The sequence below is a fragment of the Dickeya lacustris genome, from assembly GCF_029635795.1.
Taxonomy (GTDB): domain Bacteria; phylum Pseudomonadota; class Gammaproteobacteria; order Enterobacterales; family Enterobacteriaceae; genus Dickeya; species Dickeya lacustris.
This window is the reverse complement of sequence record NZ_CP114280.1, coordinates 3,342,210-3,398,539: the sequence shown is the minus strand read 5'-3', so window position 1 is coordinate 3,398,539 and position 56,330 is coordinate 3,342,210. Positions and strand designations below refer to the sequence as shown.

At 54.8% G+C, this 56,330-nt stretch carries 59 protein-coding genes and 1 pseudogene (1 of these 60 only partly in view); 24 read left to right on the top strand and 36 right to left on the bottom strand.

Translation table 11 applies throughout. From position 1 onward, the window contains the following. Positions 1-73: 73 nt before the first annotated feature. The 6 genes from O1Q98_RS15365 to yjfP form a co-directional block, all read right to left on the bottom strand. Entirely contained in the window at positions 74-472 is a 399-nt protein-coding gene (locus tag O1Q98_RS15365) for a DUF488 domain-containing protein (RefSeq protein WP_125260527.1), read from the bottom strand. Between the two features lie 148 nt (positions 473-620). Further along, positions 621-1,070 (bottom strand): 50S ribosomal protein L9, encoded by a 450-nt coding sequence (rplI, locus tag O1Q98_RS15360; protein ID WP_125260528.1) that lies wholly within the window; start codon positions 1,068-1,070, stop codon positions 621-623. Between the two features lie 41 nt (positions 1,071-1,111). Beyond that, positions 1,112-1,339, bottom strand: a complete 228-nt coding sequence (gene rpsR, locus O1Q98_RS15355; RefSeq protein WP_000135199.1) for a 30S ribosomal protein S18 — start codon at positions 1,337-1,339, stop codon at positions 1,112-1,114. A 4-nt stretch (positions 1,340-1,343) separates the two neighbouring features. Next, positions 1,344-1,664 carry a primosomal replication protein N gene (priB, locus tag O1Q98_RS15350; RefSeq protein ID WP_125260529.1) on the bottom strand — a complete coding sequence of 107 codons (321 nt, stop codon included), beginning with the start codon at positions 1,662-1,664 and terminating at the stop codon, positions 1,344-1,346. Positions 1,665-1,669: 5 nt separating this feature from the next. Then, positions 1,670-2,062: a 30S ribosomal protein S6 gene (rpsF, locus tag O1Q98_RS15345; RefSeq protein ID WP_012768533.1), complete on the bottom strand. Its 393-nt coding sequence runs from the start codon at positions 2,060-2,062 to the stop codon at positions 1,670-1,672. A 307-nt stretch (positions 2,063-2,369) separates the two neighbouring features. Continuing rightward, entirely contained in the window at positions 2,370-3,164 is a 795-nt protein-coding gene (yjfP, locus tag O1Q98_RS15340; RefSeq protein WP_125260530.1) for an esterase, read from the bottom strand. Between the two features lie 277 nt (positions 3,165-3,441). On the opposite strand from yjfP, the gene O1Q98_RS15335 reads away from it, so the two are divergent. The 3 genes from O1Q98_RS15335 to O1Q98_RS15325 all read left to right on the top strand — a co-directional run bounded on the left by O1Q98_RS15335 (position 3,442) and on the right by O1Q98_RS15325 (position 6,177). Next, positions 3,442-5,382 carry a methyl-accepting chemotaxis protein gene (locus tag O1Q98_RS15335; protein WP_125260531.1) on the top strand — a complete coding sequence of 647 codons (1,941 nt, stop codon included), beginning with the start codon at positions 3,442-3,444 and terminating at the stop codon, positions 5,380-5,382. A gap of 255 nt (positions 5,383-5,637) precedes the next feature. Continuing rightward, entirely contained in the window at positions 5,638-5,874 is a 237-nt protein-coding gene (locus O1Q98_RS15330) for a YdgH/BhsA/McbA-like domain containing protein (RefSeq protein ID WP_125260532.1), read from the top strand. Positions 5,875-5,901: 27 nt separating this feature from the next. Then, a complete protein-coding gene (locus tag O1Q98_RS15325) occupies positions 5,902-6,177 on the top strand; it encodes a hypothetical protein (protein ID WP_125260533.1) in 276 nt (91 codons plus the stop codon). A 64-nt stretch (positions 6,178-6,241) separates the two neighbouring features. Here the strand turns inward: O1Q98_RS15325 and O1Q98_RS15320 are convergent, their stop codons facing one another. Then, positions 6,242-6,379: a hypothetical protein gene (locus tag O1Q98_RS15320; RefSeq protein WP_164513030.1), complete on the bottom strand. Its 138-nt coding sequence runs from the start codon at positions 6,377-6,379 to the stop codon at positions 6,242-6,244. Positions 6,380-6,510: 131 nt separating this feature from the next. On the opposite strand from O1Q98_RS15320, the gene O1Q98_RS15315 reads away from it, so the two are divergent. Next, positions 6,511-8,073, top strand: coding sequence for a methyl-accepting chemotaxis protein (locus tag O1Q98_RS15315; protein ID WP_125260534.1), 1,563 nt, complete (start codon positions 6,511-6,513; stop codon positions 8,071-8,073). A gap of 162 nt (positions 8,074-8,235) precedes the next feature. Here the strand turns inward: O1Q98_RS15315 and rlmB are convergent, their stop codons facing one another. From rlmB to O1Q98_RS15295, 4 genes are all read right to left on the bottom strand, one after another. Further along, positions 8,236-8,970: a 23S rRNA (guanosine(2251)-2'-O)-methyltransferase RlmB gene (gene rlmB, locus O1Q98_RS15310; RefSeq protein WP_125260535.1), complete on the bottom strand. Its 735-nt coding sequence runs from the start codon at positions 8,968-8,970 to the stop codon at positions 8,236-8,238. 273 nt (positions 8,971-9,243) lie between these two features. After that, a complete protein-coding gene (rnr, locus tag O1Q98_RS15305; RefSeq protein ID WP_125260536.1) occupies positions 9,244-11,799 on the bottom strand; it encodes a ribonuclease R in 2,556 nt (851 codons plus the stop codon). Positions 11,800-11,839: 40 nt separating this feature from the next. After that, positions 11,840-12,265 (bottom strand): nitric oxide-sensing transcriptional repressor NsrR, encoded by a 426-nt coding sequence (gene nsrR, locus O1Q98_RS15300; protein ID WP_125260537.1) that lies wholly within the window; start codon positions 12,263-12,265, stop codon positions 11,840-11,842. Between the two features lie 14 nt (positions 12,266-12,279). Continuing rightward, positions 12,280-12,435 carry a hypothetical protein gene (locus O1Q98_RS15295; RefSeq protein ID WP_164513031.1) on the bottom strand — a complete coding sequence of 52 codons (156 nt, stop codon included), beginning with the start codon at positions 12,433-12,435 and terminating at the stop codon, positions 12,280-12,282. A 201-nt stretch (positions 12,436-12,636) separates the two neighbouring features. Between O1Q98_RS15295 and O1Q98_RS15290 the strand changes: the two genes are divergently transcribed. From O1Q98_RS15290 to O1Q98_RS15280, 3 genes are all read left to right on the top strand, one after another. Continuing rightward, a complete protein-coding gene (locus O1Q98_RS15290; RefSeq protein ID WP_125260538.1) occupies positions 12,637-14,217 on the top strand; it encodes a methyl-accepting chemotaxis protein in 1,581 nt (526 codons plus the stop codon). 66 nt (positions 14,218-14,283) lie between these two features. Beyond that, complete coding sequence (gene codA, locus O1Q98_RS15285) at positions 14,284-15,549, top strand: cytosine deaminase (RefSeq protein ID WP_125260539.1); 1,266 nt, start codon at positions 14,284-14,286, stop codon at positions 15,547-15,549. 777 nt (positions 15,550-16,326) lie between these two features. Further along, positions 16,327-18,396, top strand: coding sequence for a sensor domain-containing protein (locus O1Q98_RS15280; RefSeq protein WP_240632822.1), 2,070 nt, complete (start codon positions 16,327-16,329; stop codon positions 18,394-18,396). Positions 18,397-18,553: 157 nt separating this feature from the next. Here O1Q98_RS15280 and O1Q98_RS15275 read toward each other — a convergent pair whose 3' ends face one another. Then, positions 18,554-19,576, bottom strand: coding sequence for a type IV pilus twitching motility protein PilT (locus O1Q98_RS15275; RefSeq protein WP_125260540.1), 1,023 nt, complete (start codon positions 19,574-19,576; stop codon positions 18,554-18,556). Between the two features lie 20 nt (positions 19,577-19,596). Between O1Q98_RS15275 and O1Q98_RS15270 the strand changes: the two genes are divergently transcribed. From O1Q98_RS15270 to O1Q98_RS15240, 7 genes are all read left to right on the top strand, one after another. After that, complete coding sequence (locus O1Q98_RS15270) at positions 19,597-20,316, top strand: YggS family pyridoxal phosphate-dependent enzyme (protein WP_125260541.1); 720 nt, start codon at positions 19,597-19,599, stop codon at positions 20,314-20,316. A 38-nt stretch (positions 20,317-20,354) separates the two neighbouring features. Continuing rightward, a complete protein-coding gene (proC, locus tag O1Q98_RS15265) occupies positions 20,355-21,176 on the top strand; it encodes a pyrroline-5-carboxylate reductase (RefSeq protein WP_125260542.1) in 822 nt (273 codons plus the stop codon). A 43-nt stretch (positions 21,177-21,219) separates the two neighbouring features. Then, entirely contained in the window at positions 21,220-21,774 is a 555-nt protein-coding gene (locus tag O1Q98_RS15260) for a YggT family protein (protein ID WP_125260543.1), read from the top strand. Beyond that, positions 21,771-22,061, top strand: a complete 291-nt coding sequence (yggU, locus tag O1Q98_RS15255) for a DUF167 family protein YggU (protein WP_205744285.1) — start codon at positions 21,771-21,773, stop codon at positions 22,059-22,061. The genes O1Q98_RS15260 and yggU overlap by 4 nt, the downstream gene beginning before the upstream one ends. Before the next feature lie 31 nt (positions 22,062-22,092). Next, a complete protein-coding gene (rdgB, locus tag O1Q98_RS15250) occupies positions 22,093-22,686 on the top strand; it encodes an RdgB/HAM1 family non-canonical purine NTP pyrophosphatase (RefSeq protein ID WP_125260545.1) in 594 nt (197 codons plus the stop codon). Then, entirely contained in the window at positions 22,679-23,818 is a 1,140-nt protein-coding gene (gene hemW, locus O1Q98_RS15245; protein WP_125260546.1) for a radical SAM family heme chaperone HemW, read from the top strand. Before rdgB ends, hemW begins: the two co-directional genes overlap by 8 nt. 138 nt (positions 23,819-23,956) lie before the next feature. After that, complete coding sequence (locus tag O1Q98_RS15240) at positions 23,957-24,085, top strand: entericidin A/B family lipoprotein (protein ID WP_125260547.1); 129 nt, start codon at positions 23,957-23,959, stop codon at positions 24,083-24,085. Between the two features lie 66 nt (positions 24,086-24,151). On the opposite strand, the gene O1Q98_RS15235 is transcribed toward O1Q98_RS15240, so the two are convergent. The 6 genes from O1Q98_RS15235 to aas form a co-directional block, all read right to left on the bottom strand. Beyond that, entirely contained in the window at positions 24,152-24,607 is a 456-nt protein-coding gene (locus tag O1Q98_RS15235) for a GNAT family N-acetyltransferase (RefSeq protein ID WP_125260548.1), read from the bottom strand. Between the two features lie 10 nt (positions 24,608-24,617). Then, complete coding sequence (locus tag O1Q98_RS15230) at positions 24,618-25,676, bottom strand: DNA cytosine methyltransferase (RefSeq protein ID WP_278142172.1); 1,059 nt, start codon at positions 25,674-25,676, stop codon at positions 24,618-24,620. Continuing rightward, positions 25,651-25,719: a hypothetical protein gene (locus O1Q98_RS15225; protein WP_278143768.1), complete on the bottom strand. Its 69-nt coding sequence runs from the start codon at positions 25,717-25,719 to the stop codon at positions 25,651-25,653. The genes O1Q98_RS15230 and O1Q98_RS15225 overlap by 26 nt, the downstream gene beginning before the upstream one ends. A 56-nt stretch (positions 25,720-25,775) precedes the next feature. Next, entirely contained in the window at positions 25,776-26,414 is a 639-nt protein-coding gene (locus O1Q98_RS15220) for an Eco29kI family restriction endonuclease (protein ID WP_125260550.1), read from the bottom strand. 100 nt (positions 26,415-26,514) lie between these two features. Continuing rightward, the gene (gene lplT, locus O1Q98_RS15215) at positions 26,515-27,714 is read right to left on the bottom strand and encodes a lysophospholipid transporter LplT (RefSeq protein ID WP_125260551.1); all 1,200 of its coding nucleotides are present in this window, start codon (positions 27,712-27,714) and stop codon (positions 26,515-26,517) included. After that, the gene (aas, locus tag O1Q98_RS15210; RefSeq protein WP_125260552.1) at positions 27,711-29,921 is read right to left on the bottom strand and encodes a bifunctional acyl-ACP--phospholipid O-acyltransferase/long-chain-fatty-acid--ACP ligase; all 2,211 of its coding nucleotides are present in this window, start codon (positions 29,919-29,921) and stop codon (positions 27,711-27,713) included. The genes lplT and aas overlap by 4 nt, the downstream gene beginning before the upstream one ends. Positions 29,922-30,530: 609 nt before the next feature. Here aas and galR point away from each other — a divergent pair. Next, the gene (gene galR / locus O1Q98_RS15205) at positions 30,531-31,541 is read left to right on the top strand and encodes an HTH-type transcriptional regulator GalR (protein WP_125260553.1); all 1,011 of its coding nucleotides are present in this window, start codon (positions 30,531-30,533) and stop codon (positions 31,539-31,541) included. A gap of 441 nt (positions 31,542-31,982) precedes the next feature. Here galR and O1Q98_RS15200 read toward each other — a convergent pair whose 3' ends face one another. From O1Q98_RS15200 to O1Q98_RS15180, 5 genes are all read right to left on the bottom strand, one after another. Next, positions 31,983-32,474 (bottom strand): GNAT family N-acetyltransferase, encoded by a 492-nt coding sequence (locus O1Q98_RS15200; protein ID WP_125260554.1) that lies wholly within the window; start codon positions 32,472-32,474, stop codon positions 31,983-31,985. A gap of 3 nt (positions 32,475-32,477) precedes the next feature. After that, a complete protein-coding gene (locus tag O1Q98_RS15195) occupies positions 32,478-33,245 on the bottom strand; it encodes an FCD domain-containing protein (protein ID WP_019843485.1) in 768 nt (255 codons plus the stop codon). A gap of 177 nt (positions 33,246-33,422) precedes the next feature. Continuing rightward, complete coding sequence (locus tag O1Q98_RS15190) at positions 33,423-33,740, bottom strand: PTS sugar transporter subunit IIB (protein WP_012886041.1); 318 nt, start codon at positions 33,738-33,740, stop codon at positions 33,423-33,425. A gap of 8 nt (positions 33,741-33,748) precedes the next feature. Then, positions 33,749-35,185: a glycoside hydrolase family 1 protein gene (locus O1Q98_RS15185; RefSeq protein ID WP_038916773.1), complete on the bottom strand. Its 1,437-nt coding sequence runs from the start codon at positions 35,183-35,185 to the stop codon at positions 33,749-33,751. Between the two features lie 38 nt (positions 35,186-35,223). Next, positions 35,224-36,570, bottom strand: coding sequence for a PTS sugar transporter subunit IIC (locus O1Q98_RS15180; protein WP_125260555.1), 1,347 nt, complete (start codon positions 36,568-36,570; stop codon positions 35,224-35,226). Positions 36,571-36,802: 232 nt separating this feature from the next. Here O1Q98_RS15180 and O1Q98_RS15175 point away from each other — a divergent pair, with 232 nt between their 5' ends. Then, positions 36,803-37,129 carry a PTS lactose/cellobiose transporter subunit IIA gene (locus O1Q98_RS15175; RefSeq protein ID WP_125260556.1) on the top strand — a complete coding sequence of 109 codons (327 nt, stop codon included), beginning with the start codon at positions 36,803-36,805 and terminating at the stop codon, positions 37,127-37,129. Positions 37,130-37,255: 126 nt separating this feature from the next. Continuing rightward, positions 37,256-38,266, top strand: coding sequence for a LacI family DNA-binding transcriptional regulator (locus tag O1Q98_RS15170; protein WP_125260557.1), 1,011 nt, complete (start codon positions 37,256-37,258; stop codon positions 38,264-38,266). Between the two features lie 84 nt (positions 38,267-38,350). On the opposite strand, the gene lysA is transcribed toward O1Q98_RS15170, so the two are convergent. Continuing rightward, the gene (gene lysA / locus O1Q98_RS15165) at positions 38,351-39,613 is read right to left on the bottom strand and encodes a diaminopimelate decarboxylase (protein WP_125260558.1); all 1,263 of its coding nucleotides are present in this window, start codon (positions 39,611-39,613) and stop codon (positions 38,351-38,353) included. Between the two features lie 113 nt (positions 39,614-39,726). Here lysA and O1Q98_RS15160 point away from each other — a divergent pair, with 113 nt between their 5' ends. Continuing rightward, a complete protein-coding gene (locus O1Q98_RS15160; RefSeq protein ID WP_125260559.1) occupies positions 39,727-40,662 on the top strand; it encodes a LysR family transcriptional regulator in 936 nt (311 codons plus the stop codon). 12 nt (positions 40,663-40,674) lie between these two features. Here the strand turns inward: O1Q98_RS15160 and O1Q98_RS15155 are convergent, their stop codons facing one another. From O1Q98_RS15155 to O1Q98_RS15135, 5 genes are read right to left on the bottom strand one after another with little or no spacing between them, the layout of a single operon-like run. Further along, positions 40,675-41,667, bottom strand: a complete 993-nt coding sequence (locus O1Q98_RS15155; RefSeq protein WP_125260560.1) for an ABC transporter ATP-binding protein — start codon at positions 41,665-41,667, stop codon at positions 40,675-40,677. A gap of 16 nt (positions 41,668-41,683) precedes the next feature. Continuing rightward, positions 41,684-42,478 (bottom strand): ABC transporter permease, encoded by a 795-nt coding sequence (locus tag O1Q98_RS15150; protein ID WP_416232428.1) that lies wholly within the window; start codon positions 42,476-42,478, stop codon positions 41,684-41,686. Positions 42,479-42,498: 20 nt separating this feature from the next. Next, positions 42,499-43,341: an ABC transporter permease gene (locus O1Q98_RS15145; protein ID WP_125260561.1), complete on the bottom strand. Its 843-nt coding sequence runs from the start codon at positions 43,339-43,341 to the stop codon at positions 42,499-42,501. Then, positions 43,338-44,159, bottom strand: a complete 822-nt coding sequence (locus tag O1Q98_RS15140) for an alkaline phosphatase family protein (protein WP_125260562.1) — start codon at positions 44,157-44,159, stop codon at positions 43,338-43,340. The genes O1Q98_RS15145 and O1Q98_RS15140 overlap by 4 nt, the downstream gene beginning before the upstream one ends. A gap of 21 nt (positions 44,160-44,180) precedes the next feature. Then, a complete protein-coding gene (locus tag O1Q98_RS15135) occupies positions 44,181-45,233 on the bottom strand; it encodes an ABC transporter substrate-binding protein (protein ID WP_125260563.1) in 1,053 nt (350 codons plus the stop codon). Between the two features lie 272 nt (positions 45,234-45,505). Here O1Q98_RS15135 and O1Q98_RS15130 point away from each other — a divergent pair, with 272 nt between their 5' ends. Next, positions 45,506-46,210: a UTRA domain-containing protein gene (locus O1Q98_RS15130; protein WP_125260564.1), complete on the top strand. Its 705-nt coding sequence runs from the start codon at positions 45,506-45,508 to the stop codon at positions 46,208-46,210. A 16-nt stretch (positions 46,211-46,226) separates the two neighbouring features. Here the strand turns inward: O1Q98_RS15130 and O1Q98_RS15125 are convergent, their stop codons facing one another. Further along, on the bottom strand, positions 46,227-46,646 hold the full coding sequence (locus tag O1Q98_RS15125) for a hypothetical protein (protein ID WP_125260565.1): 420 nt from the start codon (positions 46,644-46,646) through the stop codon (positions 46,227-46,229). 500 nt (positions 46,647-47,146) lie between these two features. Here O1Q98_RS15125 and dusA point away from each other — a divergent pair, with 500 nt between their 5' ends. The 3 genes from dusA to O1Q98_RS15110 all read left to right on the top strand — a co-directional run bounded on the left by dusA (position 47,147) and on the right by O1Q98_RS15110 (position 48,807). Continuing rightward, positions 47,147-48,097 (top strand): tRNA dihydrouridine(20/20a) synthase DusA, encoded by a 951-nt coding sequence (dusA, locus tag O1Q98_RS15120; protein ID WP_240632828.1) that lies wholly within the window; start codon positions 47,147-47,149, stop codon positions 48,095-48,097. Between the two features lie 247 nt (positions 48,098-48,344). Beyond that, a complete protein-coding gene (gene pspG, locus O1Q98_RS15115) occupies positions 48,345-48,563 on the top strand; it encodes an envelope stress response protein PspG (RefSeq protein WP_125260567.1) in 219 nt (72 codons plus the stop codon). Between the two features lie 55 nt (positions 48,564-48,618). After that, positions 48,619-48,807: a hypothetical protein gene (locus tag O1Q98_RS15110; protein WP_125260568.1), complete on the top strand. Its 189-nt coding sequence runs from the start codon at positions 48,619-48,621 to the stop codon at positions 48,805-48,807. A 165-nt stretch (positions 48,808-48,972) separates the two neighbouring features. Here O1Q98_RS15110 and O1Q98_RS15105 read toward each other — a convergent pair whose 3' ends face one another. Then, positions 48,973-49,962 carry a quinone oxidoreductase gene (locus O1Q98_RS15105; RefSeq protein WP_125260569.1) on the bottom strand — a complete coding sequence of 330 codons (990 nt, stop codon included), beginning with the start codon at positions 49,960-49,962 and terminating at the stop codon, positions 48,973-48,975. Between the two features lie 122 nt (positions 49,963-50,084). On the opposite strand from O1Q98_RS15105, the pseudogene dnaB reads away from it, so the two are divergent. Together dnaB and alr are read left to right on the top strand one after the other, a co-directional pair. Then, positions 50,085-51,492 (top strand): annotated as a pseudogene (gene dnaB / locus O1Q98_RS15100) (replicative DNA helicase). Between the two features lie 34 nt (positions 51,493-51,526). After that, complete coding sequence (alr, locus tag O1Q98_RS15095; protein ID WP_125260571.1) at positions 51,527-52,603, top strand: alanine racemase; 1,077 nt, start codon at positions 51,527-51,529, stop codon at positions 52,601-52,603. A 159-nt stretch (positions 52,604-52,762) separates the two neighbouring features. On the opposite strand, the gene bhsA is transcribed toward alr, so the two are convergent. The 5 genes from bhsA to O1Q98_RS15070 form a co-directional block, all read right to left on the bottom strand. After that, positions 52,763-53,011 (bottom strand): multiple stress resistance protein BhsA, encoded by a 249-nt coding sequence (gene bhsA, locus O1Q98_RS15090; RefSeq protein ID WP_125260572.1) that lies wholly within the window; start codon positions 53,009-53,011, stop codon positions 52,763-52,765. Positions 53,012-53,253: 242 nt separating this feature from the next. Then, positions 53,254-54,033 (bottom strand): transporter substrate-binding domain-containing protein, encoded by a 780-nt coding sequence (locus tag O1Q98_RS15085; RefSeq protein ID WP_125260573.1) that lies wholly within the window; start codon positions 54,031-54,033, stop codon positions 53,254-53,256. A 145-nt stretch (positions 54,034-54,178) separates the two neighbouring features. After that, on the bottom strand, positions 54,179-54,865 hold the full coding sequence (locus O1Q98_RS15080) for a hypothetical protein (RefSeq protein ID WP_125260574.1): 687 nt from the start codon (positions 54,863-54,865) through the stop codon (positions 54,179-54,181). 138 nt (positions 54,866-55,003) lie between these two features. Continuing rightward, entirely contained in the window at positions 55,004-56,197 is a 1,194-nt protein-coding gene (locus O1Q98_RS15075; RefSeq protein ID WP_125260575.1) for an amino acid aminotransferase, read from the bottom strand. Between the two features lie 39 nt (positions 56,198-56,236). After that, a protein-coding gene (locus tag O1Q98_RS15070; RefSeq protein WP_125260576.1) for a YitT family protein crosses the window boundary here: on the bottom strand, positions 56,237-56,330 show its final stretch. The gene runs 536 nt beyond the window's last position; 94 of the gene's 630 nt are visible here — the last part of the coding sequence; its start codon lies beyond the right edge, outside the window; its stop codon occupies positions 56,237-56,239.

Sequence of the window (56,330 nt, the reverse complement as noted above, 5' to 3'; positions counted from 1 at the left end):
AAATACGCCATCTTTGGATATTGAGTGACGTTTTTATGCACAACGCCCGTCTCAGGTACGGTACGCCTTTATGCTAAGGGATAAATGCGCGCTTGCTCGGTGAGAAATCGCCCAACACCACCGCATGATTGTGCTGCGCATCACGGCTGCCATAAAGCAAAGTGAGTGGCTGATGCTGCTGTAACAGTGAGACGAGCGGCCGCCATGTCGTCTGTTGATGTAATTCTTGTTGATCTAACGCTTGTTGATGTAATTCTGCACGGTACAACGCAGCAAACGTTTCCCACTGTTCAGGGTTGCTATGAAACCAGCGCCGTAGCTCGTTACTCGGAGCCACCGACTTGAGCCACACTACGCCCTCAAGGCGTTGCTTGCTGATACCACGCGGCCAGAGTCTGTCGATAAGGAAAGTCGCATGCAGAAAAGGGGCTGCGACGTCATACACCCGCAATCGTTGCACATAGGCATTCATCGGTTTATCTCCAGAGCACCATACCGGCTGTACCGCTGATAAGAGAGAACGTCAGAAAAAAGCGTTTTTACTGATGACAGGGACAGCAGAAATGCAAAACGCTGGCCGAAGCCAGCGTTTTACGTATTGTCATGAAGCGAAGTAAAAATTACTCAGCAACAACGACAATGTTCAGTTTAGCGAATACGTCGCTGTGCAGCTGGAAGCTCACTTCGTGCTCACCCAGAGTGCGCAGAACGCCGTTCGGCAGGCGAACTTCGCTTTTCGCTACTTCAACACCGGCAGCGGTCACGGCATCAGCGATGTCGCGAGTACCGATAGAACCGAACAGTTTACCTTCGTCACCCGCTTTAGAAGCGATGGTTACGGAAGCCAGTGCGTTGACTTTCTCAGCGCGAGCTTCGGCAGCAGTCAGAACGTCAGCCAGTTTGGCTTCCAGTTCAGCGCGACGGGCTTCGAAGAACTCAACGTTTTTCTTGGTTGCCGGCACAGCTTTGCCCTGCGGAACCAGGAAGTTACGAGCGTAGCCCGCTTTAACGTTAACCTGATCACCCAGGCTGCCCAGGTTTGCTACTTTATCCAGCAGAATAACTTGCATTACCTTATCCTCTCAAAGTCTCGTTAATGGACAGTGGCCGATTACTGATGGCGATCAGTGTACGGCAACAAAGACAGGTAGCGCGCACGCTTGATAGCGCGGGCCAGTTGACGCTGGTATTTTGCACGGGTGCCAGTGATGCGGCTCGGTACAATTTTACCACTTTCGGTGATGTAGTTTTTCAGCGTTGCGATGTCTTTATAGTCGATCTCTTGAACGCCTTCCGCGGTGAAACGGCAGAATTTGCGACGACGGAAATAACGTGCCATTTGGCTAGTCTCCAGAATCAATCAATTCAATCTGCTCGGCATGCAGCACCAATTTACTCAGGCCATTGCGCCCTTGATGGCAACTAATGAACCCCTGAACTCTGAGTTGCATACCGACCGTTATACTGTGGGTAACTGCTTGTGACGAGTGTCCGCTGACAATCACGGGCATTCTGCACCAGGCTTGTCGGCGTAGTCCGGCTTCTTCCTGCACTGAGCGGTGCTCAAGCACAAACTGACAATGCGGAATACCTGACGGACTCACCTTTCGAATGGGCGTCTTGCACACCGTGCCAGACAACTCCAGCCGATTGGCCGTCACCACAACAATTACTCTTCAGAATCCCCAACTTCAGCATCATCATCAGCTTCAGCGTATTCGTCACGACGCTCACGGCGTTCGTCTTTCGCTTTCACCATCGGAGATGCTTCAGTTACCGCGTGCTTAACGCGCATAACCATGCTGCGGATAACGGCGTCGTTGAAGCGGAAGTTAGTTTCCAGCTCATCGATCACTTCCTGCGGCGCTTCAACGTTCAGCAGAACGTAGTGAGCTTTGTGCAGTTTGTTGATCGGGTAAGCCAGCTGACGGCGGCCCCAGTCTTCCAGACGGTGGATCTTGCCTTCCGCTGCTGTGATAGCACCGGTATAACGCTCGATCATGCCCGGAACCTGTTCGCTCTGGTCAGGATGAACCATAAAAACGATTTCGTAATGACGCATCGAATTGCTCCTTACGGATTATTCAGCCTCCTGTCAGGGTCAGCCGTGGCCCATGGAAGCAAGGAACGTATTGTGTGTACGGCTGAAAAAAATGACGCGTAATAATACTGACCATGCAGGACGAACACAAGCCATATTCTTCTATCTATGGCGTGAAAAAGTATGGCGGGCGTGAAAAAGTATGGCGCGAAAAAATATGGTGTGAAAAAGCGCCATGACGTGAAAACGCGTCTGTGACGTGAAAAGCCCTGTGCCACGTCGCACAGGGGATGAGGCGTTCGGGAACACTCGCCCGGCAATAACGACATCACAGCGTGCGTAAAAAGAAGTCCGCAGCGGCCTGTAACGCTGAAGGCGTAATTTTGTGGCCAATCCCCGCCTCAGTCAGATAAGTTAACTGACTGGCATGGCTATGCTGGGTATGACTATGCTGGGTATGGCTATGCTGGACATGACTATGCTGGCGTAATGCCTGATAGAGCCGCTTGCTCTCCTCCGCCGCAATCACCTCATCAGCCTGCCCGTGCCAGAGTAACAGGGGCCGGTTTGCCAGCAAGTCCAACTGATGCGTGACGTCAAACGGCGCAACGCGCTCGGCAAGCTGCCTGAGCGTGTCTGCCGCATCGGTGTCACCGGGCATGACGGGCGGGAACAGCGTTTGTGATAATGCAGAGAAATATCCCGACCCCATAAAACAGGCGCAGGCCCGCAGCCAGGGATATTGCGTCATGGCCGCCAGCGCGGTCATGCCCCCCATTGACGCGCCGCAGATTGCCACGCGCTCGTTCTCAATCAGCCCCCGCTCATGGCACCAGCGCAGGTAAACCGGCAATTCACTGATATTATTAAGAAAAATATCCCAGAAGCTGCGCCAGCGTTGCGCTTCATTGCCGTCAAAACGGGCGCCATGCATCAAGGCATCTGGCGCAATCACCCGAAATCCCGCCTTCGCCAGCGCATACGCAAAATAGGAATAGACCTCTTTTGATGAGGTATAGCCATGAAAAAAGAACACCGTCGGTAGCGGCCTAGCGCCAGCTCCGGCCGGGAAAGCATGTAACACCTCAACGCCGGAAACGTTTTCACATCCCATCTCAACCATCATTACTCCTTGTTTATTTTCACTCTGGCAGAGCAGGTAAAACACGATAGAACACCTACACTTATATCGTACGCCTATCGTACGCCACGTGCCTGCGCGCCAAATCAACAACCACAACAGACACTATATGACAATGACGTGCGTCAATTTTAATTACAAAAGTGGCAATTAATGTAAAATTTCGCGCTTTTTGGCCGTTAACGGCTTAACACAGAGTACGACTCACACACGACATACTCACACAATACATATTCACACCATACAAAAGAGAATCATCATGCAGCTTGCTTTTAGACGCTGGAGCCTGGGTGTTAAACTTTCAGTGATCGCTTCCCTGAGCGTGGCGGTGCTGTTTATCGCCTTCAGTCTCAGCCTGACCCGCTCTGCGGGGAATAAGCTGGAAGCGCTGACCCTGCATGACATGGAAAGTCAAGTCACCGGTATTACCGATATGGTGGCGATGTACGACACTAGCTTGCAGGCAAGCGTTGACAGCTATACCAATCTGTTTGCCAGCTTTTTACCCACACGCTTTACCGTTGATACCACGGCCCGCTTACCCCTTGGTGAAACCAGCGCGCCCACGTTGAGATCCGGTGAGACAGTGCTGAATATGAATACCGCCGTGACGGATGACTTTCTCAGCCGCACCGGTGCCATCTCCACTATTTTCGTGCGTGATGGTGACGATTTCGTGCGTATCACGACATCGTTAAAGAAAGAAGACGGCGCACGGGCGATTGGCACCAAACTCGACCGAACCAGCCCGGCATTTGCCGCAATAACCGAAAACAAGGTATTTAGCGGCCTGGCCGTGTTGTTCGGCAAACAGTACATCACCCAATACAAACCGGTAACGGGGAGCGGCGGCAACGTCATTGCCATTCTGTTTGTCGGTATCGATATCAGTAAAGAGTTTGCCCAAATGCAAAAGCGCATTCTGGAAAAACGACTGGGTGATAACGGCCATTTTATTGCTATCAGTAAAACCGGCGCGACGGCGGGTAACTATCTGGTTCACCCGACGCTGGCAGGAAAAAAACCCGACTGGTCGGCACCGGCACTGCAACAGGTGCTGAACAGTGACAGCGGCACACTGGAGTATGACGACAGTGCCCTGACGGGGGATGATCGCACGCAGGTATTGGTCTATCGCAGCGTGCCGCAATGGAAATGGGTGGTAGCCGGTACTATCAGCAAAGCCAGTCTACTGGCGGAGGTGAACACCATCCGCAACCTGTTTCTCGCCGGTGGCATCACATTGGTTGTGCTGTTCGCGCTGTTTTTCGTCTACCTGACCCGCCGCTGGTTAAGTCGCCCGCTGGACGAGGTTGTCAAAGTGGCGGAGCAATTTGCCGCTGGCAACCTGCAAGCCTCGTTAACCACGAAGAGTCAGGATGAAGTCGGTCGGTTAGTGGATGCTATCAATGGTATGGGGAATGGTCTGACGCAGTTGGTCGCACAGGTGCGCGATGCCTCCCAGGAGATAGCCGAGGGCACCGATGCACTGGCGCAAGACAGCGGCAATATCACTGAGCAGATTGCGCGTCAGGCCAGCAGCGTGGAGCAAACCTCTGCGACAATGGAGCAGTTGGCAGCGACCGTTAAACAGAATGCGGATAACGTCTCAAGTGCCAAACAACTGGCCTCACAAAGCGCCGATGCAGCCCAGCACGGCAGCAAAACCGTGTTGGACTCGGTAGCCACCATGAGCGATATCCAGCGCTCGTCGCAAAAAATCTCCGACATTACCACCACGATCGAATCAATCGCTTTCCAAACCAATATTCTGGCCCTCAATGCTGCGGTAGAAGCCTCCCGGGCGGGAGAAAATGGCCGGGGATTCGCCGTCGTCGCCGCAGAGGTACGCTCTCTGGCACAGCGGAGTTCCTCTGCGGTCAAAGAGATTGAAACGCTTATCGCCGAGTCGTTACGCCAGATTGAAGCCGGTTATCGCAGTTCAGAGAGAACCCGTCTGGCAATGGAGGACTTGCTTCATCGCATCGAGCAGGTCAGCACGATTGTTAATGACATCGATATCGCCTCGCGCGAACAATCTCTGGGTATCGATCAAGTCAATATTGCAATTAACCAGATAGGGCAGGCGATTCATCAAAACGCCTCGCTGGTGCAAAACTCGCAGGATACGGCGCAGGGGCTACGTGAAAAAGGCCACCACCTGAGCGATGTGGTCAGCGTGTTCCGTATCCACCCTTAGCGCTGTCGCTACCGTACGGCCTGTTGTTGTTTTTCAAACACAACAACAGGTTATACCCGGTTACACGCAGGGACTATCTCTCTTCTCATCAAGGCGTTACACTGCTTGCCTGTACAGAATCAGAGCCGGAGGCTGCCGTGCTGAAAGGGGTTTTAGCGCTCGCAAGTACCGCGATAATGATGTTATCCGTCGGATGTTCGCAGCAAGCCGGAGGCCCCACCGCCAGCGGGAAAGCAGGCGGTTGAAGTCTCAACGGTGCAAAGTGCCCTGCTGGAGAAGGTCGAGAGTGTGTCGGTGAATGTCTGCTGCACACTGGATGATGCGAGCGCCGAGATAGCTCGTCAGGCGACTGCACGGGGCTTACCTTATTACCGCATCGTCAGCCTGATGCAGGTTGAACGCCTGCGACGTGATAACTGGCGTGGCTACGCGATTTTTTATCGGCTATCCCCTGCTCATTCACCGCATCAGAGCGATATCAGTTCCCGATGATGTCAGTTCCCGATAAAGAGGATCAAGATGAAAAAACATTATGCCGCCATCGCACTGCTGGCGTTGGCAAGCGGCGTTAGCAGCACCGCTGGCGCATCGGACTATCCCTGCCGCAGTACCGAATGGAACCTGTGGATAGAGTCTATCGTCAACACCCGAGCGCAATACAGCAATATCGAGATTGGATCGCTGGTTTGGCAACAAGCGGTAGAAAGCCGTTTACCCGTGGCGGCCTGGCCATCGCGTAGCTCGATATTGTGGTGCGCGGCGGTAGAACAAAAAATCGCCAGTCTGACACACTAATACTCCTCCCTTCTCAGCACCGTATTGTGCGGTGCTGACGTCCTTGGCAAATAACGTATTCCTCTTACTGAACCGCATCTTTTGCAACGTTTTTTTTATATTGATATAAATATTGACGCATTTTAGCCGATAAAATTCCGATGTTTGGCGCATGCCATACGCCTTCCGAGCTTCTGTTACGTGGCAGATGGCCTGCTGCCATCGCGTGAACCCCTGCCCCGGAAAGAGGCCCGTTAGCACCATGGAGCGGCCCTGCCAGCACAATATCGCCAGCGGGATACCGTAATAACAAGAAACTGGGACAACAACAGAAACGAAAAAGGAAGCCGATTTATGCTACAGCAATTCTCACTTAAGAACCTGCCAGTTACGCGTAAACTGTTGCTGGGATTTGGTTTATTACTACTGATTGGCATCATGCTGTCTTTAGTGGGCTTTGATGGTTTACACAACAGCGAACAATCGTTAAAACGCATCAGCCGTCTTGGTGCGCTATACGACAAAACCGTTGTCGCACGAGAAGGCAATTTCAGCTACGCGCTTGAGCGTAAGGCGCAATATCTGGAACAGCATGATACAGCCATCAACACCATTGGGCAGGAATTAAACAGCCTGCTGGAAGAGATCCGCGCAGGAAACTGGCCGCAGGAAGATGAAAACGCCATCACGCAAGTTCGCACCGTTCTGGGTGATTACAATCGCCAACGCCAGCAAGTGATGAAAAACGATGTCAGCCAGCAGGAATTGAGCGCGCTGAACACGCAAATGGCGACACTGCAAGACAGCATCAACCAGCTCTATTTCACCGAAGAGAGCCGCGCGGCTAAAAACGTCACGCAGGGCGATATTCGGCTCGCCATTATTACCCTTGTTGCCATCATCATCGGCATCACGGCCGCTATCGTCATCTCCCGGCAGATTGTTCGCCCATTGCAGCAGGCACTCCAGGCTACCCGCGCGATTTCTGAAGGCGACCTGACCGTGCGCTTAAGCAGTGAACGCAGTGACGAGCTGGGCCAGTTAATCTGCGCCATGGCCAAGATGAACGACAATCTGCACGGCATGATAGATAACATCCGCCTCAGCGCAGACCAGATTTTCCACGCTGCGGGCGAAATCGTCGCCGGGAATACCGATTTATCCGCACGCACGGAGGAGCAGGCCGCCGCCATTGAACAGACCGCCGCCAGCATGGAGCAGTTAACCTCAACGGTGAAACAGAATACCGAAAATGCCCACCATGCCAACTCACTGGTCATGAGCGCATCGTCTACGGCACGTCAGGGCGGAGAACAAGTCAGCAGCGCGGTACAAACCATGGGAGACATCGCTCAAGGCTCTCGCCGTATCGCAGAAATCACGTCCGTTATCAACAGCATCGCCTTCCAGACAAACATCCTGGCGCTCAACGCCGCCGTTGAAGCGGCACGGGCTGGCGAGCAAGGCCGAGGGTTTGCCGTGGTTGCCGGGGAAGTACGCAACCTCGCCCAGCGCAGCGCCCAAGCCGCCACCGAAATTGAAAACCTGATTGCTACGTCCGTATCGCAAATTAATAACGGCGCATCGCTGGTCGAAAATGCGGGCAAAACCATGTCTGACATCGTTCTGTCGGTAACTCAGGTGCATGATATTATGGGTGAAATTGCTGTCGCTTCCGATGAACAGCATCGTGGGATTTCGCAGGTAGGCTCCGCGATTGTCGAAATGGATCAAAGTACGCAGCAAAATGCGGTACTGGTCGAACAATCCTCTGCCGCAGCCGCATCACTGGAACAGCAGGCAGAACGTCTCTCCCATGCGGTTTCGGCATTTCGCCTTACAACAAATACCCATCGTCATGCCAGCAATGGGTCGGCTCCCGCTACACTGCCGCGCCTTAGCATGCAAAATGCCTAACCGACTCTCTTAAAAAAAACAGCTTGCTTAAAAAACAGCCTGTTCAAAAAGATAGCCTAAGTAAAAAAGCCTGAGTAAAAAAATAGCCTGAGCCCGAATGGGCGCAGGCTATCACATTCACATTGTCACGTTTCACATTGTCACGTTGGCCTCAACGTCACATTAGCCTAAACGCTGACGCACCGCTTCAAACAGGCACACGCCGGTTGCCACCGAGACATTCAACGATGACACGCTACCTGCCATCGGAATACTGATGAGCTCATCGCAATGCTCGCGGGTCAACCGCCGCATCCCCTCGCCTTCTGCGCCCATCACCAGCGCCAGCGGGCCGGTCAGTTTACTTTGGAACACGGAATGATCGGCTTCTCCGGCGGTTCCCACCACCCAGATCTGCTGTTCTTGTAAAAAACGGAGTGTGCGCGCCAGATTCGTCACCCGGATCAGCGGCACGGTTTCCGCTGCGCCACACGCCACTTTTTTCGCCGTCGCATTGAGCTGCGCTGAACGATCGCGCGGCACAATCACCGCATGCACACCGGCGGCATCCGCACTGCGCAGGCAAGCGCCAAGATTGTGCGGATCGGTGACACCATCAAGCACCAATAAAAACGGAGCATTCTGCCCGGCCAGCAGCCCCGGTAAATCGTTCTCCTGATACTGCCGCCCCTCTCTGACGCGCGCGACAATCCCCTGATGCACCGCCCCTTCCACCTTCTCATCTAACCATTGGCGATTGGCTACCTGTACGGCAATACCGTTCGCCTCCAGTTCGGCAATCAACGGCATCAGGCGGCGATCTTCGCGCCCTTTTAGGGTAAATACATCCAAAAAACGTTGTGGATCGCGCTCCAGCAGGGCTTTCACCGCATGGATGCCATAAATAATTTCACTCATGAGGACTCTTCAAACAGGTTAACAGGGCAGAAAACAGCCTTTGCCACAGTGCGTTCGGCCATAAAAATGTATTCGGTTATACGAATGCACTCGATTACACCATCTCGGTTACACCACTGACTCGATTACACCATAGACTCGGTTAGTCAAAAGCATCTAATGCGATGATAGTTAAAACAAGAATTGCATCATTATTCACGTTCAGTCATGAAAACGGCATGGCGCACTCAGTACACCATGCCGATCTTATCCGGGCTATGCCCTCACCTGCCGTTACGATTGCGCAGGCTTGGCTTTTTTACTGGCGCGCTTTGCCCGCGTAGCTTCAGCGATTTTACGCGTTTTCTCTGCGTTCTTTTTCGCCTTTGCCGACTTCTTCACGCCGGTTTTTGCTTTATTGGTTTGCACTTTATCAGCTGGTGCTTTATCGGTTTGAACTTTATTGATTTGTGCTTTATCGGCTGGCGCTTTATCGCTTTTCCCTTTACCGCTGGACTTCGGCTTGCGCTTTTTGTCCCCCTCGGTGCGAAAGGCGCTGTCCGGCTCGAAATTCGTACGCTGACCGCTACGACGGCGACGCGGCACTTTCACGTCACCCGCCACATTTTTCTTCGCCCGGTCGCGCGCCGTTTTTCCTTCGCCTCGCACCTTACGGGTCGATGACACCAGCGCGAAATCAATTTTACGCTCATCCATGTGTACCGCTTCAACGCGAATGCGCACTTCATCACCGAGGCGATACGTCTGCCCACGGGATTCGCCAATCAGCCGCTGGCCGACATTGTCATACCGGTAGTAGTCGTTATCCAGCGTCGAGACGTGCACCAAACCATCAATGAACAGATCGCTCAGGCGGACAAAAAAACCAAAGCCGGTCACACTGGCGATAATGCCGGTAAACTCTTCGCCGACGTGATCTTGCATAAAATCGCACTTCAGCCAGTCAGCCACATCGCGGGTGGCTTCATCAGCGCGGCGCTCGGTCATTGAGCAGTGCTGGCCCAACTGCAACATCTCATTAAAATCGCAATGCCAGCCGCCGGTTGACGTCCAGCGCGCTTTACGATCGCTCAAGACATATTTGATGGCGCGATGCAGCGACAAATCCGGGTAGCGGCGAATCGGTGACGTAAAGTGCCCATACGAGGTCAGCGCCAGGCCGAAATGCCCACGGTTTTCCGGGTCATAAATCGCCTGTTTCATTGAGCGCAGTAACATGGTTTGCAGCATCTCGCGATCTGGCCTGTCAGCCACTGCCACCATCAGCTCGGCGTAATCTTTCGGCTGCGGCTTCATGCCGCCGCCAAGCGTCAGCCCCAGTTCGCCCAACACGCTGCGCAATGCCAATACGTGGTCTTCGCTGGGTTGATCGTGTACGCGAAACAGCGCCGGTTCTTCGCTCTTCTCGACGAATTTCGCCGCCGAGATGTTCGCCAGAATCATGCACTCTTCAATCAGTTTATGCGCATCATTGCGCACCACTGCTTCCACCCGCTCGATACGGCGCTCGGCATTAAAAATAAACTTGGCTTCTTCTGTCTCAAAGGCAATGCCGCCACGCTCTTCGCGCGCTTTCTCCAGCACCTTGTACATACGGTGCAGCTCTTCGAGCGGTGCCACCAGCGAGGCGTAATGCTCACGCAATTCGCCATCGCCTTGCAAAATGCTCCACACTTTGGTGTAGGTCAGGCGGGCATGCGAGCTCATCACCGCTTCATAGAATTTATAACCCGACAGTTTCCCCTGCGCCGACACCGTCATTTCACAGACCATGCACAGCCGGTCAACCTGTGGATTGAGCGAGCACAGGCCGTTGGAGAGCACTTCCGGCAGCATCGGTACGACCTGTGACGGAAAATACACTGAAGTACCGCGCGCGCGCGCTTCATGATCCAGCGGCGTGCCGGGGCGCACATAATAACTGACGTCGGCAATTGCCACCCACAAACGCCAGCCGCCGCCGCGTTTCTTCTCGCAGAAGACGGCATCATCAAAGTCACGCGCATCCTCGCCGTCAATCGTCACCAGCGGTAATGCACGCAAATCCACACGCCCGGCCTTGGCACTTTCCGGCACCTGCTCGGTGAGCGAACTGACCTGCTCTTCGACTTTTGGCGGCCAGCTATGGGGAATTTCATGGGTGCGCAGCGCAATATCCACCGCAAGCCCGGTGCCCATGTTATCGCCCAGAATTTCAACAATTTTCCCGATAGCTTTAGTGCGACGCGTGCCGCGCTGGGTCAGTTCTACCACCACCACCGAGCCCATTCGCGCCCCGGCGATACATTCAGGCGGAATCAGGATATCAAAGCTCAGGCGGCTGTCGTCAGGCACGACAAAACCGGTGCCCGCTTCGGTAAAATAACGCCCGACAATCTGGCTGGTGCGCGGTTCTAAAATCCGCACGATACGCCCTTCGCGACGCCCCTTGCGGTCTTCACCCAGCGGCTGGGCCAGCACCACATCACCGTGAATGACGGTCTTCATCTGCTCGGCGCTGAGGTAAAGATCGTCCTTGCGCCCTTCTACGCGTAAAAAACCATAACCGTCGCGGTGGCCTAATACCGTGCCGCGCAGTAAATCCAGTTTTTCCGGCAAGGCATAACATTGACGGCGGGTAAACACTAACTGTCCATCGCGCTCCATTGCTCGTAGCCGACGGCGTAATCCTTCCAGTTGTTCTTCTCCGGTCAGTTCCAGAGAGGCGGCCAGTTCCTCGCGGCTGATGGGGGTATCCCGTTTGGCAAGATGCGCCAAAATGTATTCACGGCTGGGAATGGGGAATTCGTATTTTTCTGCTTCGCGTTCCAGAAACGGATCTTGTGACATTGGGGTTCCTCCGTTGTCATCAGCCAGCGGCTGAACAGGCTTATTCAACCAGAAGTAATTTATAGAGCGGCGGGTTTTCATTCACCATGTCGGCAAGCGTATATTTATCAAGCTCCTGCAAAAAATTCTGCACGGCTTGTTGCAATACCTGCTTAAGACGGCAGGCTGGCGTGATATGGCAAAATCCCTTGCTACAGTTAACCAGCGACAACGGCTCCAGCTCACGCACCACATCCCCGATGCGAATCGTCGCCGGGTCGCGCCCTAAACGAATACCGCCGTTTTTGCCGCGTACCGCCATCACCAACCCAGCACGACTGAGCTGATTAATAATTTTCACCATATGATTGCGTGAAACGCCATACACCTCGGTGACTTCTGAGATGCTGGTCATCCGGCCATCCGGCAACGAGGCCATATAAATCAGCGCCCGCAAACCATAATCCGTAAAACTTGTTAACTGCACAGAAACCTCTGGGTCTATTGCCGGGCGATTACCAGGCGATTGAATTGGCCCTGAAAAACACCGCCAGAAACCGGGGAACAGGCCTCCAGCGCTGGCTGGCGCACGTTATGTTCATTTTTTATCAGCAGATGATAAACCAGTGGCAGACGAGGGGCGAATTTATTTAGCACCAGACAATCCTCCCTAAAGCAGAATTTCCGCTAATCTTTATATTTTCAGAGATAAAAGATAAGAGAATCATGCTTTCACAGTGGTTGTTTCATCTGTTATGTTCTGAACAAAAATACCCTGCAACACCCTCTTAACGGACGGTAAATCTGCTGCGGGTTTACCAGTGATTTTTTGCTCTGCACACACTAGGAAATGGAACCATGCGTTTGAAAAATCTCTCCATCCGTACCGGTTTGTTGACACTGCTGTCTGTCATCACACTGCTATTGCTGCTCGTCAGTGGTATGGGGATTCAGGCCATTAACAAGAGCCGGACATCGCTCACCGCCTTAAATCAAATTCAGGGCGAGCAATTGGGCGCACTGATGAACGGCTATAACCTGACGCTCCGCGCCAGGGCATCCGCGACGTTGGCCGTGCGTAAAATAGAAATCGGTTTGCTGGATGTCGGAGCAAAAGAAACAGAAAAATTAGACGGTTATGTACAACAGTCTGAAAAAGAGATACGCCTGTTCAACGCCATACCAACCAGCAGCGAACAAGAGCGGCAGCTCGCCCAGCAGGTACAAAAGAGCTATCAGGATTACCTGAATCAAGGGCTGAAGCCGATGCTGGACTCACTGAAAAAACAGTATACCGACGAATACTACACGCTACTGGAAAATAACCTTACCCCACTGAGCGATGCATTTGATAAGTCCATTCAAAGCTTTCGTCTCTACTCTCAGCAGCTCTCCGAGCAGCATATCCAGCAAGCCAACCTTAACGAACGGCTGATGCTGTTACTGATAGGCGTCGCGTGCCTGATGTCATTACTGCTGGTGGTACTCGGCTGGCTGGCACTGCGCCACATGCTGCTTAAACCGCTCGATAGCGCCATTGAACAACTTGAACACGTGGCCTCCGGTGATTTGACCCACCGCATTACACAAGGCGGCAGTAACGAACTGGGACGCCTGAGCGACGCCATTGAACGCATGCAACTGGCGCTGCTCGACTCGGTAAGCCAGGTGCGTGATGCCAGTCAGCAAATCGACCAGGGCAGCCGCGAGTTATTTAGCGGCAACCGCCATTTAGCCGAACGTACCGAAGAGTCGGTTGCCGCGCTGGAGCAAACGGCTGCCAGCCTGGAAGAGCTCAGTGCCACGGTAAAACGCAACGCTGACAACGCCGAGCTCGCCCATCAGTTGACCCATCAGGTATCCACCACCACCGACCGGGGCAATGAATCCGTCAATTATGTGGTGGAAAAAATGCGTGAGATAGCCAATAGCGCCAAACGCATCAGCGACATTCTCGGAGTGATAGACGGCATCGCGTTTCAGACCAATATTTTGGCGCTGAATGCCGCCGTCGAAGCCGCCCGTGCTGGCGAACAGGGTAAGGGGTTTGCGGTGGTTGCCGGTGAAGTGCGTAATCTGGCCCAGCACAGCGGCCAGGCCGCGAAAGAGATTCGGGCGCTTATCATGGATTCGCAGTCCCACGTTAGCGAAGGGCTGAATCTGGCGGCAAAAGCCGGGGAAACCATGGATGACGTCGCCGACGAAATCACCCGCATCACCACGCTGATGAAAGAGATCTCCTTCGCCTCACAAGAGCAACACAAGGGGATTGAGCAGGTACACATCGCCTTTAGCCAAATTGATAAAGTCGCCCAGCAAAATGCCACGTTGGTTAAAGCTTCAGCCGACACCACCCAGTCGCTGGAAGAGCAATCGCGCCAGTTGGTACAGGCGATGGCGATGTTTCGCATTGAGCGTCACGGCGGCCTGCTACAGTAACGCGGAGCTACTCGCGGCGAGAGGCGACAACGACAGCGCGGTGATACCCACGGGAGGGGTGAATAAATGAAGATTATTAATGCGGTGTTACGCCACCAAACCGGCTTGTATACCCTGCAATGCCAGCAGGGGCGCATTACCGCTATCACTGCGCAGCCGGACACGTTAGCCGCCACCCCGGAGAGTATTGATGCCGGTGGGCAGTTGGTTATTGCGCCGCTTGTCGAGCCGCACATTCATCTTGATGCGGTGCTCACCGCAGGCGAGCCGGAATGGAACATGAGCGGCACGCTGTTTGAAGGCATTGAGCGCTGGAGCCAGCGTAAAGCGACCATCACCCATGAGGACACCAAACGCCGTGCGCATACAGCTATCGCTATGTTGCGCGATCACGGTATTCAGCATGTACGCACCCACGTTGATGTCACCGACCCCACGCTGGCGGCGCTGGAAGCGATGCTGGAAGTCAAAGCGGAAGCCCGCGATGTTATCGACCTGCAAATCGTCGCGTTTCCTCAGGAAGGGATTGATTCCTACCCCGATGGCCGGGCGCTGATGGCGCGCGCCATCGCACTCGGTGCTGATGTGGTCGGCGGTATTCCGCACTTTGAGAATACCCGTGAGCAGGGCGTCAGCTCGATAAAGTTTTTGATGGATTTAGCCGAACGACACGGTTGCCTGGTCGATGTTCATTGCGATGAAACCGACGATCCGCACTCACGCTTTCTGGAAGTTCTGGCAGAAGAAGCACGGGTCAGGAATATGGGCGAGCGAGTCACCGCCAGCCATACGGTCGCCATGGGGTCTTACGACAACGCTTATTGCTCAAAACTGTTCCGCTTGCTGCGCCGCTCGGGTCTTCACTTCATCTCCTGCCCGACAGAAAGCATCCACCTGCAAGGCCGTTTTGATAGTTTTCCCAAACGCCGTGGCGTGACGCGGGTGGCGGAATTAGACCGCGCGGGCATTAACGTCTGTTTTGGTCAGGACTCCATACAAGACCCGTGGTATCCGCTCGGTAACGGCAACATTCTGCGCGTGCTGGATGCCGGGCTGCACATCTGCCATATGATGGGTTACAAAGACCTGCAACGCAGTCTGGATTTTGTCACCGACAATAGCGCCAGAGCATTAAACCTTGGCGAGCGTTACGGCATCGCGGTGGGGCGACCGGCCAATCTGGTGATTCTGGATGCGCCCAATGACTACGAAGCGGTGCGGCGTCAGGCAAAGGCGCGCCTCTCGATACGCCATGGTCGCATTATCATGCAGCGGGAACCTGAGCGTCTGAGCTATCAGGCCGCCACCCTCAGTACAGCGCCTTTATCTTAACCACGGCCAGCGCGCGGCCTATCTCAACGCCGGTAGCAGGTGATGCTGACCTCACCTGCCGTTAATCATTCAATACGGCTTATCGTTCTATCTGTTTTATCGTTCTATCTGTTTTATCGTTCAATCTGCTTTATCGTACTATCCACTTTATCGTGCAATCCGTGCATACACGAATCCGTTGATAACGCTATCGATGCATAACGCTATCGATGAATAACCCGAACAGTGAATCACCCTATCGGTAAATAGTCTGGTCGGCCAATAGCGTTATCGGTGGCCCGAACATTAACACTTTCGTGCAGAATTATTCCTGCCTTGTTATTCACTGCCGTCACCAACCCGTACTCTCTTACCGAATATTTTTTCTTTCTTTGGTATTTTTTTACCGAATTCAATACTGATATCTCAGAAGTTCCCGTTTGTGGTCGATAATTTCTTCACAGGACATTTTCGCAAATCTGCGTGACGAGAGAAAACGAGAGAATAGGTGGGCAACATCCGCATTCAACCGCTTGCCAGTGGCCTGTCCATACCCGGTTGATGCACAGAGAAACATTCACTTTAAAAACAATAAATCAAAAAATTAAAAACAAGACGCACAGTACAAACCAGAACAGCATGCCAGTTGTCGGCGGATAACCAATTACGGTGATGACGATTATCTCGTCATAAAAAAACAACACGGCCATAACAAATAACGCTGTTATCGCGAATAAACGGGTTGTTACGCCTATCCCTGTCTGGTTTGTCATAAATACAGCATAAATAATGAGGTGAATGATGACAGGTTCTACATGGAATTCGGAAAGTCTGTTTCAGGCTATTCTAGACCGTTGTCCGGTAGGCATTGCCGTTATCAGTTATGACGGAAACTATGTCACCGTCAACCCCGCCTATAGCGCTATCTATGGCTACACCCAGGAAGAAATGATTAACCATCGCTTTACGATGGTGTTCCCCGAGTCCGCCCATGCATCCGTACTGGCCCGCCACCAGAACTTTTTGGATAATGGCGGCAGCTTAGGTGGAGAATGGACGGTGATGCGTCGCGATGGCACCGTCCTGACCGTGTGGTCTGAATCGGTTCCTTTTGCACAGCAAGGTTATCGTGCCGACAGGCTGGTATACGTGCTTGATATTACCGAGCGACAAAAAGCCCGTGAACAAATGAAGATAGCCGCTACGGTTTATGAAAGCAGTCAGGAAGCGATTATCGTCACCGATGTCAGCAATCGAATTATTGCCATCAACCCGGCATTCACCCTCCTGACCGGCTATAGCGCCACCGACATCGTCGGCCAGCAGGCCAACATGTTTCGTTCACCACGACACGATCCCGCGTTCTATGATGCGATGTGGCAAGCCATACACGCAAAAGGGCTGTGGATGGGTGAAATGTGGGATCGCAAGAAAGATGGCAGCGATTTTCTCAAAGAGATGACCATCAATGTGGTGAAGGACAGTGCAGGTAATCCTCTGAACTATGTGGGAATGTTTTCCGACATTACCCAGCGCAAAAAACAAGAAGAACTCATCTGGCGACAAGCCAATTATGATGCGGTGACAACGCTGCCAAACCGCCATATGTTCCAGGACAAGCTCGAACGGGCCGTTGCGCGCGCCAGACAACATGGCCAGCCGATGGTACTGATGCTCATCGATCTCGACCATTTCAAATCGGTTAACGACAGCCTGGGGCATCGCGCGGGGGATGCGCTGTTGTTTGCCGTGTCCAGGCGGATTACCGAGTGCGTGCAAGGTGCCGATACCATCGCCCGGCTGGGCGGGGATGAATTTGCCATTATCTTGTCTGATCTTATCCGCAGTGATGACAGTGAACGTATCGCCAGAGCGCTACTAAAAGAGCTGGCGCAGCCTTTCGATATTGATGGCGAGAGCATGCTGGTGTCCGCCAGTATCGGCATCGCCTTATTCCCGAATGACAGCAATACACTCGAAGATCTGTTCAAAAATGCCGATCAGGCGATGTATGCCGCCAAAAACGCCGGGCGCAACTGCTTTCATTACTATACGCCTGCGCTGCATCAGGCCGCGCGAGCGCGCTTGCGTATGACGAACGATTTGCGCAACGCCATCGCCCATGAGCAATTCGAGGTTTACTACCAGCCTATCATCGAGCTTGCGACTAACCGTATCGTCAAAGCCGAGGCGTTAGTGCGCTGGCACCACCCGACTCGCGGCATGGTAAGCCCGGCAGAGTTTATTCCGCTGGCAGAAGACACCGGGCTTATCGTGCCTCTTGGCGACTGGATAGCACAGCAGGCTATCACCCAACTGGCCCAGTGGCGCAAACGGTTTGACGCCCAGTTCCAAATCGCCATCAACCAATCGCCGATTCAACTACGCAGCAAAGATTTTGCTGACATGAACTGGATTCAAGAGCTGGCCTGCCAGGGGCTGGAAGGCAATGCGGTTATCATCGAGATTACCGAAGGGCTACTGCTGAATGCGGAATCCCGGGTAAACCACAATTTGCACCTCTTTCGTGATGCAGGCATCCAGATTGCCATTGATGACTTCGGCACTGGCTATTCATCACTCGCGTATCTGAGGAAATTTGATATCGACTGTCTGAAAATCGACCGCTCTTTTGTTGAAGACCTTGAAGGCGTCGGTTTTGAACTGTGCGTAGCGATTGTCGCCATGGCACACAGCCTCGGCCTCAAAGTCGTGGCCGAAGGCGTGGAAACCCAGCAGCAGTGCGACACCCTGACCCGCATCGGCTGCGACTATGCGCAGGGCTTCCTGTTTTCGCGTCCGGTTCCTGCACTGGAGCTCACCGCGATGCTACAAGCTCTTGATGACACCGCGCTGATAAAACCCTAGCGCCTGGCGGTGGTTACACCGCATCAGGCATCAGCGCTTATCACACGGCTCAATTCCCGCGATTAATAACGTGATTAATAACGCAATGCTATGTGTAAACCAGATACGGCGAATGCGATCAACGAATACGATCAACGAATACGATCAATGAATGCTGTCATAGCAACAGGTCTTCGGCGTCGGCGTCCGGCACCAGCCCTGCCCGACGCCGCTGTTGATAGCTTTGCTCGAAGGTCTGCATGCCAAACTGTCCGCCGGTTTGCAAAACCCCGGCGAGCTGATGGGTTTTTCCCTCACGAATCAAATGGCTGACGGCCGGTGTGGCGATCAGCACTTCAAATAACGCCACCCGACCCCCCTCGCAAGCAGGCCGCAGTTTTTGCGTCACGACAGCATTCAGGCTGGAGGCTAATTGGGTGCGAATAAACGCCTTATCTTCCGCCGGGAAAACATCGACTAACCGCTCTATCGCCTGTACCGCCCGTCGGGTATGTAGCGTTGCCAGCACCAGATGGCCGGTTTCCGCCGCCGTTAACGCAAGGCTTATCGTCTCTCTGTCACGCAATTCCCCCAGCAGCAGGACATCCGGGTCTTCACGCAGCGCAGCGCGCAACGCACTGGCAAAACTTTCGCTATGCAGGCCGATTTCTCGCTGCTGGATAAGGCAGCGCTGGCTCGGGTGTAAAAACTCGATAGGATCTTCTAAGGTGATGATATGACGGGCATCGCGCTGATTCAGTGCCGAAACCATTGCGGCAAGGGTGGTTGACTTACCGCTGCCGGTCGCCCCGGTGACTAATATCAGCCCCTCGCGCCGGGTCAGCAATTGCGCCAATACCGGCGGTGCGCCCAGCGTCTGTAACTCAGGCGGTTGCGATGGAATCAACCGCAAAGCCATCGATACGCCAAAGCGCTGCATAAACAGATTCGCGCGCAGCCGCTGCCCGTCAGGTAAGGTCAGCGCACAGTCTGTTTGACCAGATTGTTGCAGCTGTTGCGCGCAGTCGGGTTGCAGCCAATGGCGATACCACTGCTCAAGCTCGGCATGGTGTAATACCGGCGCGCGGGAATCAGCGACTAACACCCCATCGATACGACATACCGGAGGATGGCCGCTGCACAGGTGCAGATCGGAAGCATTCTGTTTTACACTAGACTTCACCCATTCACTCACATCCATGACTGGCCTCCTGAATCACCATGACGACAACAACCGTGCAGCAAAATCTACAGGACGTGCGACAAAGAATCCTGAATGCAGCAGCGCAATGCGGGCGCGCGCCAGAAGAGATTACTCTGCTTGCCGTCAGCAAAACGAAACCTGTGATAGCCCTCGAAGAAGCGATCGCCGCCGGGCAACGTGCCTTCGGCGAGAATTACGTACAGGAAGGGTGCGAAAAGGTACGCTATTTTCAAACCCACCACCCGGAACTGGCGCTGGAATGGCACTTCATTGGGCCGTTGCAGTCGAATAAAAGTCGGCCGGTCGCCGAGCACTTCGACTGGTGCCACACCATTGACAGAGTGCGTATCGCCCAGCGCCTGAGTGAGCAGCGTCCGGCGCATTTGCCGCCGCTTAATGTGTTACTCCAGGTCAATATCAGCGAAGAAGCGAGCAAATCCGGCGTGCTGGCCCCTGACGTGCCCGCGCTGGCAGCGGCGGTCGCCTCGTTGCCGAATCTGCGATTACGCGGGTTGATGGCAATTCCTGCGCCGCAAACAGACCCCGCCGGCCAACTGGCGGTATTTCGCCAAATGACCGAACTTTTTCTGCAACTGAGCGCGGATTATGGCACTTTGGATACCTTGTCCATGGGGATGACCGATGACATGGCTGCCGCTATTGCGGCGGGCAGCACGCTGGTACGCATCGGTACGGCCATTTTTGGTGCGCGTGATTACGGCACTACGGCCTCTTAACACCAGATAACCACAGACAGACCAACAGCGAGAATTCGATGGAACACCGTAAAATAGCCTTTATCGGCGCAGGTAACATGGCCCAGGCGATTATTGCCGGGCTGGTAGAGAGCGGCTACCCTGCCGACCATATCAGCGTCAGCGCCCCGTCCACCACCCACCGTGATGCGCTGGCCGCGCGCTACGGTATTACCAGCCTTGCTGACAATGCCGCCTGCGCCCGCACAGCCGATGTGGTGGTGCTGGCCGTGAAACCGCAGTTAATGGCCGGGGTGTGTGAGGCGCTGGCGCAGCAGGTGGAATTTAGCGGCAAGCTGGTGCTGTCCATTGCCGCCGGCGTCAGTGTCGAGCGTTTCCGCCAACTGTTGGGGTCATCCATCACGGTTGTGCGTATTATGCCGAACACCCCAGCGCTGGTGGGCAAAGGGATGAGCGGGCTCTACGCTCGCGCAGACGTGAACGATGCCGATCGCGCGTTCGCCGCCGGGCTGATGGAAAGCGTCGGTAAATTCTGCTGGGTCAGCGAAGAGTCGCAGATAAATGGCGTGATTGCCGCCGCAGGCAGCGCACCAGCTTATTTTTTCCTGTTTATGGAAGCGATGCAGCAAGAAGCAATACGCCAGGGGTTTGATGCCGATACCGCGCGTCTGCTGGTGCAGCAAGCGGCCAGCGGCGCGGCCGCCTTAGTCGAGGCCAGCCCGGATATCGCGCTGTCACAGTTGCGGGAGAATGTGACGTCTAAAGGCGGCACCACTGCCGAAGCGCTGCGCGTCTTTAATGAACGCCAGTTAAGCCAGACGGTTGCCGATGCGATGCAAGCGGCGGTACATCGGGCACAAGAAATGGAATCGCTGTTCTGATTGTCGTCTGAAACGTGACTTTTACTGAAGGAATGACCGCTTTATGTTGAGCCTGACTTTTCTGGTCAAGACCCTGCTTGACCTGTACGTAATGGTACTGCTGCTGCGTATCTGGATGCAGTGGGCGCGCAGTGATTTTTACAACCCGCTGGCGCAATTTGTGGTGAAGCTCACCCAGCCGATTATCGGGCCGTTGCGCCGTATCATCCCCTCGCTTGGGCCTATCGATAGCGCCTCGCTCCTGTTGGCGTTTTTGCTCACTACGATGAAATACCCGCTGTTGTTGTTAATTCAGGTCGGCTCGCTGTCATTAAGCCCGATTAATCTGGTGGTCGGGTTGCTGGCGCTACTGAAATCCACCGGTTATTTGGTGTTTTGGGTGGTGATTATCCGCTCGCTGATGAGCTGGGTCAGTCAGGGCCGCAGCCCGGTAGACTATATGCTGTATCAGTTAACCGAACCGCTGATGAGCCCTATCCGGCGGATTTTACCGGCGACAGGCGGGTTGGATTTCGCGCCGATGGTACTGATTTTACTGCTTTATCTGCTCAATTATCTCGGCATGGACTTTTTCCCGGGGCTGTGGTTTTTGCTGTGAGTGCTATCAGCCACTGCGAAGAGGGGCTGGTGATTCGGTTGTATATTCAACCGAAAGCCAGCCGTGACCAGATTGTCGGGTTGCATGGCGACGAGCTAAAAGTCGCCATTACCGCCCCGCCGGTAGACGGTCAGGCAAATGCGCATTTAATCAAATTCCTCGCCAAACAATTTCGCGTCGCCAAAGGCTGCGTGAAAATCGAAAAAGGCGAGCTCGGGCGTCACAAACAGATTAGAATCATCGGCCCGCAGGCCATCCCAGCGGATATCGCGGGCCTCATCCCCTGAATACCTTCGTTAAACAAAGCAGGAAACACAGATGCAACAAGTGGTGTTAGCGACCGGTAATGCCGGTAAAGTGCGTGAACTCGCCGGTCTGTTGGCGGATTTTGGCCTTGATGTGGTAGCGCAAACTACCCTTGGCATCGCGTCTGCTGAAGAAACCGGTTTAACCTTTATCGAAAACGCTATTCTCAAAGCCCGCCACGCCGCGCGTGCAAGCGGCCTGCCTGCCATTGCAGATGATTCGGGCCTCGCCGTTGATGCGCTCGGCGGCGCGCCGGGCATTTATTCGGCACGCTATGCCGGTGCAGAGGCCAGCGATAGCGAGAATCTGGCAAAGCTGCTGGTCGCGCTGGAATCGGTGCCGGATGAACACCGTCAGGCCAGTTTCCACTGCGTGCTGGTGTATCTGCGCCATGCCGATGACCCGACGCCGCTGGTGTGCCATGGCCGCTGGCAGGGCGTGATTACCCGAGCGCCAGCCGGGACGGGCGGTTTCGGTTATGACCCGATATTCTTCGTCCCCGCCCTCGGAAAAACCGCCGCTGAACTGAGCCGGGAAGAAAAAAACGCCCATTCGCACCGGGGGCAAGCGCTGCGTCAGTTGCTGGGTGCGCTGAACCATGCTTAAGCTGCCGCCACTGAGCCTGTACATCCATATTCCCTGGTGTGTGCAAAAGTGCCCCTACTGCGATTTTAATTCTCATGCCCTTAAAGGCGAGGTGCCGCACGATGATTACGTCACGCACCTGCTGGCTGACCTGGATGCCGACCTGCCGATGGCCGGTCAGCGCCCGGTACACAGCATTTTTATCGGCGGCGGCACCCCGAGTCTTCTGAGCGCCGAGGCCATGCAGCGCCTGCTTGATGGCGTGCGGGCGCGCCTGCCGCTGTCCGCCTCGGCGGAAATCACCATGGAAGCCAACCCCGGCACGGTGGAAGCCGACCGCTTTAGCGGCTATCAACGGGCGGGCATTAATCGCATCTCCATCGGCGTACAAAGCTTCAGTGCCGACAAGCTGACCCGGCTTGGGCGTATTCACGGCCCGCAGGAAGCCATACGTGCCGCTCATCTGGCCGCAAACCTCGGGCTTGGCAGTTTCAATCTGGATTTGATGCACGGTTTGCCTGAGCAGTCACTGGCGGAAGCGCTGGATGACCTGCGCCAGGCGATAGCGCTCAATCCGCCGCACCTGTCGTGGTATCAGTTAACTATCGAGCCGAATACGCTGTTCGGCTCACGCCCGCCGGTGCTGCCGGACGACGACGCGCTGTGGGAGATTTTCGAGCAGGGCCATGATTTGCTCACGGCAGCCGGGTATCAACAGTACGAAACCTCGGCCTACGCCAAAGCGGGCAAACAATGCCAGCACAACCTGAATTACTGGCGTTTTGGCGATTATCTGGGCATTGGCTGCGGCGCGCATGGCAAGCTGACCTTTGCCGATGGCCGCATTATGCGCACGGTAAAAACCCGTCACCCGCGCGGCTATATGCAGGGTAACTACCTGCAACAGTGTAGCGACGTCGCCATGAGTGAACGGCCATTTGAGTTTTTCATGAACCGTTTTCGCCTGCTGGAGCCTGCGCCGCGCGCGGATTTCACCGCTTACACCGGCGTGCCGGAGCAGGCGATACGCGCCTCACTCGACGCCGCCCTGATGCAAGGCTATCTGAGCGAAACTCCGCACCACTGGCAGGTCACGGCGCATGGCAAGCTGTTTCTGAACTCGCTACTCGAGTTATTTCTCAGCGAAGAGTAGGCCGTGCCCGGCGCTGATACCGAAGCAGGCATCAGGCCCAGGCCCGACATTGAAAAACGCCAGGGAAATGTGGCAACGTAGCCGTTGGCAGGGTGCTGCGCCCCGCCACATGAGACCACAACAGATAAGGTAACAATCATGAAAACCATCGCACTATTGGCCGCAGCCTTACTGATGGCCGCCACACTGAGCGGCTGTAACACCGCTCGCGGCTTTGGTCAGGATGTACAAAAACTGGGTAGCACCATCTCGCATTCCGCCAGTTGAACCATGCCGCCCGCCGCTGGGCCGGCGGCATGCGCTGTAGCCATGCGTCAATGCGCCAGCGCGTGTTTAATGAGCGGTACGCATCGGCACGTGGGCAATGCCGTCTTCATCGTACATCGCACCACAAACCTCAAAACCAAACTGCTGATAGAACGATTGCAAATGCGCCTGCGCCGACAGGTAATGCGCCCGACCCGGCCAGTGCCGGGCGCAGGCAGTCTGCGCGTGCATCAGCAGTTGCTGACCAAGCTGCTGGCCACGAACATCGGCCGCCACCACTACCCGGCCTATCGTCACGGCATCTTGCCCATCATGGGGGGCCAGCAAGCGCGCGACGGCTATCAAGCGACCGTTTTGCCAGCCGGTAACATGGCGATTGCCGTCAATCAGATCCAGCCCATCCAGATCCTGATACGCACAGCCTTGCTCCACGACAAACACCTGACTGCGCAGGCGTAAAATGTCATACAGGGCATAAGGATTGAGCTCCTTCACGCCCCAGTCATGCCAAATCAGACTCATCGTGACTCCATTATTGATTGTCTGCACGGCTGTTCGCCGCAATATCAGTTTCATCGACCAGTATTTGGTAAAGATTTTTTGCTATCACCTCAGACAGTGTAACGGGTACCGCATTACCAATTTGTCGCATCGCCTCCCCCCAAGCGCCTGTAACGATAAAATTACTGGGGAACGTCTGAATCAGCTTTGCTTCATATGTAGTGAGATATCTTACAGATCCATCCTCATAGCGGATCATATTTTCGCCCCCGGGAACACCATGTCCACCTGCTTTAATAGTTTTAGATGGTTGATCAATATCACTTCCAGTATGGCCAGGATAAACTCTGGCACCATCTTTAAATATATGATCTGGAATATCATGTTTTTCATTTGGATGGGGGACACCAAACAAAGCATCACGTATCGTCAGCCACGGTTTTTCCTCTGGTGGGAAAAAACCATATTTCTTTCTCAGCAATGCAGAAAGGCGCGGATTACTCTGCACAGGAATATTATGTCTTTTCCAATAACTCCCAGTGACAAATTTATCCCAATTTAGGCTATCCTCAGTATGAGTGGGTAATGGAAATGTCCACGTCATCTCCAAGTCAGAGCGAATACCAATAATGAAAACACGCTCACGCTTCTGTGGAACACCATAGTTAGCAGCATTCAATAAATTAAAAGAGACATCATATGTGACACCGTCATAATTCTCTTTATTTATTTTTTTTAGTCTATTTAAATGCACTAACCAACTTTCATCATCACCAATATTAAAATCAGGATATGTCAGACGAAGAATTATATAATTAAAATAATCTGAAAATGACTCTCTCAACAGCCCTTTTACATTCTCGAAAAAGAATGCTTTAGGCTGCAGATGCTCAATGCAACGTATAGCATAAGGGAACATATCTCTGCTATCTTGATGCGCTTTGTGTTTTCCCGCTAACGAAAATGGCTGGCAAGGGGGGCCACCAGCAACAAGATCTACAGTCTCTAATGCACTCAAATCAAAAGTAGCTATATCACCCTCAAAAACGAGCTCTGGGTTAAAATTAATTTCGCAGAGACACACATGCATCTTTATTTAACTCAACAAAAGACACATGTTCAAAACCTGCCATTTCCAAACCTTTGGCTAAACCACCCGTTCCAGAGAAAATTTCTAATGATTTCACTGTTATTTTTTTAAACCCTTTAAATGATTTTCAACTCTCACAACAACATCATCTCTTCTGGCTGCGCCTCCTTTCAGACGATCTGCCCAAATCCGCCCTGTATGTATTACATCCCAATCAGATCGTGCTTGTTCATATCGTCCCTTCCCTGGATCATGATTACCGAAGCCATCAACGCAAGAATTCCAAAGTGGTTGATTCAACTTGATTAATGAGGCTTCAATTGAACCAATCATGTCAGACCCCTCTTTTTCAAAGATGACAAATCGGCATGAGAAATCAGCAATATTCAGACCATCACCCGCAGAAATACTCCTGCTATGCTCTCTCAAACGGCGATATAACTCTGTCGATTGTGTGATATCTGAATCGGAAATTCTCGCTTGCCGCCATCCTTCAGGAACAGCTTTCCCAACATAAATGGGAAAATCATAAGACAAACGATTTAGCTCTCTATAACGAGTATAAAGTGGGTTATCACCCGTATAGTAAAGTGCATATACCCCAGCCCCCAGAAATTTCTCGGATGGAGGCAAAGCATGAACAGGAGTCCCATTAAAAAAACGGACTGCGTCCTTTACCAGTTCAACAAAAGCCGCATTATGATAAACATGCTTTTCTCTCACAAAAACTTGCTGCATAGCATTCTCAACCTTAGCTTTCAATAAGTTTACAACTTATCAGCAAAGTGTCTTCATACCTAAGGCAGGCCCACTTTACGATTATTGACTACATCACCCTTTATTTTATTGTCAGTCGCATCCATCCCCACAGGCCGGCGATGGCCAAGGTAAACAGCGCACCGAAGAGACACCCTATCACCAGCACCGGCACACCCAGTTTGACCGCCAGCGAGTAGAGCGCCAGCATCAGCAACATGGCGGTGTTTTCCCCCAGATTTTGTACCGCAATGGCGTTACCCGCCCCGACGCTTTGCTGACCACGCGCCTGTAATAATGCATTTAACGGCACAATGAAAAAACCGCCCAGCGCCCCCAGCAGCAGCAGGCAGGCATATGCACTGATGAGGCTGTGCTGAAGGGTAAACACCACCACCATCACGCCAATCAGCACACCGGCAGGCAGGCAACGACGCACGGTGTGTAACGTCACAAGCTTACCGGCTGCCGCCGCACCCAGCACAATCCCGACCGCCACCATCGCATTCAGCAGCGTCGGCGTTGAATTATCATGGATACCCAACGCCAGCGGCACCCACAGCACCAGTAAAAAACGCAGCGTGACGCCCGCGCCCCAAAACAGACTGGTGCCAACCAGCGAAAAACGCGTCTCACCGTCGCGCCAGAGCTGGCGACAGGCAGTGAAAAATGCGTGGGTCATGCGTAACGGACGCCATGATGACCCCGGTCGCGCCGCCGCAAGCTTTGGGATCAACACGTTCGCCGCCAGCGCAATGGCATACGCCAGCGCGCACACCAGCAACGCACCATACAGATGCCAATCGGCCAGCATGCCACCGGCAACCGAGCCGGTGAGGATCGCCGCAATGGTCGAGGCTTCCATCAGGCCATTGGCTTTGACTAACTGGCCGCCATGGGTGATTTCGCCCAAAATGCCGTACTTGGCCGGAGAGTACGCCGCAGCGCCCACGCCCACCAGCGTGTAGCCCAGAAAGGGGTTGCCCCCCAGCGCAATCAGCGAGGCACCGGCCAGTTTTAGCGCATTGGCCACCATCATCACCCGCCCTTTGGCAACGCTGTCGGCAAACTGACCGACAAACGGCGCGAGCACGATATAAGCAGCGACAAAGCCCATTTGTAAAAATGGCTGGCTCCATTCGGGGTAAGCCTGAGATTTCACCAGCGCCAGTGTGGCAAACAACAGGGCATTATCACCAAATGCAGAAAAGAATTGCGCCACCATTACCGCGTTCATGCCACGGGAAAACAGCGTTTCGCCAGTCGTGTGTTTACCTGTCATTTCTGCTGCTCCGCCGCCATTTCGCTGACGCCCTCATCCGCCGTGTGCGGCATATCGACCGGCTGTTGCGCCCACTCGCGCAGCGTAACAAAATCCGGTTTGCCGCTGCCCAATAGCGGTAACGATGCCACATAGCGGATATCTCGCGGCACGGCCAGCTCCGGTACGCCGCTCAGACGCGCTTGCGCTAACAGGCTCTCACGGGTGAGTGCCGCATCGGTCGTAAACAGCACCAGGGCCTCCCCTTTACTGTTATCGCTGCGCGCGCTGGCGGCATGTTGCGCCTGTGACGACACCTGATTCGCCAGTTGCTCTACCGCCTCCAGCGACACCATTTCCCCCGCGATTTTGGCAAAGCGCTTCACCCGGCCAATAATGGTGCAAAAACCGGCGTCATCGAGCGAGACAATATCGCCAGTGTCATACCAGCCCGCCTCGCGTACACCGTGCGCATTAAGCGCACAAGGCGGCTCCAGCTCTCCGGGGTGCTCAACCCGCATATAACCTTGCATTATATTCGGGCCGCGCAGTTGCAAACATCCGCCCTGCGTAATGCCGGGCACCGCTATCAGCCGGGCTTCCATCCCCGGCAATAAACGCCCGACGCTTTGGTGTTTACAGGCCATCGGCACATTAATCGCCACCACCGGCGCGCACTCTGTCACGCCATACCCTTCAAGAATACGAATGCCAAAACGCGCCTGCCAGGTCTCGCGCACCCGCTCCGAGAGCTTTTCCGCCCCCGCCACCACATAGCGCAAACGCGCGAAATCATAAGGGTGGGCAAAGCGCGCATAATTGCCAAGAAAGGTGGAGGTGCCAAACAGCACGGTGCAGTTTCGGTCATACACCAGCTCCGGCACGATGCGGTAATGCAGCGGGCTTGGGTAGAGGAACACCCGCGCACCGGTCATCAGCGGTGTTAGCAGCCCCACCGTCAGCCCGAAGGCATGAAACAGCGGCAACGCCGACATAAAACGATCGCGCGGCGTGAAATCCGCTACGCTGCGAATCTGCTCAACATTGGCAAGCAGACTATGATGCGTGTGTACCACGCCTTTCGGCTGGCCTTCTGAACCGGAGGTAAACAGGATAACGGCGCTATCCTCAGCCTGCTGCGCCGGAGCCGCGCGCCACGGAAATAACAGATGAAAGAAAATCCAGGCTTTGTCGGCCAGCGTCACCGTTGCTTTCAGATCTTCCAGATAGACCCAGTTTGCCTCTTTGACCTGCGCCGGCAGATGGGTAAGTTTGCCTTTCTCCAGAAACTGTCGCGATGTGACGATGGTTTTCAGGCAGGCGGCGCGCATCGCGCTCTGAATGCCTTTAGCCCCGGCAGTATAGTTGAGCATCGCGGGTATGCGGTTGCCCAAAGAAGCCCCCAGGATCACCGCCGCCGTCACCGTGGTGTTTGGCAATAGCACGCCTACCGCCTCACGCTCGGCGCTAAAGCGCTGCACAATGCGCGACACGCCAAGCACTTTTTTCAGCAGGCCATGATAGCTGTCTTCTTTAAGCGCAATATCTTCAATGCATGGGCTGCTGTAGCCATACCGGGTACAGGCCGCCAAAAATGCCTGATAGAGCGTATGGCGCGGGCGCACGTCCATGCGCGCATCCATCATTATCTGGTGTAGCGCCTCTCCTGCTTTTTCCCGCCGCTCGCGACCTGACGCCGCCACCGGCATCGGTAAGGTTTTCGGCGGCAGAAAATGCAGTGAAATTTGAGGAAACAGGCGGCGGCGCACTACGCCACCCAGCCGTCCGAACGGCGTAAACTCAGCCCCTTCGATACGCACCGGCACCACACTTACCCCGGCGCGAGCGGCGACAAACGCGGCACCGCTGTAGACTTTCATCAGCGAGCCGGTCACAGAAATACGCCCTTCGGGGAAGACCACGACCGGGCGACCGGCCTCAACCAGGCGAATCAGCTGTTTGATGGCCAGCGGTTTGGTGGGGTCGAGCGGCAAAAAGTCGATATAGGGCGCGAGCCAACGCATAAACCAGCGGTTGGCAATGTTGGAATACACGGCGAACACCGGCTTGGTGGACAGCGGCAAAAACAGCGCCATCAGTACGCCATCCAAAAAAGAGACGTGGTTTGGCGTAATCAGAAGCCTGGATTGTCGGAAGCTGCTTTCATCGCCTTTAATTTCAATACGATATAGGCTTTTTAGTAACCAGCGTAAAAAGGTATAAATCATCCCGCCTCTCCCGATGTAGTTTAGCTGCGGCCCTGCCAGGTCTGGGTGTATCAAAGCGCTCACCATACCATAAAGCCTGGCGACAGCCGCCATGAAAACGCCTGCGGCCAGCGCGATATAACAGGCGGGCTATTCGGTCAAACGCAATGATTTTAGAAGAATAAAAAACGCAGGCAAAAAAAAACCTACGCATCCGCGTAGGTTGGTGCAATTTGAATGGTTCAATGTGAAGAACACATCGATTTGTCACCCATCAATACCTCTGGGACTTGTTACTCTAAAGAGAGTGACGCGGGATAACTAGCGCATAATCGAAAGATAAACGTTCGAAGTGCAACCAACTGTAAAATTCTCAGGAGGAGTGTAATAAAGGCATGAATCCGCGCGAACCATCGGGCTCATCCCCCCCTGTTCGCCCATTGCACTGCGTGCAACACCCTGTGCCGACCAAGCCGTTCTCGCCTCCCATACCGCGCCATAGCAAACGCCAAAATAGCGGAAGCCAAAGTTGCGATCGCCCCCTCTTGCGGCCACGGCCCAATTCCGTAACACTCTGGCAGATGATACATTTTTCCCTCTCATTGAGCTTCAGCAAGCACAGGAAACCTCATGGCCACCATTAAGGACGTTGCCAGACTGGCAGGCGTATCGGTCGCAACCGTCTCTCGCGTCATTAACGATTCGCCAAAGGCCAGTGAACAGGCCCGCAGCGCGGTACTACAGGCCATGCAGCAGTTGCAGTACCACCCGAATGCCAACGCCCGCGCCCTGGCGCAGCAGTCCACCGAAACCCTCGGGCTGGTCGTGTCTGACGTCTCTGACCCGTTTTTCGGCACCATGGTCAAGGCCGTCGAGCAGGAAGCGTACCGGACGGGGAATTTCCTGCTGATTGGCAACGGTTATCATCAGGCGCATAAAGAGCGTCAGGCCATTGAGCAATTACTGCGCCACCGCTGTGCCGCGCTGGTGGTGCATGCCAAGACCTTAAGCGATGACGCGCTATCGCAACTGATGGCGCAAGCGCCGGGCATGGTGTTGATTAACCGGATTCTGCCGGGATATGAGGCACGCTGCGTGGCGCTCGACAACCGTTACGGTGCCTGGCTTGCCACCCGGCACCTGATTTTGCAGGGGCATCGGCAAATCGGTATCTTGTGCTCCACGCACGATATTTCCGATGCCGCAGACCGCCTGGCCGGGCATCGGGATGCGCTGGCCGAACACGGTATTACGCTCGATGAACAATTGATTGCCTACGGCGAGCCCGATGAAACCGGCGGCGAAGAAGCGATGACCACCCTGCTGGAACGGGGGCGTCCTATCACCGCACTGACTTGCTACAACGATCCGATGGCCGCCGGTGCGCTGGCAGTATTAAGCGATAACAGTATCGACGTGCCGCGAGACATGTCGCTTATCGGCTTTGATGATGTGCTGCTATCGCGCTACCTGCGCCCGCGCCTGACCACCGTCCGTTATCCGATAACTGCCATGGCGACGCAGGCGGCGCAAATGGCGCTGGCGCTGGCCAACAACACGCCGCTGCCCAACGCCATCAACCTGTTCCACCCAACGCTGATTCGCCGCCACTCCGTCGCCAGTTTGAATAGTGGACACTAGGTAGTGAGACGTTAGGACGTAACAAATGCTGGTAAGCCCCTTTAGCTAAAGGTGATGGTTTTACGGCGTCAAAAACTGTGCTGAGGCGGGCGACTTCGCCGGGTGAGCGGCAGGACGCCGCGAAAACCCGTGCCGTGCCGGGAGCACGTCACGGGCGGCCCGAATAGCGAAGGCGAACACCGAAGGCACCGCGCCAGTGGCACACCATTTTGCAACGCAAAATGGAACAGCGCTTGCGCTGGCCCGCAAGGGTGAACCCGTCAGGGTTCATAGTTTAGCCCCTAGCCAGTGGTCAAGGAGAGGCGGCGTTTGAGCCTCTCCTTGTCGTGCGTGCGATGAAATAGCAGAGAAATGACACTGGTTATCCAGCACGAAACCCTTCTCCGACCGGATAAAAATCACTATCCACGATAGCAGTAGGCTGTTTGCAAACAGCGCAGATTACCTTAACGCGCGGTGGTACAACCGCACCTGTTTATCGGGGTATTCGGGTGCGTCGCCGATGTAACGCCAGCCGTGGCGCTCGTAGTAACCGCTGAAACTGGCGTACAGGTAGAGAGAGTCAAAACCGCGTTCGCGGCTGCATTCGATGACAAAACGCTGAAGATCCGCCCCCAGACCGCGATCACGGTAGCGTTCGTCCACATACAGCGCCGCCAGCCACGGGGTTAAATCCTGACGGCTTATCAAATCACAGCGCCACAGCCCGACCGTACCGACCAGTTGGTCGCCTGCCAGCGCCACGAACGTCAGCGGCAGCGCGCGCTTGTCCATGCTGTGGTGCACCACGCTGGCAAAAAAATCCCGACTCAGCCCGTCGCCAAATGCCTGCCACAGCCAGTCGACGACCTGCGTCTCGAAATGCGGGTAATCCGCCAGATAGCCAATTGAGACAGGAGATCCTATCGTTGGCGTAGTTTCCATTGTCGTCATACGTCAGACCAGTTTTCCCTGAAAAATGGGCACAGAATCGAACAGGTAGCCGTCAAACTCCGGCGCTTCGGCGTCCGAAATTTCCATCAGTGTGGTTTTGACGTTTTCCAGATGCTGCCACATCGCCTGATACGACCCGCTGACGTCGCGACGACGCAGCGCCGCCAGTATCGTCTGGTGATCCGCCAGCCATTTCAGCCGGTAACCGTGGTTGCCCACATGGCTGTATAGCTGTTGCCAGATAGGGCTTTCGTCCCGGCAAGACCAGATATTGCTGACAGTTTCCAACAGCATCTGGTTTTGGGTCGCCCCTGCTACCTGCAAGTGAAAGATTTTATCGAAATCGCTGCGGTAATCGTTGGCGGCGATAGCCGCCTGTTCCTGCTCCAACGTGCGCCGCAGGATATCAATATCATTGCGGGTCGCCATGCGGGCGGCAAACGCGGCAATGTTGCTTTCCAGCAGTTGGCGCGCCTGCAACATTTCAAACGCGCCGATACGGTTTTGCGCGTTCGGGGACGGCTCTTCCGCCGACGGCACTCGTAACACGTACACCCCGGACCCCTGGCGGATATCCACCGTTCCTTCCAGCTCCAGCATCAGCAAGGCTTCACGCACGATGGTACGGCTTACGCCATAGGTCTCCGCAATATTCCGCTCTGGCGGAAGACGCGACCCGACCGGGTACTCCCCCTGCTGGATTTTCTCCCGCAGGTCACCCCCTATTTCCTGGTATTGCTTTCTGTCTTGTAGAACCACAACCTTCGTCACAATGCCACCCTGAACGGCCGAGAATTGAACACCGCTGCCGCCCCGACACGGGGCCGGATACCAGGCTGCTTCCTTTCGTCATCGTCACTGCGGCTTCACACCGCGTTCGTCAGGTCCACAGCCTAAACACGAACCGGTGCGTCATCCTACACCGGCTCGCGTTTACAGCAATCAGACTCAGTTTACCAAACTCAGCGCCTGATCGAGTACCTTTGCACCGTTCAGGGTGCCGTAGGCCACCGAGTCGATAACGGCGATAGGAATGTGATACTCGTCGGTCAGTTTTTTGTTTTCCGCCAGCTTAAAGCGCACCTGCGGCCCCAGCAGCACGGCGATAATGTCATTGCCGTAAGTCTGCAATTCATCACGCAGGTTCTGTTCCGGGATAGCGTAAATCTGATATTCCATACCCCGCGCCGCGGCTTCTTTTTCCATTTTGGTCACCACCAGCGAGGTAGACATGCCTGCTGAGCAGGCCAGTACGATCCGTTTCATCTTTCCCCCTATTTCTCTTCATCGTCCAGTTCGAACGCCAGCACGCCGCTGTCCCGTACCTGTCGGAACCATCCGGCTGATTTCTTCGCTCTGCGCTGCCGATCGTGTTCCAGATCGATTTCAATCAGGCCGTAACGGTTTTTAAAGGCGTTCATCGGCGACACATTGTCAGTAAACGCCCACAGCATATAACCCTGGCAGTTGGCACCGTCTTCGCGTGCTTTTAGCGTCCAGTAAAGATGCTCGGCGATAAACGCAATACGGTAGTCGTCCTGTATCACGCCGTGGCTGTCTTTGAACTGGCCTTCATTTTCAATCCCCATACCGTTTTCCGACACAAACCAGGGCACGTTGCCGTATTCATCCTTCAGGCGCATCGCCATGTCGTAAATAATGCGGGGGTTGATCTCCCAACCGCGCGACTTATTCATCCGGCGGCCGGGCAATTCGAAATGCTCGTAATAGTAAGCTGGGTGGAACGGCGTGTTGCTGTTCCAGGCCCGGCTGGGGGCTTTGACCCGGTGCGGGTAGTAGAGATTAATACCCACCTCATCCACGGTATTGGCGCGGATAATCGCCAGCTCTTGCGCGTCGTAATCCCACTTCACCTGATGCTTTTCCAGCAGCGCCAGTAATTCCGCCGGGTATTCGCCTTTCAGCGCCGGGTCGAGAAAGACTCGGTTATAGAACAGGTCATACAGGCGCGCCGCCTCAACATCATGCGCGGCACTGGAGCGCGGATAGGTGACTTCCGGGTTCAGGATCACCCCGATGCTGCCCCCTTGCAGGTGGTAACCTTTGTCGCGAAACCGTTGCACCACTTTGGCCGTCGCCAGGTTTTTATGGTGGTTCCACTGCATCCAGGTGCCGGTATCCTGCTGATAAGGGTAGCGCACCGCATCCAGATACACGCGGGTCTGCACCACAATCGGCTCATTAAAGGTAAACCAGCGTTTGACCTTACCGGCGTAGCGGGCAAATACCGCGTCGGCGTACTGCACGAACCACTCCACCACCTGCTTCGACGACCAGCCCTGATATTTCTCGAACAGCACCGCCGGGAGCTCATAGTGCTCTAAGCACAGCATCGGTTCGATGCCTTCACGCTGCATTTCGTCGATCAGATTATCGATGTAAGCGGCGTACTCTTCATCCACCACGCCGTTTTCATAATCCAGCATGAAGCGCGACCAGTTAATCGAGGTACGAAAGTGCGTCAGCCCGGTCTGCTTCATCAGCGCCACGTCTTCACGGTAGCGGTTATAGAAATCGGTGGCGACAGCCGGGCCGTAACCGTTGTGCCACACCTGACGATCCCGCTTGTACCACAGGTCCAGATAGGAATCCTGCCCGTTTTTCTTGCCTGACCACCCCTCGGTCTGCCAGGCGGACGCCGCCGCCCCCAGAATAAAGCCCTCAGGCAGGGTCATTGATACCTTGCTCATTACCGCTCTCCCTTAGATTCAGTATTGCAATACATTCATTATTTCAATGCATTGGCCTGTGCCGCGGCCTCTAACTCCGCCTCACGCTGCGCCTGCTCAGCACGACGAGACGCCACTTTGACAAACGGCAGGTAAATCAGGGTGGCGACGATGATGCACACCACCTGTGTCGCAACCGCCCCCATCGAACCGGCGGTAGACAGCCAGGCGTTAATCAACGGCGGCGTAGTCCAGGGCACCATCACCACCGCTTTACCGGCAAAGCCCATGCTGGTGGCGAAGTAACCGATGGTGCCGGTCACCAGCGGCGTGATGATGAACGGGATAGCCAGAATCGGGTTGAGCATGATAGGCATGCCGAAAATCACCGGTTCATTGATGTTGAAGACACCTGGGCCGAAGGAAATCTTGGCGATCTCTTTCATTTCGCGACGTTTAGAGGCGATCATCACCGCCAGCAGCAACCCGATGGTCAACCCAGACCCGCCGATACTCATGTACACGTCCCAGAACGGCATGGTGATGATGTTCGGTACTTCATGCCCCTGCTCAAACGCGGTCATGTTCACCGCAATCGCCCCTAGCAACAGCGGTTCGCGAATCGGTTTGATCATCTGGTTACCGTGAATACCGATAACCCAGAACAGTTGCGCCACGAACATCAGAATCAACAGCCCCGGCAGGCTCTGCACGACCGACTCCAGCGGCTGTTGCACCACCATATAGATGGCGTCATACAGGTACATGCCGGTCACTTTCTGGAAGGTAAACCCGAAGGTCGCGACCAGCGTGACGGTGATGATCGCCGGGATCAGCGCCGAAAACGACGCGGACACATTCGGCGGCACGCTATCTGGCATCTTGATGCGCAGCCGGTCTACCGATTCCAGCTTCGAGTAGATTTCCACCGACGCAATGGCGATAAACATGCCGAGAAACAGGCTCTTGGTGTCGGAGAACTGGCGCGCCAGCACGTCTTTCACCGGCAGCGTCTGGCCGTTTATCACCATATCAATGGTGGTCGGGGTAATAGAAATAAAGCAGATCACCGCCAGCAAGCCGGGGAACAGGCTACGAGAGCCGTTGATCTTGCCAAGCTCGATGCCTATCAGGAACACCGCGCCGATAGTGAGGAAGTTCAGCGTAGCGTAGTTAATACCGCTCATGATCGGTTTGAGCGGTGCCAGAAATGAAAACAGAGCGAAACTCGCCAGCCCGTTCTTCGGGTCCAGCACCATGTTGGAGATCAATACAGAGAACGCGCCCACGATGATCACCGGCATCAGCGTGATGAACGAGGCTTTGATCGCCATGATGTATCTCAGGCTGTTGAACTGGTTGGCGAACGACCCGAGTGAATCGATGGCCCTATCCTGGAATGACATAACTCCACCTCTTTGATTTACCTGTATTTCAGGGGTTGTTGTTATCAGGAGCGTCCGCTCCTGTAGTGGCCGTTACGCGCGGAAGATGGACGGCAGGTTCAGCGCTCTCGCGTTTGGCATACCAAAAATAAAACAAACGAATAATTTTTCTGTGACATTGTTCTCACAAGCCAACACTGGAATTCCAATAACATGAAAAACACCAATTTTGGCATACCAATAGGATGATGAGATGGAATTGGATATGGAACAGACGGTGATGGAACTGCTGATCAACGCAGGCGAAGCGCGTTCCAGCGCCATGATGGCGATTCAGGCCGCCCGAGCGCAGGACTGGGCACAGGCCGACGCACAGCTGCTGGCCTCACAGGAGGCGGCGAAAGCGGCCCACCAGATCCAGACCCGGCTGATCGGGCTGGATGAGGGCGAAGGCAAAGTGCCGGTTAATCTGATCATGGTACACGCGCAGGATCACCTGATGACCGCCATGCTATGTCGGGATCTGGCGCAAGAGATGGTATTGCTGCGCAAGGAGCTGTTCGGCCGCTCATCGGCCTGATTATCGTCGCAAAAGGTAAGGATATTCCGTCCGGCTCCCGCTGATAGCGTTCCAGTGTGCTAGTATGTGGCCAAGATTAACCACAACGCTGTGACAGACCTCGGGAAAACAGGGAAGGTACAAACGATGATGACCATGCTTGATGTGGCAAGGCATGCCGGCGTATCCAAAGCCACGGTATCACGGGTGCTCAACGGCACAGGCCAGGTGAAGCAAAGTACGCGTGATGCCGTATTCAAAGCGATGGAAGAGCTGGGCTATCGCCCCAACTTTCTGGCGCGTTCGCTGGCGCAGCGCAGTTCCAGCAGCCTTGGGTTAGTGGTCTCCAATTTCGACGGCCCTTATTTTGGCCGCCTGTTGCGCCGCGCCGCAGAACGCACCGAAACCAGCGGTAAACACCTGATCGTCACCGACGGCCACGATACGCCGGAAGACGAGCAACAGGCGGTGCAATTACTGGCCGATCGCCGCTGCGACGCCATTGTGCTCTATACCCGTCATATGTCGGATACCGCGCTGATGGCGCTACTGGAGCGCTCGGCGGTGCCTATCGTGGTCATCAACCGGCATTTACCGCTGGCACCAGAGCGCTGCGTCTGGTTTGAGCAACAGCGGGCGGTATTCCAGTTGACCGATTACCTGGTACAGCAAGGGCACCGTGAAATCGCCTGTATCACTGGCCCCATCAACACGCCAACGGCGCGCGCCCGGCTGGTCGGCTATCGTCAGGCGCTGGCTCACCATCGCATCGCATACGAACCTCTGCGGGTTATCCATGGCGATAATTTGGTGCCCGGCGGATATCAGGCGGTACGGGAACTGCTGGCCCATGAAGTGAGTTTTAGCGCGCTGTTTTGCAGCAATGACGATATGTGCATCGGGGCAATGAAAGCATTATCCGAACAAGGCAAACGGTTGCCTGCGGATGTGTCGCTGTTCGGCTTTGATGATATCCCCAGCGCCGCTTATCTGCGCCCGGCGCTGTCCACCGTACATTTACCGATTGAAGAGATGATCAGCGCCGCGATATCGCAGGCGCTGAAATTATCACAAGGGGAAACCGTCAGCGCGATCGCCCCCTTTACCGGCACATTAAGACTGCGTGAATCGGTGAGCAAAGGGCCTTATGCCCGCTAAGTCGCCGCGTAAGGCTATGCTAACGTACGGCATGCTAACGTACGGCATGTCAACGTTCAGCATGCCGACGTACCGGCATCGCGCTTAGACGCGCTCCAGCGCCAGCAGCTCGTCCAGCGTCTGGCGGCGGCGAATCAGCCTAGGCTGGCCTTGCTCAAACAGCACTTCGGCAATCAGCGGGCGACTGTTGTAGTTGGACGACATCGACGCGCCGTACGCGCCGGTATCATGAAACACTAAATAGTCACCGACCTGTGCCGATGGCAGGGCTATCGTCTCCACACCGCCACCGGCCTGCTGGGTGAACACATCGCCGGACTCGCACAGCGGCCCCGCCACCACCGTATCGTGCAATGCGGACTGGCTCAGGTCACGCCCGTCGCCCGGCAACAGCGTAATGTGGTGATAACTGCCGTACATCGCCGGGCGCATCAGGTCACTAAATCCGGCATCCACCAGCACGAAATGACGGCTGCCCATGTCTTTTACCGCACGCACCTGCGCCACCAGTACGCCAGACTCCGCCACCAGAAAACGCCCCGGCTCGATTTCTAATGTCACCGGATGCCCCAGATGAGCGGCAATCTGCTCGCGCGCGCGGTTCCACAGGCCGTAATAGTGTTGGGTATCAATACTCTCGCCGCCGTGGTGATAGGGAATCGACAAGCCACCACCGGCAGAAATCGCCTCCAGATCCTGCCCGACGGCCAGCACCTGCTGCACCATCGCCTCACAAACCTGCTCCAGATGCCGGTAATCGACGCCGGAGCCAATGTGCATATGGACGCCGATGAGTTTCAGGCGGTAACGGCTCAACGCCTCCAGCGCCTGCGGTAAATCGGCATACCAGATACCGTGTTTGCTGTTTTCACCGCCGGTATTGGTCTTCTGGCTGTGCCCATGGCCAAAACCGGGGTTAATACGCAGCCACACCGGGTGGCCCGGCGAGCGCTCGCCCAGTTGATGCAGCATATCGATAGAACCGGCGTTCACCGGAATAGCCAGCTCATGCACCCGTTGCAGCGTGGCGTCATCCAGCACATCGGCGGTAAACACTATCTCGTGTGCGTCAGTGCCCGGTTCAAAACCGGCGGCCAGCGCCCGTTCGATTTCGCCAAGCGACACCGAATCCACCTTAACACCCTGCTGGCGCATCAACGCCAGAATATGCAGGTTGGAACAGGCTTTCTGCGCGAAACGGATGGTATCGAACTGGCGCAACTGGCCGATGCGCTCAACGATAGTGGCGGCATCATAAGCCCACAGCGGGCAACCAAATTGGGCAGGCAGCGCACGCAGGCTTTGCACGTTTAGCGCATGAGAGAGGTTATTCAGATCGTGTGGCATGGATAGAGTACCGAGACGTTATCAGATAACCCGAATTGTGCTGGCCCGCACACTATAATTCCAATATCCTTTTTCAAAGACTCTATTCATTTTTGATATGGAATGAACCGCCTATGACCGCTGTCTCCCTGCGCCACATCGAGATTTTTCACGCGGTGATGACCACCGGCAACCTGACGGAAGCCGCCGTGCTGCTTAACACCTCGCAGCCCACCGTCAGCCGCGAGCTGGCACGCTTCGAGCATCTGGTGCAGATGCCGCTGTTCGAGCGTATTCGCGGGCGATTACACCCCACCGCACAGGGGTTACAGTTATTTGAGGAAGTGCAGCACTCTTATTACGGGCTGGAGCGCATCATCAACGCCGCGCAGGATATCCGCCAGTTCCGGCAAGCGCCGCTGTCGGTAGCTTGCCTGCCAGTGTTCTCCCAGTCGTTACTGCCCGAGGTGTGCCAGCCATTGCTGGCACGCTACCCCGAACTCAACTTGCACGTCATTCCGCAAGAATCGCCGCTGCTGGAAGAGTGGTTATCGGCCCAACGCCACGATCTGGGGCTAACGGAAAATCTGAATACGCCCGCTGGCACCGAGCGGCAAACGCTGATGGAACTCAACGAGGTCTGTGTACTGCCTATCGGCCATGCACTGGCGCGCAAGGCGGTGCTGACGCCGGAGGATTTCCTCGACCAGCCGTTCGTCAGCCTCTCCAGCACCGACAGTTATCGGCAATTGCTTGACCAACAGTTTGAGCAAGCCGGTGTTGCCAGGCGGCTGGTGTTGGATACCCACAGCGCCGCCTCGGTGTGCGCGATGGTGCGCGCTGGCGTCGGGGTGTCTATCGTTAATCCGCTGACGGCGGTAGATTACGCCAGCAGCGGCGCAGTGGCGGTACGCCGCTTTAGTATTGATGTTCCCTTTACCGTCAGCCTGATTCGCCCGCTGCACCGCCCGGCCTCGGCGCTGGTGGCGCAATTCACCGGGCAGTTAATTGCCTTTGCCGAAAAATTCCCTGCGAGGTTACAGCACGCGTTGGCAGCTAATCCGCGCTGAAAATACACCCTTTTACGCCACCTCACGTAGCGCATCGAGGTCAATCTGCACCCCGACCCGGCTGCCAGCCGGGTATAAGTCCGCCACCGAGCGGTTGAGCACATCCACCGACAGCGCCACGCCGCTGATGCGCACCCGGTAGCGTACAACGTTACCAAGCAGGCTGTGGCCAAGGATTTCCCCGGCCAGCCCCTGCTCCGGCGCGCACAGGCGCACCGACTCCGGGCGCAGCGCCACCTGGCCGGCAAACTGCCCACCGGTCAGGCTCGTTGCTTCGTCGGCGTTCAACAGGTTATAGCTGCCGATGAATCCAGCGGCGAACAGGTTAGCCGGTTGGGTGTAGAGCGATTCGGCATCGCCGTTTTGCACGATTTCGCCTTTGTTCATCAGTACGATACGATCGGATAACGTCAGCGCCTCTTCTTGATCGTGCGTAACGAAAATGGCGGTCAGCTTCAGTTCCTGCTGGATGCGGCGAATCTGCTCACGCAGGTGGCGACGAATACGCGCATCCAACGCCGACAGGGGTTCATCGAGCAGCAGCAAACGTGGACGCGTCACCAGCGAACGGGCCAGCGCCACGCGCTGACACTGGCCGCCGGACAACTGATGCGGATAACGACGGGCATAATCGCCCAATTCCACCAGCGCCAGCACTTCCTCGACCCGGTTGTGAATCTCGACGGCAGGCAGCTTCTGCATCTTCAGGCCAAACGCCACATTGCCTTCCACGGTCATGTTGGGAAACAGTGCGTAGTTCTGGAACACCATGCCGATATCACGCTGTTGCGGCGACAGCGGCACGATGTCACGCCCTTGCAGCAGAATGTTGCCGCTATCGACCGACGTTAACCCGGCCAGGCAGCGCAGCAGCGTCGATTTACCGCAGCCACTCGGCCCTAACAGCGTGACGAACTCACCTTCATCCGCCGAAAAGTGGATATCCTGAAACACCCGGGTTGGCCCGTAGTGCTTATTCAAATTCATCACATCAAGGTAAGCCATATTCAGCGAATCCCTTTTATTGCCTGCGGTTCAGCGCATTCGCCAGCCAAGTCACCAGCAGCACCACCAGAAAATAGGAGATAACCAGCGCGCTGGTGAAATGCCCGCTGTCATTGCGTTTGTTATAGAGATAGACCTGCAAGGTTTCGTAGTTAGTGCCCGCCAGCAGGTTGGCAAACACAAACTCGCCTATCAGGAATGAAAACGACAGCAAGACCGCCACCATCACCCCTTTACGCAGGTTAGGCAGCACCACCCACAGCGCCGCTTGCCAGGTGCTGGCACCGAGCAGGTGCGCGGCGTCCAGCAGCTCTTGCAGGTTGATGGCCTGCATGTTGTTGGCAATAGCGCGGTAAATAAACGGCAGCGCGATGGTGAAATAGCAGCCAATAAGAATCCACGGCGTGCCGGTCAGCGCCAGCGGCGCGGCAGAATAGAGCTGCAACAGCCCGACCGATGACACCACCGGCGGCACCGCGAACGGCAGCAAAATCAGCACGTTCATCAGCCCATCGAGCGCCGGAAACGCCCAGGCAATGACGAACATGGCAGGTAACACCAGCAGCAGCGAGAACACCAGCGCGCCCAGGCAAATCAGCAGTGAATGGCCCAGCGCGACCAAAAAGCGGCTATCGAGCCACAGTTCCGTAAACCATCTCAGGGTCAACCCATTGGGCAAAATGGTCGCCCCCCACTCGGTCGCCAGCGCATAACCGAGCGTGGCGAGCAGCGGCAGTATCAGAATCAGCAATATCAACCACACCACCGCCAGGTGGTAACGGCGTTCAGTTCGCGACACGGTTTGCGACATAGCAACCTCCGGTGACAAAATTAGCGGGCCGCATGGAGGTAACTCCGGCGTAGCAGCCATTGATGCATCGCGGTAATCAGCGCCATCAACAGCACCAGCAGCATCGATAGCGCGCTGCCGAGATTGGGGTCTAATGAAATATCGCCAGAGACCAGCGCCGCAATGCGCACCGGCACCACGTTGAAATTGCCGGTGGTGAGCGCGTATAGCGTGGCGTAAGCCCCCAGCGCATTCGCCAGCAAAATCACGAAAGTGCCAAGCAGCGCAGGCATCAGCACCGGAATACCGATGTGCAGCCAGTAACGCCAGCGGCTGGCACCCAACAGCGCCGCCGACTCTTGCCATTCGCTGCGCAGCCCGTCAAACGCCGGATAGAGCAGCAAGATACCGAGCGGAATCTGAAAATAGGTATAAATCAGGATAAGCCCATCGCGGGAGTAGAGATTAAAACCGTCAATCAGCCCATTTTGCCGCAGCAGCAGGGTGATGAAACCGTTTAACCCCAGCATGATGACAAAGGCGAACGCCAGCGGCACACCGGCGAAATTGCTGGTCATATTGGCAAACGACATCACCATACGGCGCAGCCTGCCCTCCCCTAGCTGTTGCAGCGAGTAGCCGCCAACCAGCGCGATAATCAACCCGTACAGGCTTGAGAAAAATGAAATATCCAGTGAAAAGCGCATCGCCTGTAAATAGAACGGCGATGTGAGCAAATCGCGGTAGTTAGCCAGCCCCCAGGCGCTTTCCATTTCACTGTAAAAGCTGTTGATCGCCATCCACAGCAGCGGGGCTATCTGAAAAGCGGCAAACACCACTAAAAACGGCAGCAACACCAACGCCGCCAGCCATCGTTTGATCACGCATCCCCCTTTGCAAAACCCGCCAGCAGTGCATCGCACACCGGCTTATCATGCGCTACACCGAGTATCTGGCAGACTGTGCCGCACAGCGCGGTTTGTTGCGCTGCCACCTGCGGCAGCAGTGAAAACGCCTCACCGAATACGTACAGCGGCACCTGACGTTCCTCCGGCAAGATGCCGCCGTGACTGCGATCATCATTCATGCCGTGATCGGCCGTCACCAGCACCTGATACCCCTCATCGAGCCAGCGCGGCATCCAGTGCGACAAGTAGCCATCGGCCATACGCGCCTTGTTGCGGTACTGCGGGCTGGACACACCGTGGCGATGCCCGGCGTCATCAATATTCATCGGGTGAATCAGCAGAAAGTCTGGCTGGTAGCGCTGACGCAGACTTTCCGCATCCTCAAACAGATGGGAATCGGGGTAGCTGTCATCATGGTAGAAATGCCCGTATTGAATCGGCAGCGACGGCGCCACCGTATGGCGATCGCGCACGGCGTCAAACGGCGTGCGGTTATACAATTCGCTCACCCAGTGATAGGCCGCCGCTGCGGTGGTTAAACCGGCCTCGCGGGCGTAATGGAAAATACTGCGCTCATGGCTTAAACGCTCAACGCCGTTATGAATAATGCCGCTTCTCACCGGCGTCACGCCGCTGAGAATGCACTCATACAGAGGGCGCGACAGCGAGGGCAGCTCGCACTCCATCAGGTACAGACAACCGCGCCCGGCGGCGCACTCCGCCTGCAAATACCCCATGGCCTCGCGCCCAACCTGAAAATTCAGGCCGTCCAGTATCACCAAAATCGTTTTCATCCCGCACTCCCGGCTGCGTACTTATTGCTTCATGTTGATGATGACGTTTTCCTGCCACAGGCGCGGCAGCGCTTTCACCGTTTTGTCCCAGGCGTCGGCGTCGGCAATCGGGCGGGCGTTTTTATACTGTTCCTGCGACAGCAGTTTGGCCTTCACGTCATCCGGCAGGGTAATGTATTGCGCGCGGATCGGACGGGCGTAGCCGCGTGCCAGATTGATCTGACCGGCATCCGAGAAGATGTATTCCCGCGCCAGCTTGGCGGCATTCGGGTGTTTTGCGTATTTGTTGATGATGGTGGTGTAACCGGAGATCACCGAACCGTCAGACGGGATCAGCACCTCGAAACGATCGTGATTGATCTTGTCGCGGTAGTTCAGGCCATTGAAATCCCACACCACGCCCACCTGCACTTCGCCTTTCTCGATATTGGCGATGGCCGGATTAGTCAGGCCAAGGCGACCTTCTTTGGCCAGTTTGGCAAAGAAATCCAATGCCGGTTTCAGGTTTTTCTCGTCGCCGCCCAGCGCAAAACTTGCCGCCAGCACGCCGCTTGAGGCTTGCGAGGCGGTGCCGACGTCACCAATCGTCACCACGTACTTGCCTTTTTGCAGATCCGCCCAGCTGTGCGGAATCTCTTTGACCTGCTGTTTATCAACAATAAATGCAATCGTGCCGGTGTAAGCCATCGCCCAATGGCCCTCTTTGTCTTTCGCCCAGTCCGGCACCTGTTCCCAGGTGCTCGGTTTGTAAGGCTGGCTTACGCCTTTTTGTACCGCAACCGGCCCGAAGGCGACGCCGACATCGCCGATATCCGCGCTGGCGTTGTCTTTTTCTGCGGCGAATTTGGCAATCTCCTGCGCAGACGACATATCGGTATCGCTGTGCTTCAGGCCGTACTGCGTCGTTAACGCGCTCCAGGTATCTTTCCAGTTGGCCCAGCTGTCCGGCATGCCGACACTGTTCACTTCACCTTCGGCGCGCGCGGCTTTTTCAAGCGCAGCCAGCTCTTGCGCCTGTGACATGCCCGAGAACAAGGCGCTGCTGATTAACACGGAAGACAACAATTTTTTCATTCTGGTGCTCCATCAAAAAGGGAGTGATGCTATGTTGGTCAGGCCTATTGCTGCTCTGGTCTAGTCCAGCAATAAGTAAGCCAATTCAGCACACGGCAATGACGTTTTTATGTCGATAAGGTGACAAAGCGGTTGCAGCCGCTGTAAACCCCCATGGAACAGGCAGAGTTCAGAGCACATTTTTCGCACCGGCGACGCCGGTCAATTCGCTCGCTGGCATCAGGCGCGGCCCTGTCATGGTGCAGGCTGCACAATCTCAAGGCTTAATGGTGATGAAGATGCAATCCACGAGCGTGACGCTAATCAGTGACAATCTGGCCAGACGTATTCGCCAGGGCGAATTTGCCGCAGGCCGCCTTCCCTCTGAACGCACGTTAAGCGAACAATTTTCCACCACCCGCATCACGCTGCGTGAAGCGCTGGCGTTGCTGGAGTCGCAAGGCATCATCTACCGGGAACTGCGGCGCGGCTGGTTCATCTCCGCGCCGCGACTGAGCTATAATCCGCTGCACAGAAGTCATTTTCATGAAATGGCGGAAAAACAGGGCAGGCAGGCGCAAACGCAGGTATTGGATGCAGACGAGGTCGCCGCCAGCGCCGCTATCGCCCGGCATTTAGCGCTGGAGGAAGGTGCTCTGGTGTATCGCATTCGGCGGCTACGCCGCCTTGACGGGCGGGCGGTGCTGTATGTGGAGCATTATCTCAATCCGGCCTGGTTTCCCGGCCTGCTGGACTGTGACCTGACTGAATCGCTCACACAACTTTATTACACTCGCTACGGTATTCGTTACGGTCGGGTGCGTTTTACCATGCTGCCAACACCGCTGCCGCCGGTTGCCGCCCCCACGCTAAAGCTCGCGCCCGGCAGCCCGGCGCTGTTTATCACCCGCATTAACCGCGACCAGCATGACCGTATTATTGACTGCGACTGCGAATACTGGCGTTACGACGCGCTCTATATTGATGTCGAGGCGTAACGCCAGGGCAGAAAAATTAATTCAGCGGGTTCGCATAGATTTGCCAGGCACCTTTAATATTTTTCAACTCAATATTATTGATAAGACAATGATTTGGGTTATTCGGCAGAGGATCTTTCGTTACTGTCGCATTTTTATTGAGCAGTGTTGATGCATTAGTGGCACCAGCCTGATTCAACGGGTTGGGATGTTTGGTATCAGTCATAATTAATGCTTTGACTTTCGCGCTATCCACGCCTGAATTCGTTTGAGAACACAGGGCGGAAACGTTTTGCAATTTTCCCGGATAACCATCCTGATTTTTATAATTCTCATCCATATTGGCTGCGCCATAACGCACCACCAGCGCACCTTTAGGCACATCGTTGACTGCCGCAAATGAAGACACTGACACCATTGCACCCATCACCATCAACAATACATGTTTACTTTTCATTTCAACCTCATAACGTTATGTTCAGGATGACCAATAAAAATGGAATATCTTCACTTCAGAACGTGAAGATAGAGTTCACACCATTGAGTAGAAATAAATAAAAATAACCACACAATGAATAATTAAAATAAAAAACAGTAAGTGCGCCACAATAAAAAACCCAGGCGACGCTAATAAGCGTGGCCTAAAAAAACATTTATTCAAGTCAGAGAGGCAATAAAGATTAAATATAAAGGAACACCCAAAATGACTATTTCACTATTATTTATACGCGACGAAATAGATAAAAAAGAAATTAATTGGTTCTCCATAATGTCCTGATGCGCCGATCGGCACCGCTTACAACAGCCATTGCGCTATCTTTAAATCACGTTATATTACGCCTCTCATTTTCACCCAGGTAACGAGCCCGCCGCATCATGAGCACATCCGACCTCACGCCCGCATCGCTTTCATCGCTTTCATCGCCATTCTGGTATGGCCGCTTCTCCATTGCCCCCATGCTGGACTGGACTGACCGCCACTGCCGCTATTTCCATCGGCTGTTGAGTCGCAACACCCTGCTGTACACCGAAATGGTCACCACCGGAGCCATTTTGCACGGTAAAGGCGATTATCTGGCTTATAACGATGAAGAACATCCGCTGGCGTTGCAGCTTGGCGGCAGCGACCCGCAGGCGCTGGCGCAATGCGCGGCGCTGGCGCAACAGCGCGGTTATGATGAAATCAATCTCAATGTCGGCTGCCCGTCTGACCGGGTGCAAAATGGCCGGTTTGGTGCGTGCCTGATGGCTGAGGCCAGTCTGGTGGCGGCCTGTGTCCAGGCGATGCGCGAGCGCGTTGCTATTCCCGTCACGGTGAAAACCCGTATCGGTATCGACAATCAGGACAGCTACGAGTTTTTATGCGATTTCATCCGCACCGTTAGCGAACAAGGCGGCTGCGACACCTTTATCGTCCATGCCCGCAAAGCCTGGCTGTCTGGCCTGAGCCCCAAAGAGAACCGCGAAATTCCGCCGCTTGATTACCCGCGCGTCTATCAGCTCAAACGGGATTTTCCGGCGCTGACGATAGCCATCAACGGCGGCATCAAAACACTGGCTGAGGCACAGCAGCATTTGCAACACGTTGACGGCGTGATGGTGGGGCGCGAAGCGTATCAGAACCCTGGCCTGCTCTGTGACGTCGATGCTGCCCTCTTCGGTGGCGAGCCGGGGCCAACGCCGTTTGATGCCGTGGCCGCCATGTACCCCTATATTGAGCGCGAACTCAGTCGCGGCGCGCAGCTCGGCCATATTACCCGTCATATGCTCGGGCTGTTTCAGGGCTTGCCGGGCGCACGTCAATGGCGGCGTTACCTGAGCGAAAATGCTCATCGTCAGGGGGCAGATGCCCGCGTGGTCGAACAGGCGCTGGCGTTAGTCAGCCGTCCATCCATAGTAAACGCCTGATATCCTGCGTCTGCGCCCCACACAACGGGGCGTAAGTCACGCAGCTTCCCGCCCGTGTCCTCATCGTTGTATTTTTCGCCGCTTTTCCTGGCCAATTGTTGGCGAAAATCACCACACTGCAGCACAGTGAAAAAACAAAATCACTTAAAATCAAATAGATAAAATAATCACATCTTGGCATGGTTCTTGTAATTCTGATGACAAAGGGAGGGATAAGCCACTCCCGGAGCACACTACAGGAGCAGTCATGATCGAGATTTTCTTTGTTATCGGTTTTTTCATCATGTTGGTGATAACCGGCGTGTCATTACTGGGGGTACTGGCTGCACTGGCGGTGGCGACGGCCGTGATGTGGCTGGGCGGGTTTGTGATACTGATCTTCAAACTGCTGCCGTGGCTGTTACTGGCGCTGGTCGTCGCCTGGTGCTGGCGCTACCAACAGAAAAAAACGCTGCGACGCTATTAAGCGCCCGCCGCAGGCAAACGGCACGCGTGCATCGCTGAAATACCCGGCAGGCCGCATGCCGGACATGCCGGACCTGCCGGACCTGCCGGACCTGCCGGAATTGTGCGCCAGCAAAGATTTTTTTCCAAAGCCCGGTGATAAGCTTACTGGTATCGGTTTCATCGACAAGTTTCATCAACAATGTGTGCAGGCAACAACAATGTCAATGATGACAACGCCAACGCTGGCACCTCACACGTTGTGATACCGCTGTACCCTACAATACAGCCCGTGGCATCACGGTTGATGAAATACCTGCGTAGTCAGCCCGCGCTGAAATCGCACGGCAATACCTCAGTAAACAATGCCTCAGTAAACAGCGCCTCAGTAAACAACGCCTCCATCTGGAGGCGTTGTTTTTAGCGCAGGCTTACAGGCCGGGAATCAAAAGGCTGGACCCCTGAGTCTGGCGGCTTTCCAGCGCCCGATGGGCTGACTGGGCATCTTCAAGCGCAAAGCGCTGGCTGTCCGGCACGTCCACCTTAATCGCGCCGCTCGTTATCATCGTAAACAGCGCCTGGCTTGCCTGTTCGAGCTCTTCACGGGTAGTGATGTAGCTAAATAGCGACGGGCGTGTGACATACAGCGACCCTTTCTGATTGAGAATCCCCAAATTCACCCCCGTCACCGGGCCGGAAGAATTCCCGAAGCTGACCATCAGGCCGCGACGTTGCAGACAATTAAGCGACGCTTCCCAGGTCTCCTTGCCAACCGAGTCATACACCACCGGGACTTTCGCTTCACCGGTTAATTCCAGTACGCGCTGGGCAATATCCTGAGTACGGTAATTAATCACCGCCCAGGCTCCGGCCTGCAACGCCAGTTCCGCCTTTTCGTCTGACCCCACGGTGCCAATCAATTTCGCGCCCAGCGCTTTTGCCCACTGACAGGCAATCAGCCCGACGCCGCCTGCGGCCGCATGGAACAAAAACACCTCGCCGGGCTTAATTTCATAGGTCTGGCGCAGCAGGTAATACACCGTCAACCCTTTGAGAAACGACGCGGCCGCCTGCTCAAAACTGATGCTATCAGGCAACAAGGCCACTTTATCGGCAGGTACGTTATGGTATTCGCTGTACGCCCCGAGCGCGGCCTGCGCGTACACTACGCGGTCGCCCACTTTCAGGTGCTTCACATTCGCTCCGGTTTTCACCACCACACCGGCGGCCTCCGTACCCAACCCGCAAGGCAGTGCGGGCACCGAATACAAACCGGCACGGAAGTAGGTATCGATATAATTAATTCCGATAGCGTGGTTTTCCACCTGTACATCATTCAAGCCGGGTTCACGCGGCGTGTAATCAACATACTCCAGCACTCCCGGGCCGCCGTGGTCGCTGAATTGAATACGTTTAGCCATATAACCTCCTCAATAACCTCACCTGTTTGCCTGCAAATACCGACAGGCATATGTCATTCCGCTTTTCGGATATACAATGCTCCCACCCCTAAAGGTAAATCAACCGGTAAAGAACGCGTTTCATGGCAGAAAAAAAATCCCCCTCCAGACCGACAGACACCCGCGACCGTCAGGTAGAAGGTTTAAAGCTACCGCCGCACTCGATTGAGGCAGAGCAATCCGTGCTCGGCGGCTTAATGCTCGACAACGAGCGCTGGGATAATGTTGCCGAGCGCGTCAGTGCGAACGACTTCTTTAACCGCGCTCATCGGCTTATCTTTACCGAAATGCAACGCCTGCTGGAAATGAGCAAGCCGATTGACCTGATAACCCTGTCAGAGTCGCTGGAGCAAAAAGGCGAGCTGGACTCTGCCGGTGGATTTGCCTATCTGGCTGAACTGGCGAAAAACACGCCAAGTGCGGCCAATATCGGTGCTTATGCCGACATCGTGCGCGAACGCGCGGTCGTCAGAGAGATGATTGCCGTCGCCAACGAAATCGCCGACGCCGGTTACGACCCACAAGGCCGCAGCAGTGAAGAATTACTGGATCTGGCGGAATCGCGCGTGTTTCAGATTGCCGAAAACCGCGCCAGCAAAGACGAAGGCCCGAAAAGCATCGACCGGATTCTGGAAGATACCGTTTCACGCATTGAGCAGCTCTATCAACGCCCGCACGACGGCGTGACCGGCGTGTCGAGCGGGTATCAGGATCTGGACAAAAAGACCGCCGGATTACAGAAATCCGACCTGATTATCGTCGCCGCCCGCCCCTCGATGGGGAAAACCACTTTCGCCATGAACCTGTGCGAAAACGCGGCGATGACGCAGGAAAAACCGGTGTTGATCTTCAGCCTGGAGATGCCCGGCGAACAGATCATGATGCGTATGCTGGCTTCGCTGTCGCGCGTTGATCAGACCCGCATCCGTACCGGCCAGCTCGACGATGAAGACTGGGCGCGCATCTCCAGCACCATGGGGTTGCTGCTGGAAAAGCGCAACATGTACATTGATGACTCCTCCGGCCTGACGCCCACCGAAGTGCGCTCGCGGGCACGCCGGGTATTTCGCGAGCACGACGGCCTGAGCCTCATCATGATTGACTACCTGCAACTGATGCGGGTGCCGTCACTGTCAGATAACCGCACGCTGGTAAATCGCCGAAATCTCCCGCTCGCTCAAAGCATTGGCAAAAGAATTGCAAGTGCCGGTCATCGCGCTGTCACAGCTTAACCGCAGCCTGGAACAGCGTGCGGATAAACGCCCGGTCAACTCTGACCTGCGTGAATCCGGCTCTATCGAGCAGGATGCCGACCTGATTATGTTCATTTACCGTGATGAGGTGTATCACGAAAATAGCGATCTGAAAGGCATCGCGGAAATCATTATAGGGAAGCAGCGTAACGGGCCGATTGGCTCTGTGCGTCTGACCTTTAACGGGCAGTGGTCGCGTTTCGATAATTACGCCGGGCCACAATATGATGACGAATAACTGTGGATACCCATCCACGCACTAAGGACTCAGAATGAAAACGGCAACTGCCGTCATTGACCGCCAGGCGCTACGCCACAACCTGCATCGCATCCGGCAACTCGCGCCACACAGCCGGGTGATTGCGATTGTCAAAGCCAACGCCTACGGGCATGGCGCACTGGAAGCGGCCCATACTTTTTGCGACGCCGATGGCTATGGCGTCTCTCGCCTCAGCGAAGCGCTGGCATTACGCGAGGCTGGCATCACGAAACCCATTGTGCTGCTAGAGGGTTTCTTTTGCGCCGATGACTTACCCTTGCTGGCGCAACATCAGTTGGAAACAGCCGTACACAGCGAAGAACAACTGGCAGCGCTTGAGCAGGCGGACTTGCCCCATCCGCTCACGGTCTGGATGAAAATTGACACCGGCATGCACCGCCTCGGCGTTCACCCGGAGCAGGCGCAGGCGTTTTATACCCGGCTGTGTGCCTGCGCTAATGTGGTGCAACCGGTGAACCTGATGAGTCACTTCAGCCGGGCCGATGAGCCGCAGGCGGGCACTACCGAAGCACAACTGGCCTGCTTTGATGCCTTCACACACCACAAACCGGGCCTGCAATCTATCGCCGCGTCTGGCGGCATCCTGCTCTGGCCACAGGCGCACCGCGATCAGGTGCGTCCCGGCATTATTCTCTACGGCGTGTCACCGCTGGGAGAAGGCGATGCCCGTCAGTGGGATTTTCAGCCCGCCATGACGTTAACCTCACACTTGATAGCCGTTCGCGAGCACCGTGCTGGCGAAACCGTGGGCTACGGCGGCACCTGGTTAAGCCCGCGCGATACGCGTCTTGGCGTGATTGCAATCGGTTATGGCGACGGCTACCCGCGTGATGCCAAAGCCGGTACACCGGTCTGGGTGAATGGCCGTATCGTGCCGCTGTCAGGCCGGGTCTCGATGGATATGATAACCGTTGATCTGGGGCCGGACGCACAGGATAGCGTGGGCGATGAGGTCATTTTATGGGGCGGGCCGCTGCCGGTTGAGCAGGTCGCCGCCCATAATGGCATGAGCGCTTATGAGCTCATCACGCGGCTTACCTTGCGCACCCATCTGGAATACGTCGGTTAAGTGTTTCCCTTTCCTCGCACGCTATGCGCTGACGTGCTGTAGCAAACGCCAGAAAGCCCGAACCCCGGATAATCCGGGGCTCGGGCTTTCTCGCTCTACGCCTTGTCACAGGCGGCTAACAACCAGCGAGGGAATACTCGGTCAACAAAGACACGGTAATTAGTTATACAGTTCAGCGACGGCACGCATCTGATCATCACCGGTCGCAGAGATGATACGGAATGATTTTGCGCCAGCGGCATCCGCTTTAGCCGACAGTTGAGTCTGTAGGTCATCAAGCGTATAGCCTGTTGCCGACACGGTGCCCAGATCGCGACTCTGTGCCGATTGCACTTCAGTCGCCGCCAGTGAGCCAAAAGAAACGGTAGCCAGAGCGATAGCAGCAACAACAGTTTTAATCGATTTCATGATAAGCCTCTTTAAGTTATTCGGGTCAGGAAGGTCAGTCAGCCTTCGATGTGAAGAAGCATAACGCCGTTATGAGGCTGTTAAAATCGAGTTAATTTGCCGAGCACCATCAATTTTTTTGAAGAAAAAAAGCACCAAAAGGTAAGCAAAGATACGCTTCTGGTGCGCAATAAAAAAATAATCCACTGACATAAAGTTTCAATGCACTAAATTACATTAACTTACACGACTTTTTCGATATATTACTCTGGTTTAGCCACCCATTCAGAAATAATCCTCCGGTATTCCCCGTTAGCCTTAGATAAATGCAGCCACTGATCGACATATAACTTCCAGCTCATATCGTCGCGCGGCAACATATACGCCTTTTCCCCATACTGAAGCGGCGCATCCGGGTTTAGGGCACATAACTGGGGATAGCGCTTTTGCTGATACAGCGCTTCTGACGCATCGGTAATCATCACATCAGCCTGCTTATCCACCAGTTGCTGAAAAATCGTCGTATTGTCATGCAGCATCAGTTGCGCGTTCGGCAAACGGGCATGCACAAACGCCTCATTAGTACCGCCAGCGGGTTCTATCACCCTGACAGACGGCTGATTAAGCTGCCCGAGCGTCTGGTATTTCTCTTTATCGACACAACGCACCAGCGGGATCTTGCCATCCACATCGAGCGTACTGGAAAAGAACGCTTTTTTCTGGCGATCCAGCGTAACGGAAATCCCGCCCATGGCGATATCACACTGGCCCGACTGAAAATCCGGCATCAGGGTTTTCCAACTGGTTTTCACCCACTCAACTTTTGCACCCAGGCTTTTTGCCAGCGACTGCGCCATTTCAATGTCAATGCCCTCATAGCCTCCCTCACCATTCAGCGAGGAGTACGGGCGATAATCACCGGTCGTGCATACCTTTAACACGCCACGTTCCTGAACTGCATCAAGATGAGACGCCGCGCTGGCCCCTCCCGCGAATCCCAGCGACAGGATGAAAGAAAAAATGGGTAAATTATATTTATTCATACCAAATCCTTACACAGGGAGTCAGCGATAACCGTAGTTTTCATTTCTGCAATAACGGCCATAGTCCTATTCACTGAGCAGATCATAAGCCTGGCTGTTAGCACATCGACATATCATCATGAAGCCCAATGAATTGAACCATAAATTATATTACTGTTTTATTGTGAAAATAATTCCCCCACGGCTCTCCGCTAAACACATCGAATATACCAATTGTGCGTAAGAACTCGGGAATGACATTCCCATCCCTGGCTATTGCCTCATCATAATCCATAAAAAGAACATTATCCTTACCCACAGCATCAATAAAGAACTGTTTTTTACTGTCATAATCTAGCAGCCAGTGATCTTTACCAGAATAGGCAAAGTTATTTCTATCGTTAGTCGGTGGCGGATTATGCTTAGTAAGTTCTTTCTGATAGGAAATAAAATAATCCTCTTTGTTTCTGAAACAAAAGACAAAGGTTACATGACAACCGGGAAACAATGCCAGCAGTCGTGCCATCTCATCCTCATAACGGATATAAGAGTTTCCCTCAGCAGAGAAAATACACGTTTCAAAAGGCGTTTCAGATAAATACGTCGAAATAGACATTTCTATTTTTCGACGATATTCATCATAATCATCAATCGGCATGGAAAGCTTAAATGGCGTCATTCTTTCCGGGCGAAGAGATGAGGTGTGCAGTTCAACATGATTATAAGGAAGGTGTATACCTTTATAATAATCGATGTTATGTTTATTTAAAATAGAATTATTTTCCATCAAGAAGTGCTGAATAGCCGTTGTGCCTGTTTTATGCATCCCGCAATGTATAATAATATTTTTCATCATCATTCTCTTTTATTTGATTGTTATAATTTTAATTATTTTATTACTTATTTTCCAGATTTTTATTATCCAAAAAAAACCCGCCATAATGCGGCGGGGTTAATCTTTCATAGCTATCTGACTTGTCTGACAGATGGTTTACTGCACCGCAGCGAATGCTGCTGCCACTTGTTTAACATTCTGAAGATTCAGGCCCGCCATGCACACGCGGCCACTGGCTATCAGATACACGCCAAACTCTTCCCGCAGACGATCAACTTGCGCGGCGCTAAATCCGGTGTAACTAAACATACCGCGCTGGGTCAGCAGGTAGTCGAAATTACGCTGCGGCAGCGCCTTTTTCAGCTCATCAACCAGCGTCTGGCGCATGGCCAGAATACGCACGCGCATCGCTTCCACTTCCGCCTGCCAGCTGGCATTAAGCGCAGCATCGTTAAGCACACGCGAGACAATCTGCGCCCCGAAATTCGGCGGGCTGGAGTAGTTGCGGCGCACCGTCGCTTTTAATTGGCCCAGCACGCGCGTAGCAGCATCGCTGTCTTCGCACACCACAGAAAGCCCGCCCACGCGCTCACCATACAGCGAGAAGATTTTGGAAAACGAATTGCTGACTAACGCGGGCAGGCCTGCGCTGGCAATCGCGCGAATGACATAGGCATCATCGTCCATACCGCCGCCAAAGCCCTGATAGGCGATGTCTAAAAACGGAACCAATTCACGGCTAATCAGCACTTCAACCACGCGATCCCACTCGGCGTGCGTCAAATCCGAGCCGGTCGGGTTATGGCAGCACGGATGCAGCAGCACAATGCTGCGCGGCGGCAGCTGTTTTAGCGCGCTAATCATCCCTTCGATATTCACGCCCAGCGTATCGGCGTCAAAATAGGGGTAGGTATGCACATTAAAACCAGCACCGGCAAAAATAGCGATGTGGTTTTCCCAGGTTGGGTCACTCACCCACACCTCGGAATCCGGGAAATAGCGCTTGAGGAAATCCGCCCCGACTTTCAGCGCCCCCGAGCCGCCGAGCGTTTGAATCGTCGCGATACGCTGCGCGTTCAATGCCGGATGGTGTGCGCCAAACAGCAGCGTTTGCACTGCGCTACGGTAGGCTGCGAGCCCTTCCATCGGCAAATAAACCGAAGCCTGATGCGGCTCGGCCTGCATTTGCGCTTCGGCGGCGTTGACGGCCTGTAACTGAGGGATAACCCCCTGCCCATCGTAATACAGCCCGATGCTGAGGTTCACTTTATCGGTGCGCGGGTCTTGCTTGAATTTCTCCATCAGCGACAGGATAGGGTCGCCTGCATAGGCGTCAACATTCTGGAACACGGTTGGTTACACTCCTCAGGTAAAAAGTTCGGCAATGCATCAGGCAAGATAGCGGCCGGGGCGATGATTCATGGCGATGATCAGGTTCAGCACCGCCGCGCCCAGCAGCGATGCCAGCAACATCGGTATGCTT

What these genes read in the sequence shown, in the direction of transcription:
- O1Q98_RS15365 (WP_125260527.1), bottom strand. Translation starts at nt 472, where the DNA reads ATGAATGCCTATGTGCAACGATTGCGGGTGTATGACGTCGCAGCCCCT.
- rplI (WP_125260528.1), bottom strand. Translation starts at nt 1,070, where the DNA reads ATGCAAGTTATTCTGCTGGATAAAGTAGCAAACCTGGGCAGCCTGGGT.
- rpsR (WP_000135199.1), bottom strand. Translation starts at nt 1,339, where the DNA reads ATGGCACGTTATTTCCGTCGTCGCAAATTCTGCCGTTTCACCGCGGAA.
- rpsF (WP_012768533.1), bottom strand. Translation starts at nt 2,062, where the DNA reads ATGCGTCATTACGAAATCGTTTTTATGGTTCATCCTGACCAGAGCGAA.
- yjfP (WP_125260530.1), bottom strand. Translation starts at nt 3,164, where the DNA reads ATGGTTGAGATGGGATGTGAAAACGTTTCCGGCGTTGAGGTGTTACAT.
- O1Q98_RS15335 (WP_125260531.1), top strand. Translation starts at nt 3,442, where the DNA reads ATGCAGCTTGCTTTTAGACGCTGGAGCCTGGGTGTTAAACTTTCAGTG.
- O1Q98_RS15325 (WP_125260533.1), top strand. Translation starts at nt 5,902, where the DNA reads ATGAAAAAACATTATGCCGCCATCGCACTGCTGGCGTTGGCAAGCGGC.
- O1Q98_RS15320 (WP_164513030.1), bottom strand. Translation starts at nt 6,379, where the DNA reads ATGGCAGCAGGCCATCTGCCACGTAACAGAAGCTCGGAAGGCGTATGG.
- O1Q98_RS15315 (WP_125260534.1), top strand. Translation starts at nt 6,511, where the DNA reads ATGCTACAGCAATTCTCACTTAAGAACCTGCCAGTTACGCGTAAACTG.
- rlmB (WP_125260535.1), bottom strand. Translation starts at nt 8,970, where the DNA reads ATGAGTGAAATTATTTATGGCATCCATGCGGTGAAAGCCCTGCTGGAG.
- rnr (WP_125260536.1), bottom strand. Translation starts at nt 11,799, where the DNA reads ATGTCACAAGATCCGTTTCTGGAACGCGAAGCAGAAAAATACGAATTC.
- O1Q98_RS15290 (WP_125260538.1), top strand. Translation starts at nt 12,637, where the DNA reads ATGCGTTTGAAAAATCTCTCCATCCGTACCGGTTTGTTGACACTGCTG.
- codA (WP_125260539.1), top strand. Translation starts at nt 14,284, where the DNA reads ATGAAGATTATTAATGCGGTGTTACGCCACCAAACCGGCTTGTATACC.
- O1Q98_RS15280 (WP_240632822.1), top strand. Translation starts at nt 16,327, where the DNA reads ATGATGACAGGTTCTACATGGAATTCGGAAAGTCTGTTTCAGGCTATT.
- O1Q98_RS15275 (WP_125260540.1), bottom strand. Translation starts at nt 19,576, where the DNA reads ATGGATGTGAGTGAATGGGTGAAGTCTAGTGTAAAACAGAATGCTTCC.
- O1Q98_RS15270 (WP_125260541.1), top strand. Translation starts at nt 19,597, where the DNA reads ATGACGACAACAACCGTGCAGCAAAATCTACAGGACGTGCGACAAAGA.
- proC (WP_125260542.1), top strand. Translation starts at nt 20,355, where the DNA reads ATGGAACACCGTAAAATAGCCTTTATCGGCGCAGGTAACATGGCCCAG.
- O1Q98_RS15260 (WP_125260543.1), top strand. Translation starts at nt 21,220, where the DNA reads ATGTTGAGCCTGACTTTTCTGGTCAAGACCCTGCTTGACCTGTACGTA.
- rdgB (WP_125260545.1), top strand. Translation starts at nt 22,093, where the DNA reads ATGCAACAAGTGGTGTTAGCGACCGGTAATGCCGGTAAAGTGCGTGAA.
- hemW (WP_125260546.1), top strand. Translation starts at nt 22,679, where the DNA reads ATGCTTAAGCTGCCGCCACTGAGCCTGTACATCCATATTCCCTGGTGT.
- O1Q98_RS15240 (WP_125260547.1), top strand. Translation starts at nt 23,957, where the DNA reads ATGAAAACCATCGCACTATTGGCCGCAGCCTTACTGATGGCCGCCACA.
- O1Q98_RS15235 (WP_125260548.1), bottom strand. Translation starts at nt 24,607, where the DNA reads ATGAGTCTGATTTGGCATGACTGGGGCGTGAAGGAGCTCAATCCTTAT.
- O1Q98_RS15230 (WP_278142172.1), bottom strand. Translation starts at nt 25,676, where the DNA reads ATGCATGTGTGTCTCTGCGAAATTAATTTTAACCCAGAGCTCGTTTTT.
- O1Q98_RS15220 (WP_125260550.1), bottom strand. Translation starts at nt 26,414, where the DNA reads ATGCAGCAAGTTTTTGTGAGAGAAAAGCATGTTTATCATAATGCGGCT.
- lplT (WP_125260551.1), bottom strand. Translation starts at nt 27,714, where the DNA reads ATGACAGGTAAACACACGACTGGCGAAACGCTGTTTTCCCGTGGCATG.
- aas (WP_125260552.1), bottom strand. Translation starts at nt 29,921, where the DNA reads ATGATTTATACCTTTTTACGCTGGTTACTAAAAAGCCTATATCGTATT.
- galR (WP_125260553.1), top strand. Translation starts at nt 30,531, where the DNA reads ATGGCCACCATTAAGGACGTTGCCAGACTGGCAGGCGTATCGGTCGCA.
- O1Q98_RS15200 (WP_125260554.1), bottom strand. Translation starts at nt 32,474, where the DNA reads ATGACGACAATGGAAACTACGCCAACGATAGGATCTCCTGTCTCAATT.
- O1Q98_RS15190 (WP_012886041.1), bottom strand. Translation starts at nt 33,740, where the DNA reads ATGAAACGGATCGTACTGGCCTGCTCAGCAGGCATGTCTACCTCGCTG.
- O1Q98_RS15185 (WP_038916773.1), bottom strand. Translation starts at nt 35,185, where the DNA reads ATGAGCAAGGTATCAATGACCCTGCCTGAGGGCTTTATTCTGGGGGCG.
- O1Q98_RS15180 (WP_125260555.1), bottom strand. Translation starts at nt 36,570, where the DNA reads ATGTCATTCCAGGATAGGGCCATCGATTCACTCGGGTCGTTCGCCAAC.
- O1Q98_RS15175 (WP_125260556.1), top strand. Translation starts at nt 36,803, where the DNA reads ATGGAATTGGATATGGAACAGACGGTGATGGAACTGCTGATCAACGCA.
- O1Q98_RS15170 (WP_125260557.1), top strand. Translation starts at nt 37,256, where the DNA reads ATGATGACCATGCTTGATGTGGCAAGGCATGCCGGCGTATCCAAAGCC.
- lysA (WP_125260558.1), bottom strand. Translation starts at nt 39,613, where the DNA reads ATGCCACACGATCTGAATAACCTCTCTCATGCGCTAAACGTGCAAAGC.
- O1Q98_RS15160 (WP_125260559.1), top strand. Translation starts at nt 39,727, where the DNA reads ATGACCGCTGTCTCCCTGCGCCACATCGAGATTTTTCACGCGGTGATG.
- O1Q98_RS15155 (WP_125260560.1), bottom strand. Translation starts at nt 41,667, where the DNA reads ATGGCTTACCTTGATGTGATGAATTTGAATAAGCACTACGGGCCAACC.
- O1Q98_RS15150 (WP_416232428.1), bottom strand. Translation starts at nt 42,478, where the DNA reads ATGTCGCAAACCGTGTCGCGAACTGAACGCCGTTACCACCTGGCGGTG.
- O1Q98_RS15140 (WP_125260562.1), bottom strand. Translation starts at nt 44,159, where the DNA reads ATGAAAACGATTTTGGTGATACTGGACGGCCTGAATTTTCAGGTTGGG.
- O1Q98_RS15135 (WP_125260563.1), bottom strand. Translation starts at nt 45,233, where the DNA reads ATGAAAAAATTGTTGTCTTCCGTGTTAATCAGCAGCGCCTTGTTCTCG.
- O1Q98_RS15130 (WP_125260564.1), top strand. Translation starts at nt 45,506, where the DNA reads ATGAAGATGCAATCCACGAGCGTGACGCTAATCAGTGACAATCTGGCC.
- O1Q98_RS15125 (WP_125260565.1), bottom strand. Translation starts at nt 46,646, where the DNA reads ATGAAAAGTAAACATGTATTGTTGATGGTGATGGGTGCAATGGTGTCA.
- dusA (WP_240632828.1), top strand. Translation starts at nt 47,147, where the DNA reads ATGCTGGACTGGACTGACCGCCACTGCCGCTATTTCCATCGGCTGTTG.
- pspG (WP_125260567.1), top strand. Translation starts at nt 48,345, where the DNA reads ATGATCGAGATTTTCTTTGTTATCGGTTTTTTCATCATGTTGGTGATA.
- O1Q98_RS15110 (WP_125260568.1), top strand. Translation starts at nt 48,619, where the DNA reads ATGCCGGACATGCCGGACCTGCCGGACCTGCCGGACCTGCCGGAATTG.
- O1Q98_RS15105 (WP_125260569.1), bottom strand. Translation starts at nt 49,962, where the DNA reads ATGGCTAAACGTATTCAATTCAGCGACCACGGCGGCCCGGGAGTGCTG.
- alr (WP_125260571.1), top strand. Translation starts at nt 51,527, where the DNA reads ATGAAAACGGCAACTGCCGTCATTGACCGCCAGGCGCTACGCCACAAC.
- bhsA (WP_125260572.1), bottom strand. Translation starts at nt 53,011, where the DNA reads ATGAAATCGATTAAAACTGTTGTTGCTGCTATCGCTCTGGCTACCGTT.
- O1Q98_RS15085 (WP_125260573.1), bottom strand. Translation starts at nt 54,033, where the DNA reads ATGAATAAATATAATTTACCCATTTTTTCTTTCATCCTGTCGCTGGGA.
- O1Q98_RS15080 (WP_125260574.1), bottom strand. Translation starts at nt 54,865, where the DNA reads ATGAAAAATATTATTATACATTGCGGGATGCATAAAACAGGCACAACG.